This window comes from Acidovorax lacteus (assembly GCF_039540375.1).
Lineage (GTDB): Bacteria > Pseudomonadota > Gammaproteobacteria > Burkholderiales > Burkholderiaceae_C > Acidovorax_G > Acidovorax_G lacteus.
In genome coordinates this window covers 56,048-112,560 of sequence record NZ_BAABEX010000009.1, presented here as the reverse complement: position 1 = coordinate 112,560, position 56,513 = coordinate 56,048, and the positions used below count along the sequence as shown (strand labels likewise).

Genomic DNA, 56,513 nt, shown 5'->3' with positions numbered 1-56,513 from the left:
CAGGCGCTGCTGCACTGCATCCGGCAGCGCGCCGCGCAGCATGGCCTCGCGCTCCTGCCAAGTAAAGGGGTTCTTGGGCGAGCGGGCCTGCCAGGCCGACCCCATGACGACGATGACCTGCGGGGCGTGGTCCAGGGCGTGTTGCAACAGGGCCACATGGCCGTGGTGCACGGGCTCAAAGCGCCCGATCAGGATGGCGGTGTCGAACATGGCAGAGGTGGCGCACGATGGCCATCACAACAGAAACGGTGGCTGCGATTGTGCGCGAGGCCTCGCGTCCGGGTACGCAGCGCGGGCCGCTTTTTGCTGGACGACCGTGGGCAAATCTGGCACAAAGCCGGGCGCTACCCGCGGTGTGGTGGCACATCACAACCACGGAGCGAGAGGGGCCGATGTCATTGCGGATCAAGTTCAACCTGGTGCTGGCGGCCGTGCTGCTACTGGCTGCGGCCGGAGCCGGCTGGTATGTGCACCGGTTTCTGGAAGAAACCGCCATCGAGGAGGTGCGCCACAACTCCCAGGTGATGATGCACACGGCCATGGCAATTCGCGACTACACGACCGAGTCCGTCAAGCCCCACCTGGACCCGATGCTGGCAGAGCGCTTTTTGCCGCAGACTGTGCCGGCCTACGCCGCCACCGAAACGCTGCGCCGCCTGCAGGCGCGCTTTCCGGGCTACGAGTACAAGGAGGCGGTGCTCAACCCGACGAACCCCCGCGACAAGGCCAACGAATGGGAAGAGAAGGTTGTGCAGGGCTTCCGGGAGGGCCGCACGCCGCTGCAGCAAGAGGTGTCGGGCGTGGTAGGCGAAGGCGTGCACCGCGCGATGTACGTGGCCCGGCCCATCACGATCAAGCAGCAGCAATGCCTGGCCTGTCACAGCACTCCCGACATCGCACCGCCCAGCATGCTGCAGGTGTACGGCGACAAAAACGGCTTCGGCTGGAAGCTCAACGAAACCGTGGGCATCCAGGTGGTGAAGGTGCCGATGTTCTACCCGCTTGAAAAGGCGCGGCAGACCTTCTACACCGTGATGGGGGCGCTTCTGGCGAGCTTTCTGCTGCTGTTCGCGGTGCTGAACCTGTCGCTGTCGTCGCTGGTGATCGAGCCCATGGCGCGTCTGAATCGCAAGCTCGAAGACCTGGCCACCAAGGACTTCCTCACCGATCTGGTGAACCGCCGCCGGTTCTTTGAGCGGCTGGAATCCGAGATGGCCGAGACCCGCATCCGCAAGGGGCATCTGTCGGTGGTGATCTTCGACATCGACTTCTTCAAGCGCATCAACGACACGTTCGGGCACGACTCGGGCGATGTCGTGCTCAAGAAGACAGCGCTGCGCGTGCGGGAGCTGCTGCGCTCTTCGGACTGCGCGGCCCGCTTTGGCGGCGAGGAGTTCATCCTGCTGCTCAAGGAAACGCCTGTGGAAGCCGCCATGGCCATTGCCGAGGCGGTACGCGCCCGCATTGCCGGCACGCCGTTCGACGCGGTGGGCCATGTCAGCGCAAGTTTTGGCGTCGCCACCTGGAACCACGAGGAAGACAGCCACGCGCTGATCAAGCGCGCCGACACCGCGCTCTACCAGGCCAAGGCCAGCGGCCGCAACTGCGTGGTGCGGGCGCAGGACGCAGCCTGAACCGCCGCTGCATGCGCTGGGGGTGGCGGCAGCAGAACGCTGCCCCAGCAGGCAGCGTCGAAGCGCCACAGCACCGTACAAAGCGGCGGCGCGCCGAGAACGGCAGTGCCCGGCGCAGGCAGCTTGCTGGCGGGCCGTGCCCCTGCTTATGGCACTCACCGGCACCTTCCTGGGCGGTGTGCCCGGTGCCCGCCCCATGCGCGAGCGTGGCCTTCACAGGCCGGCTGCTGCACGCGGTGCAGCAGCCTTGTCCGTACCGTGGTCTTCGCTCACATCGCGGGCGCGATATGAACCACGCCCGAAGACCGATACCGCGCTGTCTGCGCGGCGGGCTTACAGCCCGGCTGCTGCCCGCAGGGCCGCAGCTTTATCGGTCTTCTCCCAGGTGAACTCGGGTTCTTCGCGGCCGAAGTGGCCGTAGGCTGCGGTCTTGCTGTAGATCGGGCGCAGCAGGTCCAGCATCTGAATGATGCCCTTGGGGCGCAGGTCGAAATGCGAGCGCACCAGTGCGGCGATCTGCTCGTCGGGGATCACGCCCGTGCCTTCGGTGTACACCGTGATGTTCATGGGCTCGGCCACACCGATGGCGTAGGCCACCTGGATCTGGCACTGGCGCGCCAGGCCTGCCGCCACGATGTTCTTGGCCACGTAGCGCGCAGCGTAGGCGGCGCTGCGGTCCACCTTCGTCGGGTCTTTGCCGCTGAACGCGCCGCCGCCATGCGGGCAGGCGCCACCATAGGTGTCCACAATGATCTTGCGGCCCGTCAGACCGCAGTCGCCCTGCGGGCCGCCAATCACGAAGCGGCCCGTGGGGTTGATCAGGTAGCGCGTGTTCTGCAGCCACTCCTTGGGCAGCACCGGCTTGATGATTTCCTCGATGCAGGCCTCGTAAAAGCTGGCCTTCATCTTGGTGGCCGTCTCGCTTTGGTCGGGGCTGTGCTGGGTGGAGAGCACCACGGTGTCGATGCTGTGCGGCTTGCCGTCCACGTAGCGCATCGTGATCTGGCTCTTGGCGTCCGGGCGCAGGAAGGGCAGGCGGCCGTCCTTGCGCAGCTGGGCCTGGCGCTCGACCACGCGGTGGGCGTAGTAGATGGGCGCGGGCATGAGCTCGGGCGTTTCGTCACAGGCGTAGCCGAACATCAGGCCCTGGTCGCCCGCGCCGATGTTCAGGTAGTCGTCGCTCGCGTGGTCCACGCCCTGGGCGATGTCGTTGGACTGCTTGTCGTAGGCCACAAGCACCGCGCAGCCTTTGTAGTCAATGCCGTATTCGGTGTTGTCGTAGCCGATGCGCTTGATGGTGTCGCGCGCGACCTGGATGTAGTCCACGTGCGCGTTGGTGGTGATTTCACCGGCCAGCACAACGAGACCGGTGTTGGTCAGTGTCTCGGCGGCCACGCGCGAGCGTGGGTCCTGGGCAAAGATTGCGTCGAGGATGGCGTCCGAGATCTGGTCGGCCACCTTGTCGGGGTGGCCTTCGGACACCGATTCGGACGTGAAGAGAAAGTCGTTCGCCATTTGAATAAACTCCTGTGTTCCGGCATTTGGGGCGCCGCCCTGACTCGGTAGGAGCTTTGGCGAACGCTTTAGCAGTTTTATTTACCGTCGCCCTGCAAGTTGCTCAGTTAACTCAGCGACGCTTTCATTTTAATGCCAGTCCTCTTCCGTCTCTTGTCCCGCTGCCCGTTGGGGTTGCTCCACGCCCTGGGTGCGCTGCTGGGTTGGGTGGTGTTCGCGGTCTCGGGGGTGTACCGCCGCCGCTTTCTGGCCAATGCCCGGCAGGCGGGCTACCGCTTTGGCGCGGTGGCGGCAGCCGTTGGGCACGCCGGGCGCATGGCGGCCGAGCTGCCGCGCCTGTGGCTGGGTGCGCCCGTTCCGTGCCGCATCCGGAACGCAGAGGCCATTGAGCCTGTGTACGAGCGCGGCCAGGGTGTGCTGTACCTCACGCCGCACCTGGGCTGCTTTGAGATGTCGGCTCAGGGCATCGCGCGCCAATGGGGCGAGCGCCGGGGGCCGATCACGGTGCTGTACCGGCCGGCGCGTCAGGCCTGGCTGGCCGACCTCATGCGCACGGCGCGCAACCGCCCGGGCATGCTGGCGGTGCCCACCAATCTCATGGGCGTGCGCCAGATGATCAAGGCCCTGCGCCGCGGCGAGGCCGTGGGGCTGCTGCCCGACCAGGTGCCGCCGCAAGGGCAGGGCGTGTGGTCGTCGTTTTTTGGCCGCGAGGCCTACACGATGACACTGGCGGCCCGACTGGCCTTGCAGACCGGCGCAGCCGTGGTGCTGGTGCGCTGCGAGCGCCTGCCCCGGGGCCAGGGCTACGAGTTGCACATGCGCGCGCTGGACGAGCCGCTGGCGGCCGACCTGGACGCCGCCGTGCACCAGATCAATGCCGCCATGGAGTCGCTGATCCGCGAATGCCCGGACCAGTACCTGTGGGGCTACGCGCGCTACAAGCAGCCGCGCGACGAAATGCCGATGCAGGAGCAGGCGGTATGACGGGGCGGCTTGGCGTGTGGTTCATGGGCGTGCTGGCGCGCTTGCCGCTGCCCGTGCTGCGCGCACTGGGTTGGCTGATCGGCGAAGTGCTGTTTGTGCTGGCTGCGCCACGCCGCCGCGTGACCTTGCGCAATCTGGCGCTGTGCTATCCGCAGGTGCCCGAGGCGCAGCGCCGCCGCTGGGCGCGCCAGAGCTTCGTCGCGTTTTGCCAGACCTGGCTGGACCGCAGCTGGCTCTGGAAGGCTCCGGCCGAGGTGGTGCTGTCGCGGGTGAAGCTGCAAGGGGCGCTGCACGAGCTCGACGGCGATACGCCGACCATTATTTTTGCGCCGCATTTCTACGGCATGGACGCCGGCGGCTCGGCGCTTACGCTGCACACCGATCGGGCCTTCACCTCGATCTTTGCCACCCAGCCCGACCCGGCGGTGGATGCGTGGATCCGCGCGGGCCGCCAGCGCTTTGGCAACGTGCGCATGCTCAACCGTGGCGATGGCGTCAAACCCATCCTGAGCGGGCTGCGCCAGGGCGGGCTGCTGTACCTGCTGCCCGACATGGACTTCGGCCCGGCGGATTCGCTGTTTGTGCCGTTTTACGGCCACCAGGCGGCCACCGTGCCTTCGCTGTCCCGCTTTGCGCGGCTGGGGCGGGCCAAGGTGATCACCATGGTCACGCGCATCACGCCCACGGGCTACGTGGCCGAGATCTCGCCCGCCTGGGCCGACTATCCGACCGACGACGTGGTGGCCGACACCGCGCGCATGAACGCTGAGCTGCAGCGCGAGATCGACGTGGACCCGGGCCAGTACTACTGGGTGCACAAGCGTTTCAAGACCCGCCCGTCCGGCGAACCCTCGCCCTACGCCTGAGGCTGCGCCTGCGTGCGGCGCCGGGGCGTTTCAAGCCAAATTGACTGCTCGTGCTTGAAAATCAAGCACGAGCAGCTATTAAATTAATAGCGTCATTGGCCCTGGAGAAAGCGGCCGATCTCGTACGCAATGCGCTCGGGCTCTTCGTGCACGATCCAGTGCGAGGCGCCGGGCACCGGGCGCACCTGCAACTGCGGGATCCAGTTGTCCAGGCCTTGCAGCAGTCCGGGCCGAAGCGCCGGGTCGTCCATGCCCCAGACCACCAGCGTCGGCACCTGCACGGTGAGCATGCTGTCCGGCAGGCTCACGGCCTGGGCGGCCGGGTCGCCGTCGCGCGGCGGGCGCAGCGGGCTGGCGCGGTAGTAGTGGCAGGGGCCGGTCAGGCCCTGCTGCCACACGGCGCGGTACTGCGCGCGCACCGCCGGGGTCAGCCAGGCCGGAGGCTCGCCCGCCGGGTTGTCGAAAAAGCCGAACAGCCGCCGGAAGTCGTCCTCGGCCAGGAGGGCTTCGGCGTCGGGGCGGCAAAGAAAATGCATGTACTGGCTGGCCGCCTGCTGGGCCGGGTCGGACTGCAGCTCGCGCAAAAACGTGCCCGGATGCGGCGAGTTGACGATGGCCAGGCGCGCCATGCGTGCGGGCTGCTGGTTGGCGAAGTTCCAGGCCACGGCGCCGCCCCAGTCGTGCGCCACCAGGCAGGCCAGCGGCTGCTGGGGGCTGAGCGCATCGGCCAGCGCGGCCAGGTCTTGCACCAGGTGCTTGGCGCGGTAGGCCTCCACCGCCGCGGGCTTGGACGAGGGACCAAAACCCCGCAGGTAGGGGGCCACGCAGTGGTAGCCGCCGTGTTCAGGGCGCGCAAAGTGCAGCAGCAACTCGTCCCAGATGAACGCGCCTTCCGGGAAGCCGTGCAGGAACAGCATCACCGGCCGACCGGGCAGGCCCGCGGTGCGGCAGGCCAGGTCGATGCCGTGGGGCAGGGAGACAACGCGCTCTTCGATGGTCACGGGGGCACTCCAGGGTGCGGCCCGGTGCGCGGGGTGCGCCGGTCAGCCGCGGGCTTCGGGGGGCGGCGCTTCGGCCGCCGGGGCCGCGGGCGCATCCGGTGATTCGCTGCCCGCAGGCTCGGCCGCAGGCGGCTGCACCGGATGCGACCACTGCCACAGCAGCTGCGCCACGTCTTCCACGCCCTGTTTCTTCAGGGCCGAGAACATCTTCACCTCGCCCCCGCCGGCCTGCAGTCGCGTAATCGACAGCACCTTGGCCTGCTCCGAGCGCGTGAGTTTGTCGGCCTTGGTGAGCAGCACCAGGAATTTGAGCCCCTGCTCCACGCGGGGGCGGATGACTTCGAGCAGGGCTTCGTCCAGCTCGGTCAGGCCCAGGCGCGGGTCGCACAGCAGCACGATGCCCGTCAGGCTTTCGCGGCTGACGAGGTAATTCACCATCACCTGCTGCCAGCGCTGCTTGTCGGTGCGCGACACGGCCGCGTAGCCGTAGCCCGGCAGGTCGGCCAGCACCGCGTCGGTCACGCCCTGCTTGCCCAGCGAGAACAGGTTGATGTGCTGGGTACGCCCGGGCTTTTTGGAGGCAAAGGCCAGCTGCTTTTGCTGGGTAAGCGTGTTGATGCAGGTGGATTTGCCCGCATTGGAGCGGCCCACGAACGCAATCTCCGGCACCGTGATGGGCGGCAGGTGGTGCAGCTGGGCCGCGGTGGTCAGAAAGCGCGCCGTGTGCATCCAGCCGAGGGCCGTGCGGCCGTCCGGCACAGAGGGAAGCGCGCCGGCCGCGGCCGTGCTGGGGGAAGTCGTCATGGGGAATTGGGTGCAGAGGGAGCGTCATTGTAGAATCGCGAGGTTTTGCGCACCTCAACCTGACCCACGATATGAAGTTGCTCGCCCCTCTGCTGATGGCTGCCGCGCTGGCAGCGCCCGCTTTCCCGGCTTTCTCCGCAGGTGCGGCGCCCACCGTGGCCAAGCCCGACCTGGCCAAGGGCGAGGCAGCCTACACCGCCATGTGTGCGGCCTGCCATGGCGCCGATGGCAATTCGTCCATCGTGGCCAACCCCAAGCTCGCGGCCCAGCACCCCGAGTACCTGGTCAAGCAGCTGCAGGAATTCAAGTCCGGCAAGCGCAACAACGCGGTCATGAAGGGCTTTGCTGCCGGTCTGTCGGACGCCGACATGCGCAACATCTCGTACTGGCTGGCCTCCAAGCAGATCAAGCCGGGCTTCGCCAAGGACAAGGCCCTGGTGTCGCTGGGTGAGCGCATCTACCGCGGCGGCATCGCAGACCGCCAGATTGCCGCCTGCGCGGGCTGCCACAGCCCCAACGGCGCCGGCATTCCGGCACAGTACCCGCGCCTGGGAGGCCAGCACGCCGATTACACCGAAGCCCAGCTCAAGATGTTCCGCGACGGCAGCCGCGGCAACAACCTGCAGATGACGCAAGTGGCGGCCAAGCTGAACGACCGCGAAATCAAGGCCGTTTCCGACTACATCGCCGGCCTGCGCTGATCGGCCCTTGCCGCGACGGAGGCCCGGGAGGCACTCCGCACGGAACCAACCGCCAATAATCATTCCTAACGGGCGGGTCCATCGAAACGATGGTCCCGCCCTTTTTCTTGCTCGCTTTTGAGCCTTTTGTTTCTGTCATGTCTGACTCCACCCAAGGCGTTCGCATCCAGTCCGGCTCCCAGGCCCTGCGCTCTGGGATCGAGCTGCTGTCCTCGATGCGCTTCGCGATCTCGCTGCTCACGGTGATCTGCATCGCTTCGGTGATTGGCACCGTGCTCAAGCAGCACGAACCCGCGGTCAACTACGTCAACCAGTTCGGGCCGTTCTGGGCCGAGCTGTTTGGTGCACTGCAACTCAATGCCGTGTACAGCGCCTGGTGGTTCCTGCTGATCCTCGCGTTCCTGGTGATCAGCACCTCCCTGTGCATTGCGCGCAACACGCCCAAGATCCTGGCCGACCTGCGCGTTTACAAGGAAAACATCCGCGAGCAGAGCCTCAAGGCCTTTCACCACAAGGCCGAGTCCGATCTGGGCGAAACGCCCGAGGTCGCGGCACGGCGCATTGGCGGTTTGCTGGCGTCGGGCGGATGGAAGGTGCGCCTGCAGCAGCGCGATACCGCGGCGGGCCCGGGCACAGGCTGGATGGTGGCGGCCAAGGCCGGTGCGGCCAACAAACTCGGTTACATCGCTGCGCACAGCGCCATCGTGCTGGTGTGCGTGGGCGGGCTGCTCGACGGCGACCTGATCGTGCGCGCCCAGATGTGGTTTGGTGGCAAAGAGACCTACAACGGCGGCGGTCTGATCGCCGACGTGCCGGCGCAGCACCGCCTGTCGGACCGCAATCCGACCTTCCGCGGCAACCTGCTGGTGGCCGAAGGCACGCAGTCGGGCACGGCCATCCTCAACCAGTCGGACGGCATCTTGCTGCAGGAGCTGCCGTTTTCCATCGAGCTCAAGAAGTTCATCGTGGAGCACTACTCCACGGGCATGCCCAAGCTGTTTGCCAGTGAAATCATCATCCACGACCGCCACACCGGCGAGAAGATTCCCGCGCGCGTGGAGGTGAACCACCCGGCCAGCCACCGCGGCATCGAGATCTACCAGTCGAGCTTTGACGACGGCGGCTCTCTGCTCAAGCTGCGGGCGGTGCCCATGAAAACCGGTGGCAAGGGCTTTGAAGTCGAGGGCACCGTCGGTGGCTCTACGCAGCTCACCAACGGGCTGGGCGACGAGACGCTCACGCTCGAATTCACCGGCCTGCGCACCATCAACGTTGAAAACTTTGCTGACGTGCGCGGGCCGTCGGCCACAGACGTGCGCTCGGTCGATCTGCGCAGCTCGGTGGAGGCCCGCCTGGGTGCCGCCAACAAAACCGTGACCAAGAAGGAGCTGCGCAACGTGGGCCCGAGCGTGACCTACAAGCTGCGCGACCCCGCTGGCCAGGCCCGCGAGTACCACAACTACATGCTGCCGGTGGACATGGGCGATGGCGTGCCCGTGTTCTTGCTGGGCGTGCGTGAGACACCCTCCGAGCCCTTCCGCTACCTGCGCATTCCGGCTGACGAACAGGCCAGCAAAGAGGGCTTCCTGCGCCTGCGCGCGGCCTTGTCGGACCCGGCAGCGCGCGAGCAGGCCGTGCGCCGCTATGTGCGCCAGGCCATCGAAGCCGACCGGCCCGACCTGTCGGAGCCGCTGTTCCAGTCGGCGCTGCGTGCGCTCACGCTGTTTGCCGTGGGGTCGGGCGACGGCCAGGGCGCGCCGGGCGGCTTGCAGGCAATTTCCGACTTCATGGAGGCGAATGTGCCGGCCGAAGAGCGCTCGCGTGCTGGCGAGGTGCTGGTGCGCATCCTCAACGGTTCGCTGTTCGAACTGGTGCAGCTCACGCGCGAGCGGGCCGGCCTGGCGCCGCTTGAGCAGACCGACCAGACGCGCGCGTTCATGACCCAGGCCGTGCTCTCGCTCAGCGATGTGCAGGCCTATCCCGCGCCCGTGGCGTTTGAGTTGCGCGACTTCACCCAGGTGCAGGCCAGCGTGTTCCAGGTGGCCCGTGCGCCCGGAAAGAACGTCGTCTATCTGGGGTGTTTCTTGCTGATCGTCGGCATTTTTGCCATGCTCTATGTGCGTGAACGCCGCGTCTGGGTGTGGTTGACCCCCCAGGGTGCGCAGGCGCACGCCACCATGGCCCTTTCCACCAACCGCAAGACCCTGGACGGCGACCAGGAGTTTGTGCGGCTTGCGGACAAACTGATCGGGGCCACCCCCCAACGAGGCAGCAACGCATGAACACCGCCACCCAGACTCTTTCCCTCAACGAGGGCTATTTCGCGCGCCGCAATGCCACCGACTGGCTGTTTGCCCTGGCCTTGCTGCTGGGCGGCGGCTTTGCGCTGCAGCGCTACGGCATGCACATGGACGTGTACGAGAAGTCCATCCTTGTCGGTACCGTCCCCACCCTCATCTGGCTGGGCTGGTTCTGGCGGCCGCTGCGCATGCTGATGGCCGTGGTGGCTGTGTGCTCGCTGGGCGCCATCGGCCTGTACCAGCAGGACGGCGCAGGCCAGCTGGCGCGTGCCGACAGCGTATTCCTGCTCAAATACTTCCTGTCCAGCCAGTCGGCCATCCTGTGGATGAGCATGCTGTTCTTCATGAGCACCGTGTTCTACTGGATCGGCATCTTCTCGCGCGGCGAGGGCCAGACCATGGGTTCTCTGGGCGCACGCATCGCGTGGGTGGCCACCGCCATGGCGCTGATTGGCACCATGGTGCGCTGGTACGAAAGCTACCTGATCGGCCCGGACATCGGCCACATTCCGGTGAGCAACCTGTACGAAGTGTTCGTGCTGTTCTGCTGGATGACGGCGCTGTTCTACCTGTACTACGAAGAGCAATACGCCACGCGCGCACTCGGCGGCTTCGTGATGCTGGTGGTGAGCGCGGCCGTGGGCTTTCTGCTCTGGTACACCGTGGTGCGCGAAGCCCACGAGATCCAGCCGCTGGTGCCCGCCCTCAAGAGCTGGTGGATGAAGCTGCATGTGCCCGCCAATTTCATTGGCTACGGCACGTTCGCGCTCGCTGCCATGGTGGCCTTTGCCTACCTGATCAAGTTGCAGGCCAGTGAAACGCGCTGGTACAAGCTTGCGCCGCTGTGGCTGCTGGGCGTGGTGCTGTGCTTCGAGCCCATCGTGTTCCGCCAGGGCGCAGGCGAGGCGCGCAGCGACTACTGGATGGTCTATTTCGGCGTGTCCGCACTCATCGTGGCGGGCATCCTGCTGGGCCGCAAGCGCATTGCCGCGCGTCTGCCCTCGTTCGAGATCCTCGACGACGTGATGTACAAGTCCATCGCCGTGGGTTTTGCATTCTTCACCATCGCCACGGTGCTGGGCGCGCTTTGGGCGGCTGAGGCCTGGGGCGGCTACTGGAGCTGGGACCCGAAGGAAACCTGGGCGCTGATTGTGTGGTTGAACTACGCAGCCTGGCTGCACATGCGCCTGATGAAGGGGCTGCGCGGCGCGATTTCGGCCTGGTGGGCGCTGGTGGGCCTGGCGGTTACCACCTTCGCCTTCCTGGGCGTGAACATGTTCCTGAGCGGCCTGCACAGCTACGGCTCGCTCTGATGACGCGCTGGCGGGTGCTTCGGGCGCCCGCCGTAGCCGTGCCACGCGGCCTGTGGCGGGCGCGGTTCTGGCAAGGCTTGCTCGGGCTTGCGCCAGCCCGACGGCAAAAATATCGCACCGGGTGTAACCTGTTCGTTCACGGAACGAATTAAGCGTCACGGGGATCGCATCCGCATCCTCTGCGACCTTTGCCGGAGACACCCATGCTCATTCCCAAGCGCGATACGGGCTTCCAACACCCCGTCCCTTCCGAGATCACACCGCGCGCGGTGTACGAACAGCGGCGCCAGATGCTGCGCCTCATGGCGGGCGGTGCTGCCGGCGCGGCCATGGCCTCCTGGGCCGCGCGCGATGCGCTGGCCGCCACCGCGCGCCCGGGCAAGCTGGCGGCGCTTGCGGCCACTCCGTCAACCCTGGCGGGTGCGCAAACGGTGGAAAAGCTCACCGGCTATCAGGACGCGACCACCTACAACAACTTCTATGAATTTGGCACTGACAAGGCCGATCCGGCGCGCAATGCCCACACGCTCAAGACCCAGCCCTGGACGGTGGAGGTCGAGGGCCTGGTGAAGAAGCCCGGCAAGTACGGCATCGAAGACCTGCTCAAGCTCAGCGCGCAGGAAGAGCGCATTTACCGCCTGCGCTGCGTGGAGGGCTGGTCGATGGTGATTCCGTGGATCGGCTACTCGCTGTCCGAGTTGCTCAAGCGCGTGGAGCCTCTTGGCAGTGCGCGGTATGTTGAGTTTGTGACGCTGGCCGACAAGACCATGATGCCCTACCTGGGCTCGCGCGTGATCGACTGGCCCTACACCGAAGGCCTGCGACTCGACGAGGCCATGCACCCGCTGACGATGCTGGCCTATGGCATGTACGGCGAAGTCATGCCCAACCAGAACGGCGCGCCGGTGCGCCTGGTGGTGCCCTGGAAGTACGGCTTCAAGAGTGCCAAGAGCATCGTGCGCATCCGTCTGACGGAGCGCGAACCGGCCACGGCCTGGGTCAAGGCCGCGCCGCAAGAGTACGGCTTCTATTCCAACGTCAATCCGACGGTGGACCACCCCCGCTGGAGCCAGGCCAACGAGCGCCGCATCGGCGAAGACGGGCTGTTTGCCAAGAAGCGCAAGACGCTGATGTTCAACGGCTACGAGCCGCAGGTGGCGTCGCTGTATGCGGGCATGGACCTGAAGAAGTTCTTCTGACATGGCCCGGCCCCAGGCCCCGCAGCGTGCGGCCCACGCGGGCTGGCGGCAGGCGTTGCTGCACCCGGCCGCCAAGCCCTTGGTCTGGCTGGTGTGGCTGGCCCCGGCGGCGTGGCTGGTGGCCGCCGCTGTGCTCGACCGCCTGGGCCCGAACCCGGCGGAGGCGCTGATCCGCGACACTGGCGACTGGGCCCTGCGCGCGTTGTGTGTGGCGCTGGCGGTCACGCCGCTGCGGGTGCTGACGCGCACACCGCAGCTGGCGCAGTACCGGCGGCTGCTGGGCCTGTTCGTGTTCTTTTATGCCAGCCTGCATCTGGCCTGCTACGCCACCTTCGACATGGGGCTGGACCTGGGCGAGTTGCTGCTCGACGTGGCCAAGCGCCCGTTCATTCTGGTGGGCATGCTGGCCTGGCTGCTGCTGGCGGCGCTGGCGGTCACGTCGCCGCGGCGCGTAGCCCGCGCCCTGGGGGGGCGGCGCTGGCAGGCGCTGCACCGCAGCGTATATGCCGTGGCGGTGCTGGCCGTGCTGCATTTCTTGTGGATGCGCGCAGGCAAAAACCTGGTGGGCGAGGTGGCGGTGTACGCCGCTGTGCTGGGCGGGCTGCTGGGCTGGCGGCTGTGGCAGCGCCTGCGGCCTCCCAGGATGGTCGCTTAGGGCTGTTTGCTATGCTATTGATAGCGGCTCGTGCTTGGTTCTTAAGCACGAGCAAGCAATTTGACGCGTGTTTTCGGGACCAGTTCAGGCCCCCACAGCCCGCAGCGCGGGCCGCATCTGCCGTGTGACGGGGTCGATGTAGGCGGTGGGAAGCTGGTAGGCGCGGTCGTCGAACAGGTCGATGCCGCACATCAGGCTTTCGATCCAGTCGAAGAAGTCCTGGATGGCCGGCTTGCCCAGAATCGGCGCACCATGCTGCGGCACCAGCATCGCAATGTCGAGCTGGCGCGCCATGCGCACCCACAGCCGCAGGATCTTGTTCGACACCATGTAGCGGCGGTGAAACCCTTCCATACGCGGAATATGGGGCTTGAGGTCCGTGATGGGCTTCTGCGCTTCGGTGCCCGACATCAGCGACACCCCCAGGTCCCCGGTGAACAGGATGCGGCTGACCGGGTCGTAGAAATGGAAATTGCCTTCCGAGTGCATGAAGTGCGCGGGCAGCAGCACCAGCTCGTGCCGACCCAGGGGCAGGTGTCCGCCACTGTCGGGCACCCCGATCACACGGTTTTCTGTCTTGCCCACCTTGGTGAAGTGCGGCGCAAAGCGCTCCCACACGCGCGAGATCACGAGCGAGGCCTTGGTGCTGGTCATCCAGCGGTCGAGCGAAGCGATGATGTCTGGATCGGCGTGCGAAGCGATCAGGTACGAGAGCTTGTGTGGCGGGAAGTGCTTGGTCATGCCCATGAACAGCTCGTTGAACGCCAGATTGCCGCCCGGGTCGATGATGGCGCCCGTGTCGTCGTCCACGATCAGGAACTGGTTGGCCTGCACCGCCTGGCCGTCCTCCTCAATGAGGTCGGTGAACATCAGGCAGGCGTGGTTCTTGTCCCGGTAGAGTTCGATGGCCATGGCAGTACAGGTGCAGGGTGGAAAGGCACCGACTGTAGGTGGCGTTCACAGGCAGGAGCTTGATGGATATCAAGCTCTGCGCGCTCTGTGCAACCACGGAGCGGTTGTGGCTGCTTGGCCACGCTGCGGTGGGCGGTGCCGACCCGTTGCGGAACGCGGGCGGGCGCACCACGCACCTGCGGGGCGCCGGTTCTCTCCGGTACCGTGGGCTGGCTTCAGCGCGGCGCGCTGGCGGGGACCGCAGGTGTGGCTGGGGCGGGCGCGTTGCGTATGGGGTCCAGCGTCTGCGGCAGGGTGGCGCGTTGGGCCGCTTCGGGCCCTTGGGGCAGGTACAGCGGGCCCCGCTGGCCGCAGCCGCCCAAGGAGGCCCCCCCGGCAACGAGGATACCGGCCGTGACTAGAATTCGCGCAGCTTTGGACATGCCCGGATTCTAATGACCGACCTCGAATTCATGGATCTTGCCGAGCGCCTGCTGCGTGCCGTAGAGGCAGGCTGCGATGCGCTCAACGACGAGACCGACGCCGACATCGACAACCAGCGCACCGGGGGCATGGTCACGCTCACCTTTCCGAACCGCAGCCAGATCGTGATCAACCTGCAGCGCCCGCTGCACGAGGTGTGGATGGCGGCCAAGTCTGGCGGTTACCACTACCGTCATGTCGAGGGCACTTGGCGCGACACCAAGGGCGGTGATGAGTTCTTCGCCGCGCTCAGCCGTGCGGCCTCGGAGCAATCGGGACTGGACCTGCAGTTCCACCCCTGAGTCCGCCTGAAGCCGGCTGCCCATGCGGGCCCCTGCGTGTGCACAGAAGGGAGCCCCAACGGTACGCGTGTGGGGCCTGGGTGGGAGCAAAGGGCGGTCAGGCAGGCGCACCGGACGCCAGAGCGACCGATAGGCTCGTGGTGTCGTGTCCCGGTACAGCGGCGCGCTTCGGCGGCAGCTGGGCGTAAAGGCTTGGCGTCCGGTGCGCGTCCAGCGCCCTTGTCATGCAGCCCTAGCAACACGCTCCGCGTACGGCACACGGGCGCGTTGCGAAGCCTAGTTGCGGAACAGCTCCAGAATGCGGTTGCGTTCCTCGGCGGGCGGAGGTGCGGCGGGTGCCACCGCCGGTGCGGAGCCACCCGGGGCGCGTGCATCTTCCATGCCCAGGCTGGAGACGCCGCTGTTGCGCGCGTACTCCTCATAGAACCATTCGCCGCCGATGTTCACCACGCCTTCTGGCACGGGCTGTTCCATCACGGGCACGCCCTTGAGGGCTTTTTCCATGAACGAGATCCAGACCGGCAGGCTCAGACCGCCGCCCGTCTCGCGGCTGCCCAGGTTGCGCGGCGTGTCGTAGCCGATCCAGGTCACGGCCACCACAGTCGGGTGAAAACCGGCAAACCAGGCGTCCACGGAATCGTTGGTGGTGCCAGTCTTGCCGTACAGATCGGGGCGCTTGAGGGTGGCTTGCGCACGCGCGGCCGTACCCGAGCGGGTGATTTCCTGCAGCAGGCTGTTCATGACAAAAGCGTTGCGGGGCTCGATGGCGCGGGGTTGATCGGCCAGCACCGGGGGCGTGACTTCTGACAGCACCCGGCCCTTGTGATCCGTCACGCGGCTGATCAGCCAGGGGTTGATGCGGTGGCCACCATTGGCAAACACGGCGTACCCAGTCGCCATCTGCAGTGGCGTGACCGAGCCTGCGCCCAACGCCATGGTGAGGTACGCCGGGTGCTTTTCGGCTTCAAATCCGAAGCGCGTCACCCAGTCTTGCGCTGTCTTGGTGCCTACCGACTGCAGCACCCGGATGGACACCATGTTTTTGGATTTGGCCAGGGCCGTGCGCAGCGTCATCGGCCCGTCGAACTTTCCGTCGTAGTTTTTGGGTTCCCAGGGCTGGCCGCCGGTCACGCCCGCATCGAAGAACAGTGGCGCGTCGTTGACGAGCGTGGCTGGCGTGAACCCCTTTTCTAGTGCGGCCGAATAAATGAAGGGCTTGAAGCTCGATCCTGGTTGGCGCCAGGCCTGCGAGACGTGGTTGAACTTGTTCTTGTCGAAGTCGAAGCCACCCACCAGCGCACGGATGCCGCCAGTTCGAGGGTCGAGCGCCACAAATGCGCCTTCGACTTCCGGCAACTGGGTGATCTCCCAGGTGTTCTTGGGCGTGCGCACCACGCGGATCACCGCACCGCGGCGGATCCGGATATTGGGCGCAGCCTTTTCGCTCAGCCCGGACTGAGCGGGCTTGAGACCCTCTCCCGTGATCTCGACCGTGTCCCCGTTGCTTCGGGCCGCCAGAATGCGTTTGGGCGAGGCCTCCAGCACCACAGCAGCCATGACGTCACCGTTGTCAGGATGGTTGGCCAGCACGTCGTCGATCATTTCTTCCGCTTCAGCGGCGGCAGCCGGAAGCGTCACGAAGCGCTCTGGTCCGCGGTACTGCTGGCGCCTTTCGTAATCCATGATGCCTTTGCGCAGCGCGATGTAAGCGGCTTCCTGCTCGCCAGCATTCAGTGTGGTGTACACGTTCAGGCCGCGTGTATATGCTTCGCTGCCGTATTGGTTGAAGATGAGCTGGCGCGCCATTTCGGCCACGTACTCTGCGTGCACACGGCTGGTGTCCGGGCCGGTGCGGATCTTGAGCTCTTCCTTCTTGGCGGCCGCGGCCTGCTCGGCCGTAATGAAGCCGTTGTCCTCCATGCGGTCGATGATGTGCAGTTGCCGGATACGTGCGCGCTTGGGATTGCTGATGGGGTTGTAGGCCGAGGGCGCCTTGGGCAGGCCCGCGAGCATGGCTGCCTCGGCAATGCTGACGTTTTTAAGTGGTTTTCCAAAATAGGCTTCGGACGCGGCAGCAAATCCGTAAGCCCGATTACCCAGAAAAATCTGGTTCATGTAAATCTCAAGAATCTGGTCTTTCGTGAGCAGATGCTCGAGTTTGAATGTTAGTAATATTTCGTAAATTTTCCGGGTAAATGTTTTCTCTGAAGAGAGATACACATTGCGCGCCACCTGCATGGTGATGGTGGATGCGCCCTGGCTTTTCACCCGGCCCAGGTTGGCCAGCGCCGCGCGCACCATGCCCTTGTAGTCGACGCCTCCGTGCTGGAAGAAGCGCGCGTCCTCAATCGCTAGGACTGCGTCCTTCATGACCTGCGGTATCTCGTTGATCGGCGTCAGGTTTCGCCGCTCTTCCCCGAATTCACCCAGGAGTGCACCTTCGGACGAGTACACGCGCATAGGCAGCTTGGGCCGGTAGTCGGCCAGATCGGAGACATCGGGCAGGTTGGGATAGGCCACGGCCAAGGCCACGGCCACCGTTAGCAGCACGGCCAGAACCGCCGCAGTTCCAAGACCTACACCCCAAGCGACCAGGCGGATCATCCAGCGAAGCCACACGGGGCGCTGGCTCGACGTGGCGCCAGAGCGGTCGTCTGGGGAGGTTTTCTTGGGGGAAGAGGGGGCGCGCGACATACCGCTCCAGTGCTAGAGATTGGGCATTATAAAAATCCCTTGGGTTTGCCTCTCTTGCGCAGGTCTGACCCGGCGCATTTTCGGTCCGCAGCCCCTCATTCTGGCGTTTTGGGCAGGGGTTGGAGCCTCGCGGCTGCGTCTGCTTTTGACAACGCCTCGAGGCCTCGAAACGGCCAAATGTCTTTGCTGGAGAACACTCTTACTGATAGCATTCATGTGAAGTGTTAAGTTTTGTTGCGTCATTTAGGCAAGTTACAGGGGACCAATCTTGATCTCACTGGGGTCTTTGTTCAGTCGCCAGTCTCCTCCGCTCATCGGCATCGACATCAGTTCGTCCAGCGTCAAGCTGGTGGAACTCGGCCGGGACAAGGCGGGTGGCTTGGTTCTCGAGCGCTGTGCCATCGAGCCGCTGGAACGCGGCTGGATTACGGACGGCAACATCGAAAAGTTCGACGAGGTGGCCGAGGCGCTGCGGCGCGTGGTCAAGAAAAGCGGCACACGGACGAAAAACGTCGCGTTGGCGCTGCCGCCCTCGGCGGTGATCACGAAGCGGATCACGCTGCCCGGGGGACTCAGCGATCAGGAGCTGGAAGTCCAGGTCGAATCGGAAGCCAACCAGTACATCCCTTTTTCATTGGAAGAAGTGAGCCTGGACTTTTGTGTGATCGGTCCCAGCCGCAACGCTCCGGGGGATGTGGATGTTCTCATCGCCGCATCCCGGCGTGAAAAAGTGCAAGACCGCCAGGGGCTGGCAGAGGCTGCCGGACTCAAGCCGGTGATCGTAGACATTGAATCCAATGCCTCGCGCCTTGCCGCGGGGCGTCTGATCGATGCCTTGCCCAACAAGGGCGTGGACAGCATGGTCGCGCTGTTTGAAGTGGGCGCCCTGACCACCAGCATGCAGGTGATCCGCAACGAGGAAGTGCTTTATGACCGAGACCAAGCCTTCGGCGGTGCGCAGCGGACCCAGCTCATCGTGCGCCAATACTGTTTCTCGGTCGAAGAGGCTGAGAGCAAGAAGCGCAATGGCGATCTGCCGGAGGACTACCAATCGGCAGTGCTACGCCCGTTTGTGGACAGCATGGCCCAGGAAATCGGCCGAGCGCTGCAGTTTTTCTTCACCAGCACACCGCACAATCGCGTTGACCACATCATGCTGGCCGGCGGGTCGGCGCCGCTGCCCGGACTGACCGAGGCGGTGACCCAGCAGACAGGGTTTGCCTGCAGCACCCTCAACCCGTTTGACGGTATGGAGATCGGCAGTGCCGTGCGCATCAAGAAGATGGTGCGTGAGGCGCCGTCGTACCTGACCTCATGCGGACTCGCGATGCGGAGGTTTCTGCAGTGATCCTCATCAACCTACTTCCCCATCGTGAGGCGGCGCGAAAGCGCCGCCGTGAGGCGTTTCAAGCCACGATGTTTGCCTCTTTCCTGGGTGGTCTCTTGATCGCCGGGGCGATCTACTGGTGGTTCCAGATGATGATTGCCGACCAGCAGCAGCGCAATGCGTTCCTGCAGCAGGAGATCAAGGTGCTGGAGGGGCAGATCAAGGAAATTGCCTCCATCGAAGACGAAATTGCCGCGCTCAAGGCCCGCCAGAAGGCGGTAGAAGACCTGCAGGCCGACCGCAATCTGCCGGTCCATCTGCTCAACGAACTGGTCCAGAACCTGCCTGACGGCGTGTACATCACCAGCCTGCGCCAGACGGGCCAGTCTATTTCGATGCAGGGCATGGCCCAGTCGAACGAACGCATTTCGGAGATGTTGCGCAACCTGTCTTCCGGGTCGCCATGGTTCTCCAAGCCGGAGTTGGTCGAGATCGTTGCGAACAACGTGGCCCTGTCGCAACGTGACCAGCGTCGCGTGGCAGCCTTCAATTTGCGGTTCCAGTTGCTGCGGTCCAGCGAAGCCCAGAAGGCGCTGGACGCAGCCAGTGCGCCTGCCTCGGGACGATAAGCATGGCGAAGAAACCTTCCATCGATTTTCAGGCGCTGCAGCAGTTTTTGCAGCGTCAGTTCCGCAATCTGGACCCCAACGACCCATCGGTGTGGCCGGTGGTGCCGAAGGTGCTGCTGTGCGTGGCCATCACGGTTGGCGTGGCCACCGCAGCGTGGTTCGCGAAGCTCACGGACTATGAGGTCGAGCTTCAGGCTGAGCGTGCCCAGGAGGTTGCACTCAAAGAGGACTACCAGAAGAAGCTCGTCAAGGCTGTGAGCCTTGAGGCCCTCAAGAAGCAGCGTGAGCAGATTCAGCAGTACGTGATCCAGCTCGAGAAGCAGTTGCCCAGCAAGGCTGAGATGGCGGCGCTGCTGTCTGACATCAACCAGGCGGGTCTGGGGCGGAGTTTGCAGTTCGAATTGTTCCGTCCGGGGCAGGTGGTGGTGCGTGACTATTACGCAGAGTTGCCGATCACCGTGCGCGTGACAGGCAAGTACCACGACATCGGCTCCTTCGCCGCCGATGTTGCGCATCTGTCCCGAATCGTGACCATCAACAACATCTCGATCGTGCCGTCGGGCAAGGATCCCGCGACGCTGTCGATGGACGCGACGGCGCGGACGTTCCGCTATCTGGATCCAGAAGAGATCCAAGCGCAGAAGCAGGCGGGAGGTGCGAAGTGAATCGCAACGGTTTCTGGATCCTGTTGCCTGTGGCGCTCGCTCTGACTGGGTGTCTGTCCTCCGGTGACACCGACCTTCAGCAATGGATGTCCGAGCAGCGGGCGAATACCAAGCCGCGCGTGACTCCATTGAGCGAACCCAAGCAATTTAAGCCCCAGGCGTACACCGCCGAGGACGGGTTGGAGCCTTTCAATCAGCTCAAGTTGACCCAGGCGCTCAAGCGCGAGTCCGCGCAAGTCGCCACCAATGCGGCGCTTATTGCGCCCGAGATGAACCGCCGCAAGGAGCCTCTGGAGTCCTATCCACTGGACGCCATGAGCATGGTGGGCAGCCTGGACAAGGCTGGTTCGCCCACTGCCTTGCTCCGTGTGGACAACCTGATCTATCAGGTGCGGGTCGGAAACTATCTGGGGCCGAACTACGGCAAGATCACTCGGATCACCGAGACTTCGATTCAATTGCGTGAGATCGTGCAGGACGCCACCGGTGACTGGATTGAGCGCTCCGCTACGCTAGACCTGCAAGAGGGGAAGAGATGACAACATATAAAGGCTGGTTCGCTCGGCGCTGCCGCGTCGTTGCGGTGACATTGGCCGGAGCGCTGGTGTCCACCTGGAGTTTGGCCCAGGTCGCCATCGAGTCGGTGACCGGGGGATTGCAGGGCGGGGTGGAAGTCGTACGGATCGATTTGTCGCAAGCGTTGTCTGCGCCACCGACAGGTTTTGCGATCCAGTCTCCGGCCCGCATCGCACTAGATTTTCCGGGTGCAGTGAACTCCGTAGGGCGGTCTGCGGTGGAGGTCAACCAGGGCAACCTGCGCTCTGTGAACATCGTTCAAGCGGGCGACCGCTCGCGGATCGTGCTTAATCTCAAGCAGGCCACGGCCTACCGGGCAGAGCTGCAGGGTCGGTCGGTGCTGGTGACGCTGGAACCGACGGTCACCGCTTCGGTGGCGACACAGCCGCCTGCCCAAAATGTCACATTCCCCGAAGCGGGCGCCGTCGAGACCAGTCCGCTCAAGGATGTGGACTTCCGCCGCTCTGCTGATGGCGCCGGGCGCGTGGTCGTAAGCCTTCCCAACAACCAGGTGGGGGTCGATCTGCGCCAGCAAGGCAAGAATCTGATCGTGGAGTTCCTGCACTCCTCTTTGCCCGAGGGGCTGCGCCGCCGTCTGGATGTGGGAGACTTCGGTACGCCTGTGCAGATGATCACGTCCACCCAGCAAGGCGATCGCGTGCGCATGGTGATCGAGCCTGTTGGTGATTGGGAGCACAGCGCCTACCAAAGCGACAGCCAGTTTGTGGTGGAGGTGCGCCAAAAGAAGGTGGATCTCAACAAGTTGACCCAGGGGCCCGGATTCAGCGGCGAGAAGCTGTCGCTGAACTTCCAGAATATTGAGGTGCGTTCGCTGTTGCAGGTGATTGCCGACTTCACGAATTTCAACATCGTCACCTCAGACACCGTGACGGGTGCCCTGACGCTGCGTTTGAAAGATGTACCCTGGGACCAAGCCCTGCAGATCATCATGGATGCCAAGGGTCTAGGCATGCGCAAGACGGGTACCGTCTTGTGGATTGCGCCCAAGGATGAAATCGACGCGCGCATCAAGAAAGACTTCGAAGCCGCTCAGGCGATCCAGAAGCTCGAACCGCTTCGCACGCAGGCTTTTCAACTCAACTACGCCAAGGCGGCAGATATCGTGGCGCAGCTGGCAACCACCAATTCGGGGGCTAGCAGCACCAGCACACGTTTTCTGTCTGAGCGAGGCTCCGCGATCTCCGAGCCTCGTACCAACCAGATTTTCGTGACCGACACGCCCGCCAAGCTGGAAGAGGTGCGTCAGCTGCTGGCGAAGCTGGATGTCGCGGTACGCCAGGTGATGATCGAAGCCCGCATCGTCGAGGCATCTGATACCTTTGGCCGCTCCCTGGGCGTGCGCCTCGGGGGTACTGACCTCCGCGCGGCCCGCGGCGGCGATGCAGGGTACACGCTGGGTGGCTACAACCGAATCGCGTTCGGATCCAGCTATACCAACGCGGTGGCCACCAGTGGTGCGGGCGGCGCGGTGAACACGAGCGGTACGTTCGTGAACCTACCTGCCACAGCGGTTGGCGGGTACGACCCGTCGAGCTTCGCCATCTCTATCTTCAACTCTGCCGCCAATCGCTTCCTCAATCTTGAGATTTCTGCCATGGAGGCCGATGGCAAAGGCAAGATCGTGTCGAGCCCCCGGGTGGTTACGGCCGATCAGACGAAAGCTTCGATTGAGCAGGGTACTGAATTCCCGTATCCCGTAACGGCTCCCAACGGCGGTACCGTGATCGCCTTCAAGAAGGCGGTGCTCAAGCTGGAGGTGACGCCGCAAATCACGCCGGAAGGCAACATCATCCTCGACCTCGATGTCAACAAGGACAGCCCGGGTGAAGTGCTGAACAACGTACGGGCCATCAATACCAAGCACATCAAGACCCAGGTGCTGGTTGAAAATGGCGGTACAGTGGTGATCGGCGGTATTTTCGAGCTGTTTGAAGACAATACCGAAGCCAAGGTGCCGCTGCTGGGCGATATTCCGGGTGTGGGGAATCTCTTCAAAACCCGTACCCGTTCGACCAACAAGCAGGAAATGCTGGTGTTTATCACCCCGAAGGTGATTTCTGATCGCGGTCCGACCCGTTAATGCTGGGGTAATGCAAATGTTGAAAATTTATAAATTCTGGATGGTGATGGTGGCGGCGTTTCTTAGCGCCTGTGGCGGAGGCGGCGGCCTTCCTGGAAATCAGACTGGCGACGCCCAATTGCGGGTGTATCCCCCCATCAGTGCTGTGACCGTGCCCGTCGGTGCTGGCTATGCGGCGGTTGAAATTCGCGGCGGCGATCGTCCCTACGCAGTGTTTTCGAACCATCCGGCCATCAGCGTCACGCTGGTGGACGGGAACATCATGCAAATTCGTGCACTGGCGGCGATCGACAGCGGCAGCACCGGTACCGCCGGGGGAACGACGCCCAAGGCATGGTTCACCGACAAAAACGGCATCAAGACCGTCGAGATTCAGGTGTCTACCTTCACGATCCCGCTGAACAACACGATTCCGGGTTCTATCGTGCTGCTTCCGAACGAAACCCGTTCGGGCGTGGTATCGAGTGGCTTTGCTCCGTACACGTACTCGTCTGCCAACAACGGCGTCGCGACAATTTCGGGCAACAGCAGCGGTCAATACACCATCACCGGCGTCGCCGCAGGCAGCACGACCGTTCAGGTCACCGACGCCGTCGGCGCCAAGGTCACGATCAACGTGGAGGTTCGCTCGGCGCCTGTGGTCGAACTGGAGGTGACACCAGCCTCGGGCTCGGGGCGCGTTGGTTCGTCTCTCGTGTTTGACATCAAGGGCGGCGTCGCTCCGTACACCGTGCTGTCCAACAGCCCGAGTGTTGCTACGGCTTCGGTCAGCGGCCGCACCCTAACCGTCCAGCTCCTCCTCGTTGGAAGCACAAGCCTCGTGGTGCGTGATGCCACCGGCGCCACCAAGACCGTGGGGGTCACGGCCACTGCGATCCAGTCCACGCCATTGATCATCACGCCGCCGAGCCAGGAAGTGGCGGATACCAGCACAGCCGATGTCGTGTACACGCTGGGCGACGGTGTGCCTCCGTTCATTCCGGTGGTGCCGCTTGCCAACCAGACCCTGGTTCGTCCGGAGATCTCTTCGGACAACACCAAACTGACGCTGAAGGTGGGCTCGCAGGGCAACCGTTGCGTGACGGGTGACCAGACCATCGTGGTGCAGGTGTTTGATCAGACCGGTGTGGCCAAGAACGCCACGCTGGTCATCCGCGACACGGGTGCTGCCTGCCCCTGATGGAGCGATCTCTGGATCATGTATCCCACAACCCCGCCTCGGCGGGGTTTTTTCATCCTATGAACAAGCATTTGCGCTGTGTGCTCGTGGGTATGCCTGGTTCTGGCAAGACCACGATTGGCCGTCAGTTGGCCCGCCGCATGGGGGGCACGTTCCTGGACTGCGACCATGCGATCGAGCGAGAGATCGGATGCTCGATCAAGCAGTTCTTCCAGCAGCACGGCGAACCTGCCTTCCGGGACCTGGAAACCCAGATCCTTGCGGACCTGTTGCGGCGCCCTGCACCCTATGTGCTGTCAACAGGTGGCGGGGCTGTGGTGCGGCCCGACAACCGCGCCTTGCTGAAGGCGGGTCCGCCTGTGGTGTACCTGCATGCGGTGCCCGAAGAGATCCACCGCCGCATTGCGCACGACGACAGTCGACCGCTGATGCAGGTGGCCGATCCGCTGGCCAAGCTCAAGGAACTGTACCGGGACCGCGATCCGCTGTACCGCGAGGTGGCGCGCTATGTGATGGAGACCGGGCGGCCTACGGTGTCCTCGCTCGTCAACACACTGCTCATGCAACTAGAGCTCGGCGCGTCCGAAGAGTCTCCAGTGGGCCCTGAGGCGGGCTGAGACGCCGGGGCTTTCATGCCGCGAGAGCGGCCATTGGCCATGCGCATCCCTGCGGCAAGGTCGTAAGACGGCCCGCTTGATGGGCCACAGCCCCACGCCGAACACCCCAAGCCCCTGCTTTGGCCGCCGGGGCTCCGCGGGTTTCTGCTGCTTTCCGCAGGCGCCGTTCGGCTCGGGGGATGGCCTCCCCCATCCGCACCGAGCGTGGCGAGAGGATCGAGGGCCGTGTCGTACCGACCAGGCCGCTCATGAAGTCTCCGCGTGCTGGAAAGCCAGGGATCGTCATCGGGACGGTCAGACCGTGCCAAGGGCCGCCTGATGGCGCTGTGTGCTCATGCACAATGGCGATCGACCGATGGGTCCGGAGGGTGTGTGGCGTATGGCGCCGTGCGAGATGAGTTCTGAAGAGCCTTCGCCGGTGCGTGCTATTGCCGCTGTTGGTGAACGGCTGACCGCCAGACGCTAAGAACCGGTCCCAGGCCCTGCCTCCCGCTTCTTACCCTGCAGCCCGAACACCCCACATGAGCTTGACCGCCCCATTGACTCTCACGACTGAACGCGTTGCCCTTGACCTGGGGGCGCGCAGTTACGACATCTGCATCGGAGCGGACCTGCTGGCGCAGGCCTCTTCGTACGAGGGCCTGCCTGCATCGTCCGCCGCCGTGGTGGTCACCAACACCACGGTGGCGCCACTGTGGCTCGCACCCGTGCGTGCCGCGTTGCACGAGCGGCATCGCCAGGTGCACGAGGTGCTGCTGCCCGATGGCGAAGAGCACAAGAACTGGCAGACGCTGCAGCGCATTTTTGACACGCTGCTGGAGCACGGGTGCGACCGCAAGACCGTGCTGTACGCACTGGGGGGCGGTGTGGTGGGCGACATGACGGGTTTTGCCGCCGCCAGCTACATGCGCGGCGTGCCCTTCGTGCAGATTCCGACCACGCTGCTGGCGCAGGTGGATTCGTCGGTGGGTGGCAAGACGGCCATCAACCATCCGCTGGGCAAAAACATGATCGGCGCGTTTTACCAACCACGCCGTGTGCTGTGCGATCTGGATACCCTGCGCACTCTGCCCGCGCGGGAGCGCAGCGCGGGCCTGGCCGAGGTGATCAAGTACGGGCCCATCGCCGACATGGCGTTTTTTGACTGGCTCGAGGGCGCCATGGACCAACTGGTCGCGCTGGACGCCGACGCGCTGCGCACCGCGGTGCGCCGCAGCTGCGAGATCAAAGCCGCGGTGGTGGGCGCAGACGAAACCGAATCCGGCCTGCGCGCCATCCTCAACTTTGGCCACACCTTCGGCCATGCCATCGAGGCGGGCATGGGCTATGGCGTGTGGCTTCATGGCGAAGCCGTGGGCGCGGGCATGTGCATGGCGGCCGAGCTGTCGCACCGCCTGGGGCTGGTCGACGCGCCATTCGTGCAGCGCCTGCGTGCGCTGGTGGCCCGCGCGGGCCTGCCCACCCGCGCGCCGGTGATCGATGCCGACGACAACGCGGGCCGCTACCTGGCCTGGATGCGCCTGGACAAGAAGTCCGAGGCGGGCTCCATCCGCTTCGTGGTGATTGCCGAACCGGGCCGCGCCGAGGTGCGCGAAGCCCCAGATGCGCTGGTGCGCGAGGTCATTGACGCCTGCTGCGCCGATTGACACTGCCTTGAATGCTATTAATTTGATAGCTGTTCGTGCTTAATTTCGCTGCTTCACAGCCTGATTTGGCATCCAGTGCCGGAGCCGGTGTGCTGGCGGCCTATGCCTGCCATCCGGCGCACAGCCGCGGCCGTCGCCACCCGGAAGTTCCAGCGCCCACGCGCACCGAATACCAGCGTGACCGCGATCGCATCGTGCATTCCACGGCCTTCCGGCGGCTGGTCTACAAAACGCAGGTGTTCCTCAACCACGAGGGCGACCTGTTCCGCACGCGCCTGACCCATTCGCTCGAAGTCGCGCAGCTTGGCCGGTCCATCGCACGCTCGCTGCAGCTCAACGAAGACCTGGTCGAGGCCATCTCGCTGGCCCACGACCTGGGGCACACACCGTTTGGCCATGCGGGGCAGGACGCACTGCACAGCTGCATGCACGACTGGGGCGGCTTTGAGCACAACCTGCAGAGCCTGCGCGTGGTCGATGCGCTCGAAGAGCGCTACCCCGACTACAACGGGCTGAACCTGACGTTCGAGACGCGCGAGGGCATCCTCAAGCACTGCTCGCGCGCGCATGCCGAAGCGCTGGAGCAGACCGAGCCTGGCGGCGTGGGCGCACGCTTTCTGCGGCGCGAGCAGCCCAGCCTGGAGGCCCAGCTGTGCAACCTCGCCGACGAGATTGCCTACAACGCGCACGACATCGACGACGGCGTGCGCTCGGGGCTCATCACGCTCGAGCAGCTGGACGATGTGGCCCTGTTCACGCGCTTCAAGGCCGAAGCCCTGGCCGCCCACCCACAGCTGGGCGCGGCCGGCCTGCGCCGCCGTTGGCTGTACGAGTCGATCCGCCGCATGCTCAGCGCGCAGGTGTACGACGTGATCGACCACACGCGCGCTGCGCTGCAAGCCGCAGGCGTGGCGTCGCCCGACGCCGCACGCCGCGCAGGTCCACTGGTCGGCTTCAGCCCCGCCATGCGCGAGGCATCGCACGTCCTCAAGCGCTTTTTGTTCCGCAATCTGTACCGCCACCCGCAGGTGATGGACACCACGGCTCTCGCGCAGCAGGTGGTGCGCGAGCTGTTTGCCGCCTACCTGCACACGCCTGGCGAAATGAAGCCCGCGTATGCGGCGGCGGCGCAAGGAGCCGAGCCCGCGCAGGCGGCCCGCAGCGTGGCCGACTTCATCGCGGGCATGACCGACCGCTTTGCACTGCGCGAACACCACCGCCTGACCGGGCGGCGCCTGCTCGACACCTGAGGCCGCAGCGTTGCGACCTGCGTGCTGTGCCCTCGGTGGCGGTGCTGGGGCTGCGGGGCCGCGCGGGGCGGGGCGTAAAATCCAGAGCCTTTCGCCACAGGCGCCCTGGCCCGGCCGCCCGGCCCACGCGCCACGCTGCGCCGTCTCCTTGCACATTCCCGCACACCATGACCGCTGACACCGCCCCCGACGCCACCCCTTCGCACGCCACCGTGGTGGCCGACATGGTGCGCTGGCTCGAACGGGCGGTGATCGGCCTGAACCTCTGCCCGTTTGCCAAAGCGGTGCACACCAAGGGCCAGATCCATTACGTGGTGAGCGAGGCCACCACGCCGCGCGCCGTGCTAGAAGACCTGCAGCGCGAGCTGCTGGCCCTGCAGGCCACGCCCGCCGACGAACGCGACACCACGCTGCTCATGCTGCCGCGGCTGTTTGAGGACTTCCTCGATTTCAACGACTTCCTCGAAGACGCCGACGCGCTGCTCGAAGACCTGGACCTGGGCGGCGAACTGCAGATCGCGAGCTTCCATCCGCGCTTCCAGTTCGCCGAGACCGAGCCCGACGACGTGACCAACGCCACCAACCAGGCGCCGTACCCCACGCTGCACCTGCTGCGTGAGGACAGCATCGACCGCGCGGTCGAGGCTTTCCCCGAAGCCGAAACCATCTACGAGCGCAACATGCAGGTGCTGGCCGACCTCGGGCCAGCCGGCTGGGCCGCGCTCGACGTGGGCCCGGGTGCCAGCCGGCACGCCGCCACCGCCGAGCCGGGCCACCCCAAAGGCCAGGCATGAGCCGCCGCGCTGCGCCGCCCGCACCGCCGCTGCACGAAGCGCTGCCCGAGTTGCGCCCCGGACAGTCGGTGGCGCTGCTGCAGGAGCTGCACATCCTCACGCGCGAAGGCCGGCTCAACCAGGACACGCGGCGCAAGCTCAAGCAGGTGTACCACCTGTTCCAGCTCATCGAGCCGCTGCTGCGCGAGCAGGCCGAGGGCGGCCACGCCCCGGTACTGGCCGACCATGGTGCGGGCAAGTCCTACCTGGGCTTCATCCTGTACGACCTGTTCTTTCGGCCGCTCGGGCGCGGATCGATCTACGGCATCGAAACCCGGGCCGAACTGGTGGAGCGCTCGGCAGCGCTGGCCGAGCGCCTGGGCTTTGGCGGCATGCACTTCCTGCACATGAGCGCAGCCGAATCGGCCGATGCCAGCGGCCTGCCCGAACGCATCGACATGGTGACCGCGCTGCATGCCTGTGACACCGCCACCGACGACGCCATTGCCTTTGCGCTGCGCAAGCGCGCGCGGGCACTGGCCCTGGTGCCCTGTTGCCAGGCCGAAGTCGCGGCCTGCCTGCGCCAGCACAAGGCGCTGCAACTGGCGCGTACGCCGCTGGCCGAACTGTGGCGCCACCCGCTGCATACGCGCGAAATCGGCAGCCAGCTCACCAACGTGCTGCGCTGCCTGTATCTGGAAGCGCAGGGCTACCAGGTCACGGTGACCGAGCTGGTGGGCTGGGAACACAGCCTGAAGAACGAGCTGATCCTGGCGCGCCACACCGGCCAGCGCAAGCGCTCTGCCCAGCAGCGGCTGGAGGCGCTTCTGGACGAGTTCGGCCTGCGCGCAGCGCTCGGCCACCGCTTTGGCGTGGCCCCGGCCGCTGAAGGGGTGGCGGAACCCACCACCGCTGCCGAGCCCCGCTGACCCCGCCGCACCATGGCCCGCCTGCCACGCCTTTGCCTGCCGGGCCTGGTGCACCACGTGATCCTGCGGGGCAACAACCGCCAGCCCATCGTACTAGACGATGCCGACCGCAGCGCGCTGCTGGCACATCTGGCGGCGGCCGCAGACGCCCACCAGGTAGCGCTGCACGCATATGTGCTCATGGACGACCACCTGCACCTGCTGCTCACGCCGACCGATGCCACGGCGCTGCCGCGCACCATCCAGGCCCTGGGCCGGGCCTATGTACGCCAGTTCAACCGCCGCCACGGGCGCACCGGCACCCTGTGGGAGGGCCGCTACCGCTCCACCGTGATCGAGGCCGACACTTGGCTGCTGCCTTGCATGGCGCACCTGGACTGGCACCCGGTGCAGGCCGGGCTGGTGGCCGAACCGGCCGACTACCGCTGGTCCAGCCACCGCCACTGGCGCGGGCTGCAGAGCGAGCGCATGCTCACACCGCATGCCATCTGGTGGGCGCTGGGCAACACGCCGTTTGCGCGCGAGGCGGCCTACGACGCACGCGTGCAGGCCGGTCTCTCGTCGGCCGAGCGGCAGGCGCTGGCCGATAGCGCCCTGCACGGCTGGGCCTTGGGCAGTCCGGCGTTTCTGGCGCAATTGCAGGCCCACAGCCCCCGCCGCTTGCAGCGCGCCCGCCCCGGGCGCCCGCGGCGGGTTGCCGCGGCGGCGGCCGATGCGCCCACGCCGCCTACCGACGGCGTGGGCGCGACGCCCCAGGCCTGAAGCCCCCCGGCGTGGCCGGGCCGCAGCGGGGCGCGCTCTGCCTATCTGCCGGGCCGGGCTTACGCCTTGTGTCTCCTCACCGCTGGCGCATGCGCCATCGGCTGGCAGTGCAGGCCCGAGATCGCCTCATCGCCCAATGGGCGGGCTGGCACGCCTTGTGAATGTGCGGCGTTTGCGACCTCATGGCCGTGGCCCACGCCGAGGCCGTATGCCAGCGCTTGCACCACGGCGGGGCGGATGGGCGCTCGGCATGCAGACGATTTCGCGTCAGAGTGGCTGCTTGTGCTTGTTTATCAAGCACAAGCAGCTATCAAAGTAATAGCAATTAAGGCCTTGTCCAATGGCCACGTGGGCGGCAGCAGCGGCGGGGTGGTACGTCAGGCCGGGCTCGGCCGGGCAGGGCGAGCCGGGCTGGACCCACGACCGGCGCACGAGGCGTGAGCATGAAACTGGTGCGCCAAGCCCTGGTGCCGGCTGCACCCGCCGCCCCGTTGCCGGGTGCCAGAGGGCCAGACGCTAGCGCCCACCGATCGCCTCGGCAAGCGCACCGCCTGTGAGGCGCAGTGCTGCCGCGGGTGCATGGCGGGGCCGCCAGCGCGCCGGATCGCGGTGTTCTGTGTGCCATCTGCAGTGCTTTCCAAGCGCCATGATATGTCCCCAATTATTTTTCGATTGGAAGGATTGGATATTTAAATGGTATCTGACCCCATTTGTTTTGCTTGCGGCAAATGCTGCATTGCACTAATCTTGTGTTCCCTGCGAAAAATAGAGGAGTGCGCCATGACGACGGCCGCCGAGATCCAGCATCTCCAACAACACGGTTTGTATTCCACCGCCAACGAGCACGATGCCTGCGGCCTCGGCTTTGTCGCCCACATCAAGGGCGAAAAGCGCCACGACATCGTGACCCAGGCGCTCAAGATCCTCGAAAACATCGACCACCGCGGCGCCGTGGGGGCCGACAAGCTGATGGGCGATGGCGCGGGCATCCTGATCCAGATTCCCGACGCGCTGTACCGCGAAGAAATGGCCAAGCAGGGCGTGACGCTGCCTGCGGCTGGCGAGTATGGCGTGGGCATGATCTTCCTGCCCAAGGAACACGCCTCGCGCCTGGCCTGCGAACAGGAGATGGAGCGCGCGATCAAGGCCGAAGGCCAGGTGCTGCTGGGCTGGCGCGACGTGCCGGTCAACGTCGACATGCCCATGTCGCCCACCGTGCGCCAGAAGGAGCCCATCCTGCGCCAGGTGTTCATCGGCCGCGGCAGCGACGTGATCGTGCAGGACGCGCTGGAGCGCAAGCTCTACGTGATCCGCAAGACGGCTAGCGCCGCCATCCAGGCGCTGGGCCTCAAGCACAGCAAGGAATACTACGTTCCGAGCATGAGCAGCCGCACCGTGGTCTACAAGGGCCTGCTGCTCGCCGACCAGGTGGGCACCTACTACCTCGATCTGCAGGACCCGCGCTGCGTTTCGGCCATCGGTCTGGTACACCAGCGCTTCTCGACCAACACATTCCCCGAGTGGCCGCTGGCCCACCCGTACCGCTATGTGGCGCACAACGGTGAAATCAACACCGTCAAGGGCAACTACAACTGGATGAAGGCGCGCGAAGGCGTGATGTCCTCGCCCGTGCTCGGGCCCGACCTCAAGAAGCTCTACCCGATCAGCTTCGCGAGCCAGTCGGACACGGCCACCTTCGACAACTGTCTCGAACTGCTGACCATGGCCGGCTACCCCATCAGCCAGGCCGTGATGATGATGATCCCGGAGCCCTGGGAGCAGCACACCACCATGGACGAGCGCCGCCGCGCGTTCTATGAATACCACGCCGCCATGCTCGAGCCCTGGGATGGCCCGGCCTCCATCGTGTTCACCGATGGCCGCCAGATCGGCGCCACGCTGGACCGCAACGGCCTGCGTCCCTCGCGCTACTGCATCACCGACGACGACCTGGTGATCATGGCCTCGGAATCGGGCGTGCTACCCGTGCCCGAGAACAAGATCGTGCGCAAGTGGCGCCTGCAGCCCGGCAAGATGTTCCTGATCGACCTGGAGCAGGGCCGCCTGATCGAAGACGACGAGCTCAAGGCCAACGTTGTCAACACCAAGCCCTACAAGCAGTGGATCGAGAACCTGCGCATCAAGCTCGACAGCGTGGAAGGCGGCGAGGCCGCGCCCGTGGCCGACGCCCAGGGCCTGTCGCTGCTCGACCGCCAGCAGGCCTTTGGCTACACCCAGGAAGACATCAAGTTCCTGATGGCCCCCATGGCCAAGAACGGCGAAGAAGGCATCGGTTCCATGGGCAACGACAGCCCGCTGGCCGTGCTCTCGAACAAGAACAAGCCGCTGTACAACTACTTCAAGCAGTTGTTTGCCCAGGTGACGAACCCGCCGATCGACCCGATCCGCGAGGCCATCGTGATGTCGCTCAACAGCTTCATCGGCCCCAAGCCGAACCTGCTGGACATCAACCAGGTCAACCCGCCGATGCGTCTGGAAGTAAGCCAGCCGGTGCTGGACTTTGCCGACATGGCCAAGCTGCGCAACATCGAGCAGCACACCCAGGGCAAGTTCAAGAGCGCGACCATCGACATCACCTACCCGCTGGCCTGGGGCCACGAGGGTGTGGAGGCCAAGCTCGCCTCGCTGTGCGCGCAGGCGGTGGACGCCATCAAGGGCGGCGCCAACATCCTGATCATCAGCGACCGCGGCGTGAGCCCGACCCAAGTTGCCATTCCTGCGCTGCTGGCGCTGTCGGCCATCCACCAGCACCTGGTGCGTGAAGGCCTGCGCACCACCGCCGGCCTGGTGGTGGAAACGGGTACGGCCCGCGAAGTGCACCACTTCGCCGTGCTGGGCGGCTACGGCGCCGAAGCTGTGCACCCCTACCTGGCCATGGAGACGCTGGTCGACATGCACAAGGATCTCTCAGGCGACCTGTCGCCCGAGAAGGCGATCTACAACTACACCAAGGCCATCGGCAAGGGTCTGTCCAAGATCATGTCGAAGATGGGCGTGTCCACCTACATGTCCTACTGCGGCGCGCAGCTGTTCGAAGCCATCGGCCTGAACAGCGAGACCGTGGACAAGTACTTCACCGGCACGGCCAGCCGCGTGGAAGGCATCGGTGTGTTCGAGATCGCTGAAGAAGCCATCCGCATGCACAAGGCCGCCTTCGGCGACGACCCAGTGCTGGCCACCATGCTGGATGCCGGCGGTGAATACGCCTGGCGCGCACGCGGCGAAGACCACATGTGGACGCCCGACGCGATTGCCAAGCTGCAGCACAGCACGCGCGCCGGCAACTGGAACACCTACAAGGAATACGCGCAGATCATCAACGACCAGAGCCGCCGCCACATGACGCTGCGCGGTCTGTTCGAATTCAAGATCGACCCGTCCAAGGCCATCCCGATCGACGAGGTTGAGCCGGCCAAGGAGATCGTCAAGCGCTTCGCCACCGGCGCCATGTCGTTGGGCTCCATCTCCACCGAAGCCCATGCCACGCTGGCCGTGGCCATGAACCGCATCGGCGGCAAGAGCAACACCGGCGAAGGCGGTGAGGACGAGCGCCGCTACCGCAACGAACTCAAGGGCATCCCGATCAAGAAGGGCGACAGCCTCAAGAGCGTGATCGGTGCCGAGAACGTCGAAGTGGACATGCCGCTGGAAGACGGCGATTCGCTGCGCAGCCGCATCAAGCAGGTGGCCTCGGGCCGCTTCGGGGTGACGGCCGAGTACCTGTCGTCGGCCGACCAAATCCAGATCAAGATGGCCCAGGGCGCCAAGCCTGGCGAAGGCGGCCAGCTGCCGGGCGGCAAGGTGTCCGAGTACATCGGCAAGCTGCGCCACAGCGTGCCGGGCGTGGGCCTGATCTCGCCCCCGCCGCACCACGACATCTACTCGATCGAAGACCTGGCCCAGCTGATCCACGACCTGAAGAACGTGGCCCCGCATGCCGACATCTCGGTCAAGCTGGTGTCGGAAGTGGGCGTGGGCACGATTGCGGCCGGCGTGGCCAAGTGCAAGAGCGACCACGTGGTGATTGCCGGGCACGACGGCGGCACGGGCGCCTCGCCCTGGTCGTCCATCAAGCACGCAGGCTCGCCCTGGGAAATCGGCCTGGCCGAAACGCAGCAGACGCTGGTGCTCAACCGCCTGCGCGGCCGCATCCGTGTGCAGGCCGACGGCCAGATGAAGACCGGCCGCGACGTTGCCATCGGCGCGCTGCTGGGTGCCGACGAGTTCGGCTTCGCCACCGCACCGCTGGTGGTCGAGGGCTGCATCATGATGCGCAAGTGCCACCTCAACACCTGCCCTGTGGGCGTGGCCACGCAAGACCCGGCACTGCGCAAGAAGTTCTCGGGCAAGCCCGAGCACGTGGTGAACTACTTCTTCTTCGTCGCTGAAGAAGTGCGCCAGATCATGGCCCAGCTCGGCATCCGCAAGTTCGACGACATGATTGGCCGCACCGAGCTGCTCGACATGCGCGCCGGCATCGAGCACTGGAAGGCCCGCGGTCTGGATTTCAGCCGCCTGTTCGCCCAGCCGATGGTCGGTGGCGAGGTGGCCCGCTTCCACGTCGACAAGCAGGACCACAACATCGACCACACGCTGGACCGCAAGCTCATCGAGCGCAGCAAGCCTGCGATTGAAAAGGGCGAGCGCGTGCAGTTCATCGAGGTGGCGCGCAACGTCAACCGCTCGGTGGGCGCGATGCTCTCGGGCGCCGTGACCCGCGTGCACCCCGACGGCCTGCCCGACGATACGATCCGCATCCAGCTCGAAGGCACGGGCGGCCAGTCGTTCGGCGCCTTCCTCACGCGCGGCATCACGCTGTACCTCATCGGTGACGCCAATGACTACACCGGCAAGGGCCTCTCGGGTGGCCGTGTGGTGGTGCGTCCGAGCATCGACTTCCGCGGCGACGCAGTGCGCAACACCATCGTGGGCAACACGGTGATGTACGGCGCCACCAGCGGTGAGTCGTTCTTCAGCGGCGTGGCTGGCGAGCGCTTTGCCGTGCGCCTGTCGGGTGCCTCGACGGTGGTCGAAGGCACGGGCGACCACGGTTGCGAATACATGACCGGCGGCACGGTGGTCGTGCTTGGCAAGACGGGCCGCAACTTTGCCGCGGGCATGAGCGGCGGCATTGCCTATGTGTACGACGAAGACGGCCAGTTTGCGAGCCGCTGCAACATGTCCATGGTCACGCTCGAACGCGTGCTAACGGCCGAAGAGCAGACCGCCCAACTGCCGCGCGCCATCTGGCACCGCGACCAGACCGACGAGGCCCAGCTCAAGAAGATGCTGGAAGACCACAACCGCTGGACAGGCAGCAAGCGCGCCCGCGAACTGCTCGACAACTGGGCGGCCTCGCGCGCCAAGTTCGTCAAGGTGTTCCCCACCGAGTACAAGCGCGCGCTGGCCGAAATCAACGGCCGCAAGGCCGCCCAGGCCGCTGCCGCACCGGCTGCGCCCGCTGCTTCTGCCGTGGCCGCCCGCTAAAGGCGCCTGTCGACAACGCATTCACAAGGACACACTGCCATGGGAAAGACCACCGGCTTTATGGAATACGAGCGCATCGAGGAGGGCTACAAGCCCGTGCCCGAGCGCCTGAAGCACTACAAGGAGTTCGTGATCGGCCTGGACGAGTCGCAGGCCAAGATCCAGGGTGCGCGCTGCATGGACTGCGGCACGCCGTTCTGCAACAACGGCTGCCCGGTCAACAACATCATCCCGGACTTCAACGATCTGGTGTACCAGGGCGACTGGAAGAACGCGATCACCGTGCTCCACAGCACCAACAACTTTCCCGAGTTCACGGGCCGCATCTGCCCCGCACCCTGCGAGGCCGCCTGCACGCTCAACGTGAACGACGACGCCGTGGGCATCAAGTCGATTGAGCACGCGATCATCGACCGCGCCTGGGCCGAGGGCTGGGTGCTGCCGCAGCCGCCCAAGCACAAGACGGGTAAGAAGGTCGCGGTTGTCGGCTCCGGCCCGGCCGGCCTGGCCGCGGCCCAGCAGCTCGCCCGTGCGGGCCACGACGTGACGGTGTTCGAGAAGAACGACCGTGTGGGCGGCCTGCTGCGTTACGGCATCCCCGACTTCAAGATGGAGAAGTCCCACATCGACCGCCGCGTCGAGCAGATGAAGGCCGAGGGCGTGGTCTTCCGCACCGGCGTGCTGGTGGCCGCGAAAGACGGCATGGGCAAGGATTCCAAGGTCACGAACTGGGCCAAGGACACCGTGTCGCCCGAGCAGCTGCAAAAAGACTTCGATGCCGTGCTGCTGGCCGGTGGTGCCGAGCAGTCGCGCGACCTGCCTGTGCCGGGCCGCGATCTCGACGGCGTGCACTTTGCGATGGAATTCCTGCCGCAGCAGAACAAGGTCAACGCAGGCGACAAGCTCAAAGGCCAGATCCGCGCCGAAGGCAAGCACGTGATCGTAATCGGCGGTGGTGATACCGGCAGCGACTGCGTGGGCACCAGCAACCGCCATGGCGCGGCCAGCGTCACGCAGTTCGAGCTGATGCCCATGCCGCCCGAAGAGGAGAACCGCCCGCTGACCTGGCCGTACTGGCCGTACAAGCTGCGCACCAGTTCCAGCCACGAAGAAGGCTGCACGCGCGAGTTTGCCATTGCCACCAAGGAATTCATCGGTGAAAAGGGCAAGGTCACGGGCCTCAAGACCGTGCGCGTCGAATGGAAGGACGGCAAGATGGTCGAGGTGGCGGGCTCGGAGCAGACGCTCAAGGCCGACCTCGTACTGCTGGCCATGGGCTTTGTGAGCCCGGTTGCGCCCATCATCGAGGCCTTTGGCGTGGACAAGGACGCCCGCGGCAACGCCAAGGCCACGACCGACTTCGACGGTGGCTACAAGACCAATGTGCCCAAGGTGTTCGCCGCGGGTGACATGCGCCGCGGGCAGTCGCTGGTGGTGTGGGCGATCCGTGAGGGTCGCCAGGCCGCGCGCGCCGTGGACGAATTCCTCATGGGGTTCTCTGACCTGCCGCGCTGATCCCTCACGGATCGCCCTGCGGGCGCGTGGATGAAGCACCAGCCTTGCCGGCCAGTGCGCGTGAGGGTCGCCAGGCCGCGCGCGCCGTTCATGAGTTCCTCATGGGGTTTTCTGACCTGCCGCGCTGATCCCTCACGGATCGCCCTGCGGGCGCGTGGATGAAGCACCAGCCTTGCCGGCCGGTGCGCGTGAGGGTCGCTAGGCCGCGCGCGCCGTTCATGAGTTCCTCATGGGGTTCTCTGACCTGCCGCGCTGATCCCGCACGGATCGCCCTGCGGGCGCGTGGATGCAGCACCAGCCATGCCGGCCGGTGCGCGTGAGGGTCGCCAGGTCGCACGGGCCGTTCATGAGTTCCTCATGTAGTTCTCTGACCTGCCGCGCTGATCCCTCACGGATCGCCCTTCGGGCATGTGGATGAAGCACTGGCCATGCCGGCCGGTGCCGCCTTGCCCAGCAAGCGCTTCGATGCCGCTCGCGACAGGGCGCTTCCAAGCCAAGAGGTCCACCGCGCGTACTGGGCCGAGGCATCTCCTATCGCAGTGCGTGGGTTCCCAGGGGGCTCGCATCCGGTTGCGGGTAATCCCGTATCATCCCCCGCAGCCGGTACGACCGGCTTTGCTTTTTGGGACATGGACGCCTGCACACCGCCCCCGCTGGTTGAACTGCGCCACGTGAGCTTCGGCTACGGGGATCGGGTGATCCTGCGCGACCTGAGTCTGCAGGTGCCCCGTGGCAAGGTCACGGCGCTGATGGGGGCCTCGGGCGGTGGCAAGACCACCGTGCTGCGGCTGATCGGCGGTCAGCAGCGCGCCCGGCAGGGCCAGGTGCTGTTTGACGGGCAGGACGTGGGCCGCATGGACGCCACGTCGCTGTACGCCGCGCGCCGCCGCATGGGCATGCTGTTCCAGTTCGGAGCTTTGTTCACTGACTTGTCGGTGCTTGAAAACGTGGCCTTTCCGCTGCGCGAGCACACCGACCTGCCCGACCGTCTGGTACGTGATGTCGCTCTGATGAAGCTGCAGGCCGTGGGCCTCCGTGGCGCGCGCGATTTGATGCCGTCGGAGATTTCGGGGGGCATGGCCCGCCGCGTGGCGCTGGCCCGCGCCATTGCGCTCGACCCCGAACTGGTGATGTACGACGAGCCGTTTGCCGGCCTCGATCCGATCTCGCTGGGCACGGCGGCGCAATTGATTCGCCAGCTGGGCGACACGATGGGCCTGACCAGCATCGTGGTGTCGCACGACCTGGACGAAACCTTTCGCATCGCCGACCACGTCGTCATCCTCGGCCAGGGCGGCGTGGCCGCGCAAGGAACGCCCGACGCGGTGCGGGCGAGCACCGATCCGCTGGTGCGCCAGTTCGTGCAGGCGCTCCCGACCGGCCCGGTGCCGTTCCACTACCCCGGCCCCAGCATGGACGAAGATTTTGCGCCGCAAGGCCGGAGTCGCAGATGAGCGGATGGCGTCCTGCCGACGTGGGCTTGGCCACCCGCACGCTGCTCGCCGATGTGGGTCTGGCCACGCGGCTGTTTGTGCGCCTGGTGGCGCTGGTGGGCGTCGCCCTGCGCCGCCCGGCACTGGTGCGCGACCAGGTGCATTTTTTGGGCAATCACTCGCTGGCGATCATCGCGGTGTCGGGCCTGTTCGTGGGCTTTGTGCTGGGGCTGCAGGGCTACTACACACTGCAGCGCTACGGCTCGGCCGAGGCGCTGGGCCTGCTGGTGGCGCTGTCGCTGGTGCGCGAGCTGGGACCTGTGGTGTCGGCGCTGTTGTTTGCAGGCCGTGCGGGCACCTCGCTCACGGCCGAGATTGGTCTGATGCGTGCGGGCGAGCAGTTGAGCGCCATGGAGATGATGGCGGTGGATCCTGTGCGCCGCATCCTCGCGCCGCGCTTCTGGGCGGGTGTGTTCACGCTGCCGTTGCTGGCCGCGGTGTTCAGCGCGGTGGGCGTGATCGGCGGCTGGGTGGTCGGGGTGGTGCTGATCGGCGTGGACTCCGGTGCCTTCTGGAGCCAGATGCAGGGCGGCGTCGATGTATGGAACGACGTTGGCAACGGCGTGCTCAAAAGCATCGTGTTCGGCTTTGCCGTCACCTTTGTGGCGCTGCTGCAGGGCTATCGGGCCAAACCCACGCCCGAGGGCGTGGCCAAGGCCACCACGCGCACGGTGGTCATGGCCTCTCTGGCGGTGCTGGCGCTCGACTTTGTGCTGACCGCATGGATGTTCAGCCTCTGAACCAACAAGGAGCGAATCGGTGCAACGATCCAAGAACGACATCTGGGTAGGGCTGTTTGTGATGCTCGGCGCTGCGGCGCTGGTTTTTCTGGCGCTGCAATCGGCCAACCTGCTTGGGCTGCAGTGGCAGTCGGGCTACAGCGTCACGGCGCGGTTTGACAATATTGGCGGCCTCAAGCCCCAGGCGGCCGTGCGCAGTGCGGGCGTCGTGGTCGGCCGTGTGGAGTCGATTGCGTTCGATGACAAGACGTTCCAGGCGCGGGTGACGCTGTCGCTGGACCCGCGCTACGCATTTCCCAAAGACAGCTCGCTCAAGATTTTGACCAGCGGGCTGCTGGGCGAGCAATACATCGGCATCGAGGCCGGCGCGGACGAGCGCAACCTTGCGGCTGGCGACACCATCACGTCCACGCAGTCGGCCGTGGTGCTTGAAAACCTGATCGGTCAGTTCCTGTACGGCCGGGCCGAAGAGGGTGGATCCTCCAGCGGCGGGAGCATCAAATGACGTTTCTCATCCCACGCCTTCCAGCACGCGCCTTGCTGGGCCTGTGCGCTCTGGTGCTCTCGGGCTGCGCCACCGTGGCCCAGCCCGATCCGCGCGATCCCTTCGAGTCGTACAACCGCGGCATGACCTCGTTCAACGAGCAGGTCGACGCGATGGTGCTGAAGCCGGTGGCCACGGCCTACCAGGAGGCGGTGCCGTCGCCCGTGCGCACGGGCGTGCGCAACTTCTTTGCCAATCTGGGCGATGTGTGGTCGTTTGTGAACAACGTGCTGCAGTTCAAGCCCGAAGGCGCGGCCAGCAGCTTCATGCGGGTGAACGTCAACACCTTTTTTGGTCTGGGCGGTGTGCTGGACGTGGCCAGCGAGCTGGGCATCGAGCGCCACAAGCAGGACTTCGGCCTCACGCTGGGCCACTGGGGCGTGCCCACAGGGCCGTACCTAGTGCTGCCGGTGCTGGGGCCTTCGACCGTGCGCGACACGGTCGCCTTGCCGGTGGACATGCGCGGCAACGTGGTGCGCCATGTCGATCCGGTGTCGTCGCGCAACAGCCTGTACGCGCTGGGGGCTGTGGACGCGCGGGCCAACCTGCTGCGCGCAAGCCGTGTGCTGGACGACGCGGCGCTCGACAAGTATTCGTTCACGCGCGACGTGTTTCTGCAGGTGCGCAGCCAGACGGGCGATACGCGCCGCGACGACCCCGCGGCCGACGACGGGGTGCTGCCGCCGGAGCCAGAGCCTGCGCGCTGAAACCGTTGCAATTGCTTGCAAGCCGCGACACACCCGACGCAGCGATGGCCGCAGACCTGCCGAGAATCCAGCCATCGCCTTTTGATTCCTGAAAGACTTTGACCATGACCCTCACCCGCCGCCAGTGGCACCGTGGCGCGGCCGCCCTGGCTGCCGCTTGGTGCCTGGGCCCAGTGACCGCCCATGCCGACGAGACCCCCGACGCCTTGGTGCGTCGCTTGTCCACCGAGGTGCTGGATGCCGTGCGGGCCGACAAGGCCGTGCAGGGCGGTGACATCGGCCGTGTGATCGCGCTGGTGGACCGCATGGTCATGCCTCATGTGAACTTCCGGCGCATGACGGCTGCGGCCGTGGGCCCGGGCTGGCGCCAGGCCACGCCTGAGCAGCAGCGACGGCTGCAGGACGAGTTCAAGGTGCTGCTGGTGCGGACCTATGCGGGCGCGCTGGCGCAGGTGAGCGACCAGACCATCCAGGTCAAACCACTGCGCGCCGCCGCGGGCGATCAGGACGTGCTGGTGCGCACCGAGATCGTGGGTCGGGGCGACCCGATCCAGCTCGACTACCGGCTGGAGAAAACCCCGGGCCAGGGCGCGGGCTGGAAGATCTACAACCTCAACGTGCTGGGCGTGTGGTTGGTGGAAACCTACCGCGGCCAGTTTGCGCCCGAGATCAACGCCCGTGGCGTCGATGGTCTCATCGAGGCGCTGTCCGCCCGCAACAAGAACAATGCCCAGCGTGGCTGATTCAACGCCTGCCGCAGTGCCCTTGCCCGCCGTGCTCACGCAGCACGAGGCGCGCAGTGCGCTGGCGCAGCTGCTGCAGGCGCTGGCATTGCCGGGGCGGCAGCCCGCCGGGCAGACGCTGGTGCTCGACGGCCAGGCGCTGCAGCGGTTTGATTCGACCGCCTTGGCGGTGCTGCTCGAATGCCGGCGCGAGGCCTTGCAGCGCGGCCACAGCCTGCGGGTGCAGGCCTTGCCCGAAGGGCTGTGGAAGCTCGCGGGGTTGTACGGCGTACAGGGCTTGCTCGACCCCCACCACGCTTGAGCGTTGCCGCCTCGCCAGGCGTGCGCCGGGGGCTTGCTGCGTGCGACCCTGCGGCCGGGTCGGGCGGGCCCAGGCCGTAAAATCCCGTAATCTCATGCCCGCCGTTTCCTTCCAAGCCGTCTCCAAGACGTATCAGACCCCCAAGGGGCCCTTCCAGGCCTTGCGCCAGGTGAACCTGGACATTGAGGAGGGCGAATTCTTCGGTCTGCTCGGCCCCAACGGAGCGGGCAAAACCACGCTCATCAGTATTCTGGCTGGTCTGGCGCGGCCTACCGCAGGCCGCGTGCTGGTGCAGGGAGCCGATGTGCAGGCCGAGTTCGCTGACGCGCGCCGCCGCCTCGGCGTGGTGCCGCAGGAGCTGGTGTTCGACCCGTTCTTCAACGTGCGCGAATCGCTGCGCATCCAGTCGGGCTACTTCGGCGTGAAGCACAACGACGCCTGGATCGACGAACTGCTGCACGAACTCGGCCTGACCGACAAGGCCAGCGCCAACATGCGCCAGCTTTCGGGCGGCATGAAGCGTCGCGTGCTCGTGGCCCAGGCGCTGGTGCACAAGCCGCCCATCATCGTGCTCGACGAGCCCACGGCCGGGGTCGACGTGGAGCTGCGCCAGACCCTCTGGCAGTTCATTGCCAAGCTCAACAAGCAGGGCCACACGGTGCTGCTGACCACGCACTACCTTGAAGAGGCCGAGGCGCTGTGCGGCCGCATTGCGATGCTCAAGACCGGGCAGGTGGTGGCGCTGGACCGCACCAGCAACCTGCTGCGTTCGGCCTCGGGCAGCGTGCTGCAGTTCAAGACCGACCAGGAGCTGCCGCCGCCGCTGCGCGCGCTGGCGCGGGTCACGGGCCGCATTGCCCAGCTGCCCGCGCACGATGCGCGCGAGATCGAACAGCATCTGGCCGCGCTGCGCACGGCCGGCGTGGAGGTGCACGACATGGAGATCCGCCGGCCCGACCTGGAGGATGTGTTCCTGCAAGTGATGTCGGGCACGGGGTCGGCCAGTCAGTCTGCCGAAGCGGATGCGTCCGCCGCCGCCCCGGGCCGCCCCCAGCAAGGCACGGCCACCGTGGGGGACGGCCAGGGCACATCGGTACAGAGCATGGGGGCACAGAAATGACCGGCTGGCAGACCCTGTTCTACAAGGAAGTGCTGCGCTTTTGGAAGGTGAGCTTCCAGACCGTGGCCGCGCCCGTGCTCACGGCCGTGCTGTACCTGCTGATTTTTGGCCATGTGCTCGAAGACCATGTGAAGGTGTACGACAGCGTGAGCTACACCGCCTTCCTGGTGCCAGGCTTGGTGATGATGAGCGTGCTGCAAAACGCATTTGCCAACAGCTCATCGAGCCTGATCCAGAGCAAGATCATGGGCAACCTGGTGTTCATCCTGCTCACGCCGCTGTCGCACTGGGCCTGGTTTGTGGCCTATGTGGGCTCGTCGGTGGTGCGCGGGCTGGTGGTGGGGCTGGGGGTGTTCATCGTCACGCTGGCTTTTGCGCGGCCCGAGTTCGCTGCGCCCGTGTGGATCGTGGTGTTTGCCCTGCTGGGGGCTGCGCTGCTGGCCACGCTGGGGCTGATTGCGGGGCTGTGGGCCGACAAGTTCGACCAGCTCGCAGCCTTCCAGAACTTCATCATCGTGCCCATGACCTTCCTGTCGGGCGTGTTCTACTCCATCCAGTCGCTGCCCAAGTTCTGGCAGGCCGCCAGCCACCTGAACCCGTTTTTCTACATGATCGACGGTTTCCGCTACGGCTTCTTCGGCCAGAGCGACACCTCGCCCTGGCTGAGCCTGGGCATCGTGGGCGTGGCCTGGCTGGCTGTAAGTGCGTTCGCCGTGCACCTGCTGCGCTCGGGCTACAAAATCCGCCATTGACGGGGCACGGCGGCACCCGCGGGGTGCTGCGCCGCCTTTCTCACCTGTTTGAACCGACATGACCGCCGACCAACTCAAGGACATCATCCGCGCCGGCCTGCCCTGCGACCACATCGCGCTCGAAGGCGACGGCCGGCACTGGTTTGCCACCATCGTCTCGGCCGAGTTCGAAGGCAAGCGCGCCATCCAGCGTCACCAGCGCGTGTACGCCACGCTGGGCAGCAAGATGCACACCGACGAGGTGCATGCGCTGTCGATGAAAACCTACACCCCGGCCGAGTGGGCGGCCCGGGCTGCCTGACCATCTGCTATAAAAATAATAGCTGCTCGTGGTTAAAAAATAAGCACGAGCGGCCGATTTGATCGAAAGTCACGACACATGGACAAACTCCTGATCCGCGGCGGCCGCGCGCTGGCCGGCGAGGTGCTGGTCTCGGGCGCCAAGAACGCGGCGCTGCCGGAGCTGTGCGCCGCGCTGCTCACGGCCGAGCCGGTGACGCTGCACAACGTGCCGCAGCTGCAGGACGTGAGCACCATGCTGCGCCTGCTGCGCAACATGGGTGTGCAGGCCGAGCGTTCGGACGACGGCACGGTGCGCATCGATGCGTCGTCGCTCACCAGCCCCGAAGCGCCGTACGAGCTGGTCAAGACCATGCGCGCCTCGGTGCTCGCGCTGGGTCCGCTGCTGGCGCGCTTTGGCGAGGCCACGGTGTCGCTGCCCGGCGGCTGCGCGATCGGCTCGCGCCCGGTGGACCAGCACATCAAGGGCCTGCAGGCCATGGGCGCCGAGATCGTGGTCGAACATGGCTACATCATTGCCAAGCTGCCCGCGGGGCGCACCCGCCTCAAGGGCGCGCGCATCACCACCGACATGGTCACCGTGACCGGCACCGAGAACCTGCTGATGGCCGCCACGCTGGCCGAGGGCGAGACGGTGCTGGAAAACGCCGCGCAGGAACCTGAAATCGGCGACCTGGCCGAGATGCTGATCGCCATGGGCGCGCAGATCGAGGGGCATGGCACCAGCCGCATTCGCGTGCAGGGCGTGGAGCGCCTGCACGGCGCCACGCACCGCGTGGTGGCCGACCGCATCGAGGCTGGTACCTTCTTGTGCGCCGTAGCGGCGGCCGGGGGCCAGGCGCTGCTGCGCCACGGCCGTGCTGACCACCTGGACGCCGTGATCGACAAGCTGCGCGAGGCCGGCGTGCAGGTCGAGGCCGTACCCGAGGGCATCCGCATCCAGAGCCCGGGCGCGGCCCAGCTGCGCGCGCAGGGCTTCCGCACCACCGAGTACCCGGGCTTTCCCACCGACATGCAGGCGCAGTTCATGGCGCTCAATGTGGTGGCGCAGGGCACATCGACGGTCACCGAAACCATCTTTGAAAACCGCTTCATGCACGTCAACGAGATGCTGCGCCTGGGGGCGCGCATCCAGACGGATGGCAAGGTTGCGGTCATTGAGGGCCTGGGCGGCAGCGGTGCGCGCCTGTCGGGCGCTGCGGTGATGGCCACCGATTTGCGCGCGTCGGCCAGCCTGGTGATCGCCGGCCTGGTGGCCGACGGCGAAACCCTGGTGGACCGCATCTACCACCTGGACCGCGGCTACGACCGCATGGAAGCCAAGCTGCGCGGCCTGGGTGCCGACATTGAACGCATTGCATGAAGAACAACCCCCTGAGCGGCTTCGCCGCTTCCCCCTTCTCTCACGCTGCGCGTGGGACGGGGGACGCCGCCGGTGCACGCCAGCGAAGCGCCGCTTGGCCGGCTTGGCGGCCCTGGCACGGCGGCCCGCACTCTCGGCGTCCCGTGTTCAACCGTGCGGGGCGAAAAGAAGAACATCGGAGCAGATGAAATGACCATCACCCTGGCCCTCTCCAAGGGCCGCATCTTCGACGAAACCCTGCCACTGCTGGCCGCCGCCGGCATCCGCGTGCTGGAAGACCCGGACACCTCGCGCAAGCTGATTCTGCCCACCGACCAGCCCGACGTGCGCGTGGTGCTGGTGCGTGCGAGCGACGTGCCCACCTATGTGGAATACGGCGGTGCCGACCTGGGCGTGACCGGCAAGGACACGCTGATCGAACACGGCACGCAGGGCCTGTTCCAGCCGCTCGACCTGCAGATTGCGCGCTGCCGCGTGAGCGTGGCCGTGCGCGCCGACTTTGACTACCAGCACGCCGTGCGCCAGGGCGCGCGCCTGCGCGTGGCCACCAAGTACACCAGCATCGCGCGCGACTTTTTCGCGGCCAAGGGCGTGCACGTGGACATGGTCAAGCTCTACGGCAGCATGGAACTGGCGCCGCTCACCGGCCTGGCCGATGCCATCGTGGACCTGGTGTCCACCGGCAACACGCTCAAGGCCAACAACCTTGTCGAAGTCGAGCGCATCATGGACATCAGCTCCTACCTGGTCGTGAACCAGGCAGCGCTCAAGCTCAAGCAGGCGCGCCTGCGCCGCATCATCGACGCCTTTGCCTCCGCCATCCGCAAGGACTGACCCCGCCATGACCCTGTCTGCCACGCCCCTACGCCTGAGCACCGCCGCCGCCACCTTCGAGGCCGACTTCGCGGCCCGGCTGCACTGGTCGGCCGACACGGACGCGGCCATCGAACAGCGCGTGGCCGACATCCTGGCCGACGTGCAACAGCGCGGCGATGCGGCCGTGCTCGAGTACACGGCGCGCTTCGACGGGCTGCAGGCCGAGGGCCTGGCCGCGCTGGAGCTGACGCAGGCCGAGCTGAAGGCGGCTTTCGACGCGATCCCCGCGGTGCAGCGCGACGCCCTGCAAGCCGCCGCCCGCCGCGTGCGCAGCTACCACGAGGCGCAGAAAAAGGCCTCGGGCGAGAGCTGGAGCTACCGCGACGAAGACGGCACGCTGCTGGGCCAGAAGGTCACGCCGCTGGACCGTGTGGGCATCTACGTGCCCGGCGGCAAGGCCGCGTACCCGAGCAGCGTGCTCATGAACGCCATTCCCGCCCACGTGGCAGGCGTGCCCGAAATCATCATGGTGGTGCCCACCCCGCGTGGCGAGCGCAACCTGCTGGTGCTGGCCGCGGCCTACGTGGCAGGCGTCACGCGCGCCTTCACCATCGGCGGCGCGCAGGCCGTCGCCGCGCTGGCCTATGGCACGGCCACCGTGCCCAAGGTCGATAAGATCACCGGCCCGGGCAATGCCTACGTGGCCAGCGCCAAGAAGCGCGTGTTCGGCACCGTGGGCATCGACATGATTGCAGGCCCCTCGGAAATCCTGGTGCTGGCCGACGGCAGCACGCGGCCCGACTGGGTGGCCATGGACCTGTTCAGCCAGGCCGAACACGACGAACTGGCCCAGTCCATCCTGCTGTGCCCGGACGCGGCCTACCTCGACGCCGTGCAGCGCGAAATCGACCGCCTGCTGCCCACCATGCCGCGCGCCGAGATCATTGCCAAGAGCCTGAACGGCCGCGGCGCGCTGATCCTCACCCGCAGCATGGAAGAGGCCTGCGCCATCAGCAACCGCATCGCGCCCGAGCATCTCGAAGTCAGCAGCACGGACCCGCACCGCTGGGAGCCGCTGCTGCGCCACGCCGGTGCGATCTTTCTGGGCGCCTACACCTCCGAAAGCCTGGGCGACTACTGCGCAGGCCCCAACCACGTGTTGCCCACCAGCGGCACGGCCCGCTTTTCGAGCCCGCTGGGCGTGTACGACTTCCAGAAACGCTCCAGCCTCATCGAAGTGAGCGAACGCGGCGCCGAGAGCCTGGGCCGCATCGCCTCGGTGCTGGCCCACGGGGAGGGCCTGCAGGCCCACGCCCGTGCCGCCGAGATGCGCCTGCCCGGAGACACCGCATGACCACCCCACGCCCCGACCCGCTCGACCGCATCCGCCCCGATGTGCGGGCCATGCACGCCTATGTGGTGCAGCCGTCCACCGGCATGCTCAAGATGGACGCCATGGAAAACCCCTTCCGCCTGCCCGCGCACCTGCAGGCGGCGTTGGGCCAGCGCCTGGGCGGGCTGGCGCTCAACCGCTATCCCGGCGACCGCGTGGCCGACCTGAAGGCGGCCCTGGCGCGCTACGCAGGCTTGCCCGAGGGCCATGGCATGGTGCTGGGCAACGGCTCGGACGAGCTCATCACGCTGTTGGCCCTGGCCTGCGCGCGGCCAGGCACGGGCGAGCGCGCCACCATGGTCGCGCCCATGCCGGGTTTTGTGATGTACCCCATGAGTGCCCAGTTGCAGGGCCTCGATTTCGTGGGCGTGCCGCTCACGGCCGACTTTGAGCTGGACGCTGACGCGCTGTGCGCCGCGATTGCGCAGCACCGCCCGGCCATCACCTACATCGCCTATCCCAACAACCCCACCGCCACGCTGTGGGACGAGGCGGCCGTGCTGCGCGCCATCGACGCCGCAGCCGCCGTGGGCGGCCTGGTGGTGATGGACGAGGCCTACCAGCCGTTTGCACGGCGCAGCTGGATCGAGAACATCCGCGCCGAGCCCGCGCGCCATGCGCACGTGCTGCTCATGCGCACGCTCAGCAAGTTTGGCCTGGCCGGTGTGCGCCTGGGCTACCTGATGGGCCCGTCCGCGCTGGCGGCCGAGATCGACAAGGTGCGCCCGCCCTACAACGTGAGCGTGCTCAACTGCGAGGCCGCGCTGTTCGCGCTGGAGCACGCCGACGTGTTTGCCGCCCAGGCGGCCGAACTGCGCACCGAGCGCGGCCGCCTGGTGCAGGCCCTGCGCGCGCTGCCCGGGGTGGAGCGCGTGTGGGACAGCGAGGCCAACATGGTGCTCGTGCGCGTGGCCGATGCGGCCCGCACCTGCGAAGGCATGAAACAGCACAAGGTGCTGGTCAAGAACGTTTCTACAATGCACCCGTTGCTTGCCCGCTGCCTGCGCCTGACGGTGGGCAGCGCCGACGACAACGCCCACATGCTTGCCGCACTCCAGGCCTCGCTATGACGTCCTCCGCACTGGTTCCCTCGACCCCGGCCGACCCCAACGCCGACCGCGTGGCCGAAGTCACACGCAACACTTCCGAGACCCGCATCACCGTGCGTGTCAACCTCGACGGCACGGGCGAAGCCCGGCTGAACACGGGCATCGGCTTTTTTGACCACATGCTCGACCAGATCGCGCGCCACGGGCTGATCGACCTGCACGTGGACTGCGCGGGCGACCTGCACATCGACGGCCACCACACGGTGGAAGACGTGGGCATCACCCTGGGCCAGGCCTTTGCGCGCGCCGTGGGCGACAAGAAGGGCATCCGCCGCTACGGCCATGCCTATGTGCCGCTCGATGAAGCGCTGTCGCGCGTGGTGGTCGATTTTTCGGGCCGCCCGGGGCTGCACCTGCACATTCCGTTCACCAGCGGCATGATCGGCGGCTTCGACACCCAGCTCACCTACGAATTCTTCCAGGGCTTCGTGAACCACGCGGGCGTGACGCTGCACATCGACAACCTCAAGGGCGTGAACGCGCACCACCAGTGCGAAACCGTGTTCAAGGCCTTTGCCCGTGCGCTGCGCGCTGCGCTGGAACGCGACCCGCGCGCCGCAGGCGTGATTCCGTCCACCAAGGGCAGCCTCTGACGTCTTGCTGCGGCACAGCATAAAAAGCCTTGCTCGTGCTTGTCAGCGCTTGATTGTTTGCTATGAATAACGAAGCAAAGACCGTGGCCGTCGTGGACTACGGCATGGGCAACCTGCGCTCGGTGTCGCAGGCCGTGCAGGCGGCGGCCGCCGGTAGCGGCTGGACGGTGCTGGTCACGCAGCGGCCCGAAGACGTGCGCGCCGCCGCTCGCGTGGTGCTGCCCGGCCAGGGCGCGATGCCCGACTGCATGCGCGAGCTGCGCGAATCCGGCCTGCAGGCCTCCGTGCTCGAAGCCGCAGCCACCAAGCCGCTGTTTGGCGTGTGCGTGGGCATGCAGATGCTGCTGGACCACAGCGCCGAAGGCGACACCCCGGGCCTGGGCCTGATCCATGGCCAGGTGCGCAAGTTCGAGCTGGCGGGTCGCACCCAGCCCGACGGCAGCCGCTTCAAGGTGCCGCAGATGGGCTGGAACCGCGTGCGCCAGGTGCCGCATGGCGGTGCGGTGCATCCGCTGTGGGCCGGTATTCCGGACCAGAGCTGGTACTACTTCGTGCACAGCTTCTATGCGTCGCCCGACAATCCGACCCATTGCGCGGGTGAAACCGACTACGGTGCCCCCTTTGCGGCCGCCGTCGCGCGCGATAATATTTTTGCCACGCAGTTCCACCCGGAGAAGAGCGCGGACCACGGCCTGGCGCTGTACCGCAACTTCCTGCACTGGAATCCCTGATCCACCCACCCTCCGTTTCCCGGAAGCTCCACCAACCGTTCGGGCCGCGCACAGCCGTGGTCCGTTCCAGCGAACCACCATGTTGCTCATCCCCGCCATCGACCTCAAGGACGGCCACTGCGTACGCCTCAAGCAAGGTGATATGGACCAATCCACCACCTTTGGGGAAGACCCGGCCGCCATGGCCCGCCGTTGGGTGGACGCTGGCGCGCGCCGCCTGCACCTGGTGGACCTGAACGGGGCCTTCGCGGGCACGCCCAAGAACTTCAGCGCCATCAAGTCCATCCTGAAGGAAGTCGGCGACGACCTGCCCGTGCAATTGGGCGGCGGTATCCGCGACCTGGACACCATCGAGAAGTACATCGACGGCGGCCTGCGCTACGTGATCATCGGCACGGCCGCGGTCAAGAACCCGGGCTTTCTCAAAGACGCCTGCGTGGCCTTCGGCGGCCACATCATCGTGGGTCTCGATGCCAAAGACGGCAAAGTGGCCACCGACGGCTGGAGCAAGCTCACGGGCCATGAAGTGGTGGACCTGGCCAAGAAGTTCGAGGACTGGGGCGTCGAATCCATCATTTACACCGACATTGGCCGCGACGGCATGCTCTCGGGCATCAACATCGAGGCCACCGTCAAGCTCGCGCAGGCGCTGACCATTCCGGTGATCGCATCGGGCGGCCTGGCGGGCATGGCCGACATCGAAAAGCTCTGTGCCGTGGAAGACGAAGGCGTGGAAGGCGTGATCTGCGGCCGCGCCATCTACAGCGGCGACCTGGACTTTGCGGCGGCCCAGGCCCGCGCCGACGAACTCAACGGCTGATCCGCAAGGCGGCAGCCTGCCAGCGCTGCGGCCTGTTTGCCCTCCGGCGCTTGCGCGTGCTCGGCCGGTGGGTACCAACCCTCTTTTTTGCCCTGTCCTTCATGCTTGCCAAACGCATCATTCCTTGCCTTGACGTGACCGGAGGCCGGGTGGTCAAGGGCGTGAACTTCGTCGAACTGCGCGACGCGGGCGACCCGGTGGAAATCGCCGCACGCTACAACGCGCAGGGGGCGGACGAGCTCACTTTTCTGGACATCACCGCCACCAGCGACGGGCGGGACCTGATCCTGCCGATCATCGAGGCTGTGGCAAGCCAGGTGTTCATTCCACTCACCGTGGGCGGTGGCGTCCGCACCGTGGAAGACGTGCGCCGCCTGCTCAACGCCGGGGCCGACAAGACCAGCTTCAATTCGGCTGCGATTGCCAACCCGGACGTGATCAACGCGGCCTCGGCCAAGTACGGCGCGCAGTGCATCGTGGTGGCGATCGATGCCAAGCGCCGCACGGCCGAAGACGCGCAGCGTGTGGGCGCCGACGGCCGCCCGGTCGGCCCGGGCTGGGACGTGTACAGCCACGGCGGGCGCAAGAACACAGGCCTGGATGCCGTGGCCTGGGCCACCGAGATGGCGCGCCGCGGCGCAGGCGAGATCCTGCTGACCAGCATGGACCGCGACGGCACGAAGTCGGGCTTCGATTTGGACCTGACGCGTGCGGTGAGCGACGCCGTGAGCGTGCCGGTGATCGCCTCGGGCGGCGTGGGCAACCTCGACCACTTGGCCGACGGCGTGCAGCAGGGCGGGGCCGACGCGGTGTTGGCCGCAAGCATCTTCCACTACGGCGAATACACCGTGGGCCAGGCCAAGCAGCGCATGGCCGAGCGCGGCATTCCGGTGCGGCTGTAAGCGCGTGGTGGGGGGCACGGGTCACACCCGTGCCACGGATGACCTCCTCAGGCCCAGCCGTGGCGCTGCAGCCACTGCAGCAGGTGCCGGTTCACGGTGTCGGGCGCTTCCATGGTCAGCATGTGGCCGCAATCGGCAATGCAGTGCCATTCGGCCCGCGGCACCAGGGCCGCAATCTCCTGCGAGCACTCGCGCGGCGTGAGCGCGTCGCTGTCGCCGCAGAGCACCAGCACCGGGCAGCGCAAGGCTGGCAGGTGCGTGCGCGCGTCGGGCCGTGCCATGACAGCGCGGTTCTGGCGAATCAGTACCTCCGCCCCGGCGTCGAGCACAAAATCCAGATACGTCTGCACCAGCGCGGGCTGCGCAGCCTGTCGCGGGTGGAAAGCCAGCGCCACGTTGGGCTCGATCACCTCGCGCAGCTTGCCTTGCGCAAACAACGCGATGGCACCCTCGCGCAGCGCGTGCATCTCGGGCGTCTCTGGGCGGGCTGTGGTGCCCAGCAGGGCCAAGCCAGCCACACGTTCGGGGGCCTGGCGGGCTGCCTCCATGGCGATCATGCCGCCCATGGACGCGCCACACAGCAACAAACGCCCGGGGTTCTGGGCCAACACTGCTGCGGCCATCGCTTCGATCGTATCCAGTTCCGGCTTCTGTGCTGCCAGGCTCACCCGGGCCTCAAGCGGCCCAGGCATGGCGGGCTGCTGATGGGCCCACATGCGGGCATCGGCCGCCAGGCCAGGAATGAAAATCAGCGTCGGCAGGGCAGTGGTCATGCGGATAACGAAGAGGCCGTGGTGCGCTGGGAGCGCACCAGATCGTGGACGAATTGCAGCTTGTGCATGGCGCCGGCCGACAGCGCAAACGGGTACGCGTCGTCCTGCCCCAGGCTGCGGTTGAGGCTGTTGAGCATCAGCGTCAGGGGCACCCATTCGCGCACCATCGCGTCAAACGGGCGCTCGGGCGCTGCAAACGGATCGTGCACATGAAAGCGCTGGGGCGACTGCGGGTCGGGCACTGCAAAGCCGGCCGAATAGCTGGCGGCGGTTTCGAGCAGGTCGATCAGGTGCAGGTAGTGGGCCCAGGTTTCGGCCCAGTCCTCCCACGGGTGTGCGGTGGCGTAGGCGCTCACATGCTGCGCTTCCCATCCGGCAGGCGGGCCGCCGCGCGCATAGTGCGCCCTGAGCGCGGCTGCGTAGTCGGCGCGCTCATCGCCAAAGAGTTGCCGGAATGCGTCCAGAGGCCCACCGTCGCGCACCAGGCTGTCCCAGAAGAAGTGGCCTGATTCGTGCCGCAGGTGGCCAATCAGCGTGCGATAGGGCTCTCCCATGGCCACCCGGCGCCGTGCGCGTTCGTCGTCGTCGGCTTCGGCCACATTGAGCGTGATCATGCCGTTGAGGTGGCCGGTGAGCACCGCAGGCTTGCCCGGCTGATCAGCCAGAAACTCGAAGCGCGGGCGCCGCGCGGCGTCCGGATGCTCCAGGCCCAGCCGCGCCAGTGTGTAAAACAGATGGCGCTTGGCCGCCTCGATCTTGCGCCAGCGCCGCAGGTGGGCCGGATCGGCCAGATTGGGCAGGGTGCGCGTCTGGCGGCATGACGCGCACCAGGGGTTGGAGTCGTCGGCATCCACCGCAAAGTTGCAGGCTTGGTAGAGCGTGTGGTTGCGGCACAGCCGGTAGTACCGCACCGGGCCAGGCGTTGCTGGGGGCGCGTGTGCGCTCGCAGCCCCACGGGCGCGCAGTACGCCTGCAGCGCTCTCAGAGCCGGCAGGCTCCAGCGCGCGCATGGACAGGGTGTGAGGGTCGAACGCGAGTGTGCTGTGGCAGTGCAGACATTGCACGCTGTCGAAGAACACCAGATGGCCACAGTGGCTGCAGTTGAAGACCCGCATGCGCGCAGCTTATACCGAACCGGCTACCACGGGGGCGGTGGAGGGGGGCGTCCACAGCAAGGGGTGATCACCATCGTCAGACCCTTGGGCGCGCCGAATCTGCGCTGCGCTTGCATGCGGGCGCAGCGCCGGCCTCAGGGGCGCACCACGATGCTGTTGCGCACGTCCCGCACGCCCCTGGTGTTGCGGGCAATCGCTTCGGCCTGGTTCTTCTCAGCCTGCGACTTGGCAAACCCCGAGAGCTGGACCGTGCCATTGAGCGTCTCGACGCTGATCGACGTGGCTGCGACCGTACGGTCTTCGGCCATCCGGGCCTTGATGGCCGTGGTGATACCGGCATCGTCCACATACGCGCCCACCGTTTGTTGTTGGCGGGCGACCGAGCAGCCGGTACTGGCCAGCACGGTCAGGCCCAGGAGGACAGCGGTGGTTGCAATGCGCAGGGGTTTCATGGAAAGCTCCTTCAGGATGGGAATGGGATGCGAGATGCGATGAGAGGGATGCGATGGTGACCGTCTTGCGGGCGTTTGCGCAGGGTGGCATGTGTGTCCGGCTTTCAGATCCGGAATCCATGGGTCAGCCAGCCTTCGCGCACCCAGCCCATGATGCATGTCAGCACAGCCATGACAACGGACGCAGCGAACAGGGTCTTGGCAATGCCCACAGCCGCTGCAGCCGCGCCGCCCCATCCGAGCCAGGCCGGGATCAGGGCAATCACAAGTCGCCCGACCGCGCAGTGCAACATGGGCTTCTCCTTAGGCTGCAGGTGGGCATCTTCGGCCACTGTAAGGACAGGGGAGCCCAAAGGATGCCAGTGTGTAGCCCGGTCCGGTGTCGGCGGCGGGAGGGTGCGCTTGTCGGCCGGGTCCTACGGGGTGGTACTCAGGCGTGGTCGCTCCTGCGCAGGATGGGCAGAACCGCCGACACCAGCGTGCCGTTACCGGGTGCCGATGCAATGGAGAGCTTGCCGCCTGCAGCCTCGACCCGGTGGCGCATACCGGCAAGGCCGTGCGAGTTCGGGCGGATTGAGCCGGGATCAAAGCCTTCGCCGTCGTCGCGCACCTGCACATCCACATGGGTGGGATGGCCGTGCACCGTGACGAGGACCTTGCGTGCTCTGGCGTACTTGCCGATGTTGGTCAGCGCCTCCTGAACGAGCCGGTACACGGTGAGCTGAGACGCCTCGGGAAGCGGTACGTTTTCCAGGTTGGTTTCCACATCCAGTCCGGCGCGCTCCGCATATTCGCGCGTCAGAATCTCCAGTGCTGCCGTAAGCCCCAAATTCGACAGCGACGAGGGGCGGAGGTCTTCGATGATGCGGCGCTTGAGCGCGATGCCACTGTTGAGTGTCTCGGTCAGATGGCGCAAGCGTTCGGCCACCTCAGGGGGCTGCGCATCGATTTTGGACTTCAGGCGCGCCACATCGAGTTTGGCGGCCGTGAGCAATGCGCCAAGCTCGTCGTGCAGTTCGCGCGCGAGATGGCCGCGCTCCTCTTCTCGCACCTGCTGCAGGTGGTTGGCCAATTCGCTGAGCGTGGCTGTGCGCTCGCGCACCAGCACCTCCAGGCGGTCCCGCTCGCGCTCCAGGATCTCTTGCTGGCGCTGGCTCAGCCCTTGCAATGCACGCGCCTGGCGCAGGTACAGGTAGAAGGCCAGCAGCCCGATCGCGGTGACGACCGCGATGCCGATGCGGGACTGCATCAGCGACTGGGTCACCTGGTCGCGCGCACGGTTCAGGCGCACGTCGCTGCGCTGGATCAGCTCTCGCGCGTGCAGGCGAATGGCCTCCATATGCTCGCGGCCCACGTCGGTGTGGAGCACGAATTTCCACGCATCGTCATTGCCTTGCTTGCGCAGTCGCACACTGAGATCCATCTCGGCCAGCTTGCGCGACACCTGGCGCGATAGAAGCGCCATCTCCGGCACATCCTCACGGTAGGGCAGGAAATGGTTTCGAAGTGTGTCGAGGTGCAGATTGACCTGTGACACGGCGTTGTCGTAGGGCTCCAGATAGGCCTCGCTGCCTGTGAGCAGATACCCGCGCTGGCCCGTCTCAGCATCCAGCATGCTCTGCAGCAGCACGTTGACGGCACGGCGCGATTCCAAGGCGCTGCCCATCTCCGCCACCGCTTGTTGTGATTGCATGTGCCCCACTTCATTGATGCCCACGAGCACCAGCGAGGCGAGCAACGCCATGGGCAGGCTGATCGCTTTTTGCCGGGCCCGTGGCCACCACTGCAGGATTCGGTCGATAAGATTCATGGCGACCCCACGGGGTGAGAAGTTACGAGACACACAGCCTCGTTACACCGTGTGAGACGCCGCCAGCGACAGTCGGGAATCTCACGGTGCTTTGACAGCAGCCGTGCCGCCTCAACGAAAGAGAGTTCAATGATCAAGATCGGCATCGTGGATGACCATGCAATCGTGCGCTCGGGTCTGCGCCAGTTCCTGGCGGAGCATGTGGATCTGCGCGTGGAGGGCGAGGCGGCCAACGGCCGCGAGGCCATCGACCTGGTGCGCAACAAGGAACTCGACGTTCTGCTCATGGACTTGTCCATGCCCGGACAGAGCGGTCTGGATGCGTTGGCCATGCTGCGTGCCAAGGCACCGGACATGGGCATCTTGATCCTGAGCGGCTATCCGGAGGAACATTACGCCATCAACCTCATCCGGCAGGGCGCGAGCGGCTATCTCAACAAGGAGTGCGAGCCTTCCGAGATCGTCGAGGCCATTCGGACAATTGCGTTGGGTCGCCGATACCTCACGCCCGCTGTCGCCGAGCTGCTGGCTCAGCAACTGAACCGGAAGGACGATGCCCCGGTACATGAGCGTTTGTCGGAACGGGAGTTCCAAGTGTTTCTCAAGCTTGCCAAGGGCGAGACGGCTGGCGATATCTCGAAGGCGCTGTCGCTCAGCGTAAAGACGGTGAGCACCTACCGAACGCGGCTGATGGAGAAGATGGGTCTGTCTTCCAACAGCGATCTCACGTACTACGCACTCAAGAACCGCTTGATCGACTGACGCGCCGCGCACAGGCCGCCGTACCAGAGGCTTGTGCGACCAGCGGACGCAAGCCCGACCGGCTGGCCTGCGTGCGATCCCCATCGCCCGGCTCATTCGCTGGCGACCGGCCCACTCCCCGTGTGCAGGGGGGCACGCTGTGCATGTGCTACGCAGTATTCCACCAGCCCGTCAATTTCATTGGATTTGTCGAACACGGCATCCACCCCCAACTGCGCACAGCGCATGCGCACATCAGGCGTTGCGTAGTTGCTCAGAACCACCATCCGTTGGGCCGTGCCACGATCGCGGCAGGCCTCGAGCACGCCCAAACCGCTGCCCTGGCGCAGGAACAGGTCCACGATGGCCAGGTCC

General features: G+C 65.9%; 54 protein-coding genes (2 of these 54 running past the window's edge). 41 read left to right on the top strand and 13 right to left on the bottom strand.

Annotated elements, in window-relative coordinates:
• Positions 1-210: the 5' portion of a bifunctional nicotinamide-nucleotide adenylyltransferase/Nudix hydroxylase gene (locus tag ABD866_RS07995; RefSeq protein WP_345063000.1), read on the bottom strand. The gene continues 840 nt to the left of window position 1, outside the view; only the first 210 of its 1,050 coding nucleotides appear in the window; the start codon lies at positions 208-210; the stop codon falls past the left edge of the window.
• Between the two features lie 182 nt (positions 211-392).
• Between ABD866_RS07995 and ABD866_RS07990 the strand changes: the two genes are divergently transcribed.
• Entirely contained in the window at positions 393-1,634 is a 1,242-nt protein-coding gene (locus tag ABD866_RS07990; RefSeq protein ID WP_345062998.1) for a diguanylate cyclase, read from the top strand.
• A gap of 333 nt (positions 1,635-1,967) precedes the next feature.
• Here ABD866_RS07990 and metK read toward each other — a convergent pair whose 3' ends face one another.
• Positions 1,968-3,149 (bottom strand): methionine adenosyltransferase, encoded by a 1,182-nt coding sequence (gene metK / locus ABD866_RS07985; RefSeq protein WP_345062995.1) that lies wholly within the window; start codon positions 3,147-3,149, stop codon positions 1,968-1,970.
• Between the two features lie 132 nt (positions 3,150-3,281).
• Between metK and ABD866_RS07980 the strand changes: the two genes are divergently transcribed.
• On the top strand, positions 3,282-4,133 hold the full coding sequence (locus ABD866_RS07980) for a lysophospholipid acyltransferase family protein (protein ID WP_345062992.1): 852 nt from the start codon (positions 3,282-3,284) through the stop codon (positions 4,131-4,133).
• Positions 4,130-4,999 (top strand): lysophospholipid acyltransferase family protein, encoded by an 870-nt coding sequence (locus ABD866_RS07975; RefSeq protein ID WP_345062989.1) that lies wholly within the window; start codon positions 4,130-4,132, stop codon positions 4,997-4,999. The genes ABD866_RS07980 and ABD866_RS07975 overlap by 4 nt, the downstream gene beginning before the upstream one ends.
• Before the next feature lie 92 nt (positions 5,000-5,091).
• Here the strand turns inward: ABD866_RS07975 and ABD866_RS07970 are convergent, their stop codons facing one another.
• Both ABD866_RS07970 and yihA read right to left on the bottom strand, forming a co-directional pair.
• A complete protein-coding gene (locus ABD866_RS07970; RefSeq protein ID WP_345062986.1) occupies positions 5,092-6,000 on the bottom strand; it encodes an alpha/beta fold hydrolase in 909 nt (302 codons plus the stop codon).
• A gap of 42 nt (positions 6,001-6,042) precedes the next feature.
• Positions 6,043-6,804, bottom strand: a complete 762-nt coding sequence (yihA, locus tag ABD866_RS07965; protein ID WP_345062984.1) for a ribosome biogenesis GTP-binding protein YihA/YsxC — start codon at positions 6,802-6,804, stop codon at positions 6,043-6,045.
• A 71-nt stretch (positions 6,805-6,875) separates the two neighbouring features.
• On the opposite strand from yihA, the gene ABD866_RS07960 reads away from it, so the two are divergent.
• The 5 genes from ABD866_RS07960 (at position 6,876) to ABD866_RS07940 (ending at position 12,972) form a co-directional block, all read left to right on the top strand.
• The gene (locus tag ABD866_RS07960; RefSeq protein ID WP_345062982.1) at positions 6,876-7,505 is read left to right on the top strand and encodes a c-type cytochrome; all 630 of its coding nucleotides are present in this window, start codon (positions 6,876-6,878) and stop codon (positions 7,503-7,505) included.
• Positions 7,506-7,642: 137 nt separating this feature from the next.
• Positions 7,643-9,787: a cytochrome c biogenesis protein ResB gene (locus tag ABD866_RS07955; RefSeq protein ID WP_345062979.1), complete on the top strand. Its 2,145-nt coding sequence runs from the start codon at positions 7,643-7,645 to the stop codon at positions 9,785-9,787.
• On the top strand, positions 9,784-11,118 hold the full coding sequence (gene ccsB / locus ABD866_RS07950) for a c-type cytochrome biogenesis protein CcsB (protein ID WP_345062976.1): 1,335 nt from the start codon (positions 9,784-9,786) through the stop codon (positions 11,116-11,118). Before ABD866_RS07955 ends, ccsB begins: the two co-directional genes overlap by 4 nt.
• Before the next feature lie 203 nt (positions 11,119-11,321).
• Positions 11,322-12,317 carry a protein-methionine-sulfoxide reductase catalytic subunit MsrP gene (msrP, locus tag ABD866_RS07945; protein ID WP_345062973.1) on the top strand — a complete coding sequence of 332 codons (996 nt, stop codon included), beginning with the start codon at positions 11,322-11,324 and terminating at the stop codon, positions 12,315-12,317.
• Position 12,318: 1 nt separating this feature from the next.
• A complete protein-coding gene (locus ABD866_RS07940; protein ID WP_345062971.1) occupies positions 12,319-12,972 on the top strand; it encodes a protein-methionine-sulfoxide reductase heme-binding subunit MsrQ in 654 nt (217 codons plus the stop codon).
• A gap of 84 nt (positions 12,973-13,056) precedes the next feature.
• On the opposite strand, the gene ABD866_RS07935 is transcribed toward ABD866_RS07940, so the two are convergent.
• Together ABD866_RS07935 and lptM are read right to left on the bottom strand one after the other, a co-directional pair.
• Positions 13,057-13,884, bottom strand: a complete 828-nt coding sequence (locus ABD866_RS07935; protein ID WP_345062969.1) for an oxygen-binding di-iron domain-containing protein — start codon at positions 13,882-13,884, stop codon at positions 13,057-13,059.
• A 215-nt stretch (positions 13,885-14,099) separates the two neighbouring features.
• Entirely contained in the window at positions 14,100-14,306 is a 207-nt protein-coding gene (gene lptM / locus ABD866_RS07930; RefSeq protein ID WP_345062966.1) for an LPS translocon maturation chaperone LptM, read from the bottom strand.
• Positions 14,307-14,318: 12 nt separating this feature from the next.
• Here lptM and cyaY point away from each other — a divergent pair, with 12 nt between their 5' ends.
• Complete coding sequence (cyaY, locus tag ABD866_RS07925) at positions 14,319-14,648, top strand: iron donor protein CyaY (protein WP_345062962.1); 330 nt, start codon at positions 14,319-14,321, stop codon at positions 14,646-14,648.
• A 276-nt stretch (positions 14,649-14,924) separates the two neighbouring features.
• Here cyaY and ABD866_RS07920 read toward each other — a convergent pair whose 3' ends face one another.
• Positions 14,925-17,252 carry a penicillin-binding protein 1A gene (locus ABD866_RS07920; protein WP_345063032.1) on the bottom strand — a complete coding sequence of 776 codons (2,328 nt, stop codon included), beginning with the start codon at positions 17,250-17,252 and terminating at the stop codon, positions 14,925-14,927.
• A 358-nt stretch (positions 17,253-17,610) separates the two neighbouring features.
• Here ABD866_RS07920 and ABD866_RS07915 point away from each other — a divergent pair, with 358 nt between their 5' ends.
• The 31 genes from ABD866_RS07915 to hisF all read left to right on the top strand — a co-directional run bounded on the left by ABD866_RS07915 (position 17,611) and on the right by hisF (position 51,247).
• Positions 17,611-18,690, top strand: a complete 1,080-nt coding sequence (locus tag ABD866_RS07915; protein WP_345062959.1) for a pilus assembly protein PilM — start codon at positions 17,611-17,613, stop codon at positions 18,688-18,690.
• Positions 18,687-19,298, top strand: coding sequence for a PilN domain-containing protein (locus ABD866_RS07910; protein ID WP_345062956.1), 612 nt, complete (start codon positions 18,687-18,689; stop codon positions 19,296-19,298). The genes ABD866_RS07915 and ABD866_RS07910 overlap by 4 nt, the downstream gene beginning before the upstream one ends.
• A gap of 2 nt (positions 19,299-19,300) precedes the next feature.
• Positions 19,301-19,963 (top strand): type IV pilus inner membrane component PilO, encoded by a 663-nt coding sequence (locus tag ABD866_RS07905; RefSeq protein WP_345062954.1) that lies wholly within the window; start codon positions 19,301-19,303, stop codon positions 19,961-19,963.
• A gap of 86 nt (positions 19,964-20,049) precedes the next feature.
• The gene (locus tag ABD866_RS07900) at positions 20,050-20,502 is read left to right on the top strand and encodes a pilus assembly protein PilP (RefSeq protein WP_425549562.1); all 453 of its coding nucleotides are present in this window, start codon (positions 20,050-20,052) and stop codon (positions 20,500-20,502) included.
• Positions 20,499-22,640, top strand: coding sequence for a type IV pilus secretin PilQ (locus ABD866_RS07895; RefSeq protein ID WP_345062951.1), 2,142 nt, complete (start codon positions 20,499-20,501; stop codon positions 22,638-22,640). The genes ABD866_RS07900 and ABD866_RS07895 overlap by 4 nt, the downstream gene beginning before the upstream one ends.
• Positions 22,641-22,650: 10 nt before the next feature.
• Positions 22,651-23,820, top strand: coding sequence for a hypothetical protein (locus ABD866_RS07890; protein WP_345062948.1), 1,170 nt, complete (start codon positions 22,651-22,653; stop codon positions 23,818-23,820).
• A gap of 59 nt (positions 23,821-23,879) precedes the next feature.
• Positions 23,880-24,437 carry a shikimate kinase gene (locus ABD866_RS07885; RefSeq protein WP_345062945.1) on the top strand — a complete coding sequence of 186 codons (558 nt, stop codon included), beginning with the start codon at positions 23,880-23,882 and terminating at the stop codon, positions 24,435-24,437.
• A gap of 521 nt (positions 24,438-24,958) precedes the next feature.
• A complete protein-coding gene (gene aroB, locus ABD866_RS07880; protein ID WP_345062942.1) occupies positions 24,959-26,083 on the top strand; it encodes a 3-dehydroquinate synthase in 1,125 nt (374 codons plus the stop codon).
• Between the two features lie 65 nt (positions 26,084-26,148).
• The gene (locus ABD866_RS07875; RefSeq protein WP_345062939.1) at positions 26,149-27,333 is read left to right on the top strand and encodes a deoxyguanosinetriphosphate triphosphohydrolase; all 1,185 of its coding nucleotides are present in this window, start codon (positions 26,149-26,151) and stop codon (positions 27,331-27,333) included.
• Between the two features lie 167 nt (positions 27,334-27,500).
• Positions 27,501-28,127 (top strand): DUF1415 domain-containing protein, encoded by a 627-nt coding sequence (locus tag ABD866_RS07870; protein ID WP_345062936.1) that lies wholly within the window; start codon positions 27,501-27,503, stop codon positions 28,125-28,127.
• Positions 28,124-29,035, top strand: coding sequence for a class I SAM-dependent methyltransferase (locus ABD866_RS07865; protein WP_345062933.1), 912 nt, complete (start codon positions 28,124-28,126; stop codon positions 29,033-29,035). The genes ABD866_RS07870 and ABD866_RS07865 overlap by 4 nt, the downstream gene beginning before the upstream one ends.
• Before the next feature lie 12 nt (positions 29,036-29,047).
• Positions 29,048-29,797 carry a transposase gene (locus tag ABD866_RS07860; protein WP_345062930.1) on the top strand — a complete coding sequence of 250 codons (750 nt, stop codon included), beginning with the start codon at positions 29,048-29,050 and terminating at the stop codon, positions 29,795-29,797.
• Positions 29,798-30,577: 780 nt separating this feature from the next.
• On the top strand, positions 30,578-35,305 hold the full coding sequence (locus tag ABD866_RS07855) for a glutamate synthase-related protein (RefSeq protein ID WP_345062927.1): 4,728 nt from the start codon (positions 30,578-30,580) through the stop codon (positions 35,303-35,305).
• Between the two features lie 39 nt (positions 35,306-35,344).
• Complete coding sequence (locus ABD866_RS07850) at positions 35,345-36,820, top strand: glutamate synthase subunit beta (protein ID WP_345062925.1); 1,476 nt, start codon at positions 35,345-35,347, stop codon at positions 36,818-36,820.
• A gap of 629 nt (positions 36,821-37,449) precedes the next feature.
• Complete coding sequence (locus ABD866_RS07845) at positions 37,450-38,274, top strand: ABC transporter ATP-binding protein (protein ID WP_345062923.1); 825 nt, start codon at positions 37,450-37,452, stop codon at positions 38,272-38,274.
• Complete coding sequence (mlaE, locus tag ABD866_RS07840; RefSeq protein ID WP_345062921.1) at positions 38,271-39,053, top strand: lipid asymmetry maintenance ABC transporter permease subunit MlaE; 783 nt, start codon at positions 38,271-38,273, stop codon at positions 39,051-39,053. The genes ABD866_RS07845 and mlaE overlap by 4 nt, the downstream gene beginning before the upstream one ends.
• A 19-nt stretch (positions 39,054-39,072) precedes the next feature.
• Complete coding sequence (mlaD, locus tag ABD866_RS07835) at positions 39,073-39,558, top strand: outer membrane lipid asymmetry maintenance protein MlaD (protein WP_345062918.1); 486 nt, start codon at positions 39,073-39,075, stop codon at positions 39,556-39,558.
• Positions 39,555-40,304 (top strand): MlaA family lipoprotein, encoded by a 750-nt coding sequence (locus ABD866_RS07830; RefSeq protein WP_345062915.1) that lies wholly within the window; start codon positions 39,555-39,557, stop codon positions 40,302-40,304. The genes mlaD and ABD866_RS07830 overlap by 4 nt, the downstream gene beginning before the upstream one ends.
• 104 nt (positions 40,305-40,408) lie before the next feature.
• Positions 40,409-41,047 (top strand): MlaC/ttg2D family ABC transporter substrate-binding protein, encoded by a 639-nt coding sequence (locus ABD866_RS07825; protein WP_345062912.1) that lies wholly within the window; start codon positions 40,409-40,411, stop codon positions 41,045-41,047.
• Entirely contained in the window at positions 41,040-41,348 is a 309-nt protein-coding gene (locus tag ABD866_RS07820) for an STAS domain-containing protein (RefSeq protein ID WP_425549561.1), read from the top strand. The genes ABD866_RS07825 and ABD866_RS07820 overlap by 8 nt, the downstream gene beginning before the upstream one ends.
• Before the next feature lie 94 nt (positions 41,349-41,442).
• Positions 41,443-42,468 carry an ABC transporter ATP-binding protein gene (locus tag ABD866_RS07815; protein WP_345062906.1) on the top strand — a complete coding sequence of 342 codons (1,026 nt, stop codon included), beginning with the start codon at positions 41,443-41,445 and terminating at the stop codon, positions 42,466-42,468.
• The gene (locus ABD866_RS07810; protein WP_345062903.1) at positions 42,465-43,220 is read left to right on the top strand and encodes an ABC transporter permease; all 756 of its coding nucleotides are present in this window, start codon (positions 42,465-42,467) and stop codon (positions 43,218-43,220) included. The genes ABD866_RS07815 and ABD866_RS07810 overlap by 4 nt, the downstream gene beginning before the upstream one ends.
• Before the next feature lie 58 nt (positions 43,221-43,278).
• Positions 43,279-43,521, top strand: coding sequence for a BolA family protein (locus ABD866_RS07805; protein ID WP_345062899.1), 243 nt, complete (start codon positions 43,279-43,281; stop codon positions 43,519-43,521).
• Between the two features lie 78 nt (positions 43,522-43,599).
• Positions 43,600-44,883: a UDP-N-acetylglucosamine 1-carboxyvinyltransferase gene (murA, locus tag ABD866_RS07800; RefSeq protein WP_345062896.1), complete on the top strand. Its 1,284-nt coding sequence runs from the start codon at positions 43,600-43,602 to the stop codon at positions 44,881-44,883.
• A 189-nt stretch (positions 44,884-45,072) separates the two neighbouring features.
• Positions 45,073-45,717 (top strand): ATP phosphoribosyltransferase, encoded by a 645-nt coding sequence (gene hisG, locus ABD866_RS07795; protein WP_345062893.1) that lies wholly within the window; start codon positions 45,073-45,075, stop codon positions 45,715-45,717.
• A gap of 7 nt (positions 45,718-45,724) precedes the next feature.
• The gene (gene hisD, locus ABD866_RS07790) at positions 45,725-47,053 is read left to right on the top strand and encodes a histidinol dehydrogenase (protein WP_345062890.1); all 1,329 of its coding nucleotides are present in this window, start codon (positions 45,725-45,727) and stop codon (positions 47,051-47,053) included.
• Positions 47,050-48,162: a pyridoxal phosphate-dependent aminotransferase gene (locus tag ABD866_RS07785; RefSeq protein ID WP_345062887.1), complete on the top strand. Its 1,113-nt coding sequence runs from the start codon at positions 47,050-47,052 to the stop codon at positions 48,160-48,162. The genes hisD and ABD866_RS07785 overlap by 4 nt, the downstream gene beginning before the upstream one ends.
• The gene (gene hisB / locus ABD866_RS07780) at positions 48,159-48,794 is read left to right on the top strand and encodes an imidazoleglycerol-phosphate dehydratase HisB (RefSeq protein ID WP_345062884.1); all 636 of its coding nucleotides are present in this window, start codon (positions 48,159-48,161) and stop codon (positions 48,792-48,794) included. Before ABD866_RS07785 ends, hisB begins: the two co-directional genes overlap by 4 nt.
• A 62-nt stretch (positions 48,795-48,856) precedes the next feature.
• Positions 48,857-49,525 carry an imidazole glycerol phosphate synthase subunit HisH gene (gene hisH, locus ABD866_RS07775; RefSeq protein WP_345062881.1) on the top strand — a complete coding sequence of 223 codons (669 nt, stop codon included), beginning with the start codon at positions 48,857-48,859 and terminating at the stop codon, positions 49,523-49,525.
• Between the two features lie 79 nt (positions 49,526-49,604).
• Positions 49,605-50,345, top strand: a complete 741-nt coding sequence (gene hisA, locus ABD866_RS07770; protein WP_345062878.1) for a 1-(5-phosphoribosyl)-5-[(5-phosphoribosylamino)methylideneamino]imidazole-4-carboxamide isomerase — start codon at positions 49,605-49,607, stop codon at positions 50,343-50,345.
• A gap of 101 nt (positions 50,346-50,446) precedes the next feature.
• Positions 50,447-51,247, top strand: coding sequence for an imidazole glycerol phosphate synthase subunit HisF (hisF, locus tag ABD866_RS07765; protein WP_345062876.1), 801 nt, complete (start codon positions 50,447-50,449; stop codon positions 51,245-51,247).
• Positions 51,248-51,294: 47 nt separating this feature from the next.
• Here the strand turns inward: hisF and ABD866_RS07760 are convergent, their stop codons facing one another.
• The 5 genes from ABD866_RS07760 to ABD866_RS07740 form a co-directional block, all read right to left on the bottom strand.
• Positions 51,295-52,020 carry an alpha/beta fold hydrolase gene (locus ABD866_RS07760; RefSeq protein WP_345062874.1) on the bottom strand — a complete coding sequence of 242 codons (726 nt, stop codon included), beginning with the start codon at positions 52,018-52,020 and terminating at the stop codon, positions 51,295-51,297.
• Positions 52,017-53,135 carry a zinc-binding metallopeptidase family protein gene (locus tag ABD866_RS07755; protein ID WP_345062872.1) on the bottom strand — a complete coding sequence of 373 codons (1,119 nt, stop codon included), beginning with the start codon at positions 53,133-53,135 and terminating at the stop codon, positions 52,017-52,019. The genes ABD866_RS07760 and ABD866_RS07755 overlap by 4 nt, the downstream gene beginning before the upstream one ends.
• Positions 53,136-53,269: 134 nt before the next feature.
• On the bottom strand, positions 53,270-53,587 hold the full coding sequence (locus ABD866_RS07750) for a BON domain-containing protein (RefSeq protein ID WP_345062870.1): 318 nt from the start codon (positions 53,585-53,587) through the stop codon (positions 53,270-53,272).
• 104 nt (positions 53,588-53,691) lie between these two features.
• Positions 53,692-53,880 carry a DUF1328 family protein gene (locus tag ABD866_RS07745; RefSeq protein ID WP_345062868.1) on the bottom strand — a complete coding sequence of 63 codons (189 nt, stop codon included), beginning with the start codon at positions 53,878-53,880 and terminating at the stop codon, positions 53,692-53,694.
• Positions 53,881-54,017: 137 nt separating this feature from the next.
• On the bottom strand, positions 54,018-55,397 hold the full coding sequence (locus tag ABD866_RS07740; protein WP_345062866.1) for a sensor histidine kinase: 1,380 nt from the start codon (positions 55,395-55,397) through the stop codon (positions 54,018-54,020).
• A gap of 129 nt (positions 55,398-55,526) precedes the next feature.
• On the opposite strand from ABD866_RS07740, the gene ABD866_RS07735 reads away from it, so the two are divergent.
• A complete protein-coding gene (locus ABD866_RS07735) occupies positions 55,527-56,159 on the top strand; it encodes a response regulator (protein WP_345062864.1) in 633 nt (210 codons plus the stop codon).
• Positions 56,160-56,251: 92 nt separating this feature from the next.
• Here ABD866_RS07735 and ABD866_RS07730 read toward each other — a convergent pair whose 3' ends face one another.
• Positions 56,252-56,513, bottom strand: the 3' portion of a protein-coding gene (locus ABD866_RS07730) for a response regulator (RefSeq protein WP_345062862.1). The gene runs 152 nt beyond the window's last position; 262 of the gene's 414 nt are visible here — the last part of the coding sequence; its start codon lies off the right edge, out of view — the gene reads right to left on this strand; the stop codon is at positions 56,252-56,254.

Coding starts and splice junctions, on each gene's coding strand:
- ABD866_RS07955 (WP_345062979.1), top strand. CDS start 7,643: ATGTCTGACTCCACCCAAGGCGTTCGCATCCAGTCCGGCTCCCAGGCC.
- ABD866_RS07865 (WP_345062933.1), top strand. CDS start 28,124: ATGAGCCGCCGCGCTGCGCCGCCCGCACCGCCGCTGCACGAAGCGCTG.
- ABD866_RS07805 (WP_345062899.1), top strand. CDS start 43,279: ATGACCGCCGACCAACTCAAGGACATCATCCGCGCCGGCCTGCCCTGC.
- ABD866_RS07885 (WP_345062945.1), top strand. CDS start 23,880: ATGAACAAGCATTTGCGCTGTGTGCTCGTGGGTATGCCTGGTTCTGGC.
- ABD866_RS07990 (WP_345062998.1), top strand. CDS start 393: ATGTCATTGCGGATCAAGTTCAACCTGGTGCTGGCGGCCGTGCTGCTA.
- ABD866_RS07905 (WP_345062954.1), top strand. CDS start 19,301: ATGGCGAAGAAACCTTCCATCGATTTTCAGGCGCTGCAGCAGTTTTTG.
- hisD (WP_345062890.1), top strand. CDS start 45,725: ATGACCCTGTCTGCCACGCCCCTACGCCTGAGCACCGCCGCCGCCACC.
- ABD866_RS07900 (WP_425549562.1), top strand. CDS start 20,050: ATGTCCGAGCAGCGGGCGAATACCAAGCCGCGCGTGACTCCATTGAGC.
- ABD866_RS07815 (WP_345062906.1), top strand. CDS start 41,443: ATGCCCGCCGTTTCCTTCCAAGCCGTCTCCAAGACGTATCAGACCCCC.
- ABD866_RS07960 (WP_345062982.1), top strand. CDS start 6,876: ATGAAGTTGCTCGCCCCTCTGCTGATGGCTGCCGCGCTGGCAGCGCCC.
- ABD866_RS07810 (WP_345062903.1), top strand. CDS start 42,465: ATGACCGGCTGGCAGACCCTGTTCTACAAGGAAGTGCTGCGCTTTTGG.
- ABD866_RS07980 (WP_345062992.1), top strand. CDS start 3,282: ATGCCAGTCCTCTTCCGTCTCTTGTCCCGCTGCCCGTTGGGGTTGCTC.
- ABD866_RS07850 (WP_345062925.1), top strand. CDS start 35,345: ATGGGAAAGACCACCGGCTTTATGGAATACGAGCGCATCGAGGAGGGC.
- ABD866_RS07825 (WP_345062912.1), top strand. CDS start 40,409: ATGACCCTCACCCGCCGCCAGTGGCACCGTGGCGCGGCCGCCCTGGCT.
- ABD866_RS07935 (WP_345062969.1), bottom strand. CDS start 13,884: ATGGCCATCGAACTCTACCGGGACAAGAACCACGCCTGCCTGATGTTC.
- murA (WP_345062896.1), top strand. CDS start 43,600: ATGGACAAACTCCTGATCCGCGGCGGCCGCGCGCTGGCCGGCGAGGTG.
- metK (WP_345062995.1), bottom strand. CDS start 3,149: ATGGCGAACGACTTTCTCTTCACGTCCGAATCGGTGTCCGAAGGCCAC.
- hisH (WP_345062881.1), top strand. CDS start 48,857: ATGAATAACGAAGCAAAGACCGTGGCCGTCGTGGACTACGGCATGGGC.
- ABD866_RS07830 (WP_345062915.1), top strand. CDS start 39,555: ATGACGTTTCTCATCCCACGCCTTCCAGCACGCGCCTTGCTGGGCCTG.
- ABD866_RS07890 (WP_345062948.1), top strand. CDS start 22,651: ATGCAAATGTTGAAAATTTATAAATTCTGGATGGTGATGGTGGCGGCG.
- mlaE (WP_345062921.1), top strand. CDS start 38,271: ATGAGCGGATGGCGTCCTGCCGACGTGGGCTTGGCCACCCGCACGCTG.
- ABD866_RS07735 (WP_345062864.1), top strand. CDS start 55,527: ATGATCAAGATCGGCATCGTGGATGACCATGCAATCGTGCGCTCGGGT.
- ABD866_RS07740 (WP_345062866.1), bottom strand. CDS start 55,397: ATGAATCTTATCGACCGAATCCTGCAGTGGTGGCCACGGGCCCGGCAA.
- hisA (WP_345062878.1), top strand. CDS start 49,605: ATGTTGCTCATCCCCGCCATCGACCTCAAGGACGGCCACTGCGTACGC.
- ABD866_RS07860 (WP_345062930.1), top strand. CDS start 29,048: ATGGCCCGCCTGCCACGCCTTTGCCTGCCGGGCCTGGTGCACCACGTG.
- msrP (WP_345062973.1), top strand. CDS start 11,322: ATGCTCATTCCCAAGCGCGATACGGGCTTCCAACACCCCGTCCCTTCC.
- ABD866_RS07975 (WP_345062989.1), top strand. CDS start 4,130: ATGACGGGGCGGCTTGGCGTGTGGTTCATGGGCGTGCTGGCGCGCTTG.
- ccsB (WP_345062976.1), top strand. CDS start 9,784: ATGAACACCGCCACCCAGACTCTTTCCCTCAACGAGGGCTATTTCGCG.
- ABD866_RS07785 (WP_345062887.1), top strand. CDS start 47,050: ATGACCACCCCACGCCCCGACCCGCTCGACCGCATCCGCCCCGATGTG.
- ABD866_RS07755 (WP_345062872.1), bottom strand. CDS start 53,135: ATGCGGGTCTTCAACTGCAGCCACTGTGGCCATCTGGTGTTCTTCGAC.
- ABD866_RS07760 (WP_345062874.1), bottom strand. CDS start 52,020: ATGACCACTGCCCTGCCGACGCTGATTTTCATTCCTGGCCTGGCGGCC.
- ABD866_RS07855 (WP_345062927.1), top strand. CDS start 30,578: ATGACGACGGCCGCCGAGATCCAGCATCTCCAACAACACGGTTTGTAT.
- ABD866_RS07940 (WP_345062971.1), top strand. CDS start 12,319: ATGGCCCGGCCCCAGGCCCCGCAGCGTGCGGCCCACGCGGGCTGGCGG.
- hisG (WP_345062893.1), top strand. CDS start 45,073: ATGACCATCACCCTGGCCCTCTCCAAGGGCCGCATCTTCGACGAAACC.
- cyaY (WP_345062962.1), top strand. CDS start 14,319: ATGACCGACCTCGAATTCATGGATCTTGCCGAGCGCCTGCTGCGTGCC.
- lptM (WP_345062966.1), bottom strand. CDS start 14,306: ATGTCCAAAGCTGCGCGAATTCTAGTCACGGCCGGTATCCTCGTTGCC.
- yihA (WP_345062984.1), bottom strand. CDS start 6,804: ATGACGACTTCCCCCAGCACGGCCGCGGCCGGCGCGCTTCCCTCTGTG.
- ABD866_RS07750 (WP_345062870.1), bottom strand. CDS start 53,587: ATGAAACCCCTGCGCATTGCAACCACCGCTGTCCTCCTGGGCCTGACC.
- hisF (WP_345062876.1), top strand. CDS start 50,447: ATGCTTGCCAAACGCATCATTCCTTGCCTTGACGTGACCGGAGGCCGG.
- ABD866_RS07845 (WP_345062923.1), top strand. CDS start 37,450: ATGGACGCCTGCACACCGCCCCCGCTGGTTGAACTGCGCCACGTGAGC.
- hisB (WP_345062884.1), top strand. CDS start 48,159: ATGACGTCCTCCGCACTGGTTCCCTCGACCCCGGCCGACCCCAACGCC.
- ABD866_RS07870 (WP_345062936.1), top strand. CDS start 27,501: ATGACCGCTGACACCGCCCCCGACGCCACCCCTTCGCACGCCACCGTG.
- ABD866_RS07895 (WP_345062951.1), top strand. CDS start 20,499: ATGACAACATATAAAGGCTGGTTCGCTCGGCGCTGCCGCGTCGTTGCG.
- aroB (WP_345062942.1), top strand. CDS start 24,959: ATGAGCTTGACCGCCCCATTGACTCTCACGACTGAACGCGTTGCCCTT.
- ABD866_RS07920 (WP_345063032.1), bottom strand. CDS start 17,252: ATGATCCGCCTGGTCGCTTGGGGTGTAGGTCTTGGAACTGCGGCGGTT.
- ABD866_RS07745 (WP_345062868.1), bottom strand. CDS start 53,880: ATGTTGCACTGCGCGGTCGGGCGACTTGTGATTGCCCTGATCCCGGCC.